Origin of the sequence: Chamaesiphon sp. OTE_75_metabat_556, assembly GCF_031378165.1 — a bacterium.
Lineage (GTDB): Bacteria > Cyanobacteriota > Cyanobacteriia > Cyanobacteriales > Chamaesiphonaceae > Chamaesiphon.
On record NZ_JANNDR010000585.1, the window covers coordinates 1 to 57,671 of the forward strand.

Below are 57,671 nucleotides of genomic sequence, written 5' to 3' on the forward strand. Positions count from 1 at the left end.
GAAAGTCGGTCGATCGATCGGTTTACCCGAAGAAATAGTTAAACGTCAGCCATTTCCTGGCCCTGGTTTAGCCATTCGGATTATCGGGGAAGTGACAGCAGAGCGACTAAACATCCTCCGCGATGCCGATCTGATCGTCCGTCAAGAAGTTAATAAACAAGGACTTTACGATCAGCTCTGGCAAGCATTCGCGGTGCTACTTGCCGATGTCAATAGCGTCGGTGTGATGGGCGACCAACGGACTTACGCACACCCGATCGTCTTGCGTTGTGTCTCTAGTGAGGATGGGATGACCGCCGATTGGTCGAAGGTGCCCTATGAGTTTCTAGAGATCGTTTCTAACCGGATCGTCAATGAAGTCAAAGGTGTCAACCGCGTGGTGTATGACATCACTTCCAAGCCACCTGGAACGATCGAATGGGAATAAGTTAGGATTTGGTCGATCGAAGAGATTAGTAATAGCGGAGATCTACAGATCTGACTGAAAATTAGGGTAGGGGCAATTCATGAATTGCCCCTACCCTAATTTTTATACCCGCTTTCAGTAATATTCTTAGTCCAAACTGACGTTAATTTAACTCCAGTTCTGGTTAATGCTCATACTTAACTACTTGTACTAAGCAGAGTTAGGAGACACTGGCGTTAAATTACTAACAAAAATCGATCGAAACTACCCTCCTAAATTAGAATAACTATCGATCGAATTTGAATTATCCTCACGTCGTCTCTCGATCGCTACCTTTGTTTGCCAGCATCCCAAGTACTAGCCGCCGTCGCGATTGCTTGCTCGACGGTCGTTTCACCCGACATCGCCGCCTGGAGATTTTCATAGATTGCTTTTTTGAGCAGATCGATATTTTTCAACGGTGGAATCAAGATCTCCGACTGCGCCAATTGCTCGGCACTAATCGACTTACCTCGATCCAGTGCCGAGTTATTTTTACTGTCTGCTAGTTTGGCTTTATAGTCTGCCACTGCTTTGACATTAGAAGGCAAAGTATCCGAAGCCTGCGCAAAAGCTAATTGATTGGTGGCATTGGTAATAAATAGGGCAAATTTGACAGCAGCTTCCGGTAACTTACTAGTACGCGGAATCACCAGATTCATCACAGCGACACCTGTTTTACCCGTTTGTCCCGATATTTGGGGCGCGACAGCAGAAATTTTGGCAATCTGTGGCGCGTTCTTGGCGATCGTTTCGATAAATGGTGCCCCAGCCGAGAGCATGGCAATTTCACCCGATTGGTAGAGTTGAATCCCTTGCTGGTGTCCCTGCGTCATCGCTTCCTTGGGCAGCAAGCCTTGCTTGTAGAGATCGACCCAATACTGAAATGCCGCTTTACCTGCTGAGGTATTAAAGGCCGCCTTGCCTTGTTTGTCAACTAGTTGCACGCCCATCTGGACGAGGGATTCGAGGACATCGTTGCTATCTTCAGCCAGCAGGGTTGCAAAGAAGGCGTACTTACCAGTTTTCTCTTTGATCTGTTTGGCAGTTTGGGCGAGTTCTTGATAAGTCGTCGGCGGTTTGGCAATTCCCGCTTTGATGAATAGTTCTTGATTGTAAATCGTGACGTTGGTCGTCAGATACCAGGGCAGACTAAAGGTTTTGCCGTCTAAGGTGCCAGCTTGCCAAATGTTGGGAAGATATTCTTTATTCTCGCCCTTGGTTAAGACCGGATCGAGCTGCAACCAGGCATTTCTTGCTGCTAGTTGAATCGCAAAATCAGGGTTGAGATTGACCACATCAGGAGCTGTTTTTGCGGCCATTGCGGCTTGAATTTTGCCATGCATCGCCGACCACGGCACATCGACCCAATGGACTTTAATTGCGGGATTGGCAGTTTCAAATTTACCGATCGCGTCTTTAAAATAGTCGTTAAATTTGGGCTGAAGTTGCATCGTCCAAAATTCTAACTGTGGAGCTTTGGCACTGGGGGACTTCAAGCAACTCACCACTCCAGTGAGGATTAACCCCAATAAGCCACAGATCAGAAACCGACGAAAATTAGCAAGCTTAAACATGAGCTGAGATACCCCTCGATCGACATCCAGGTATTATCGACGATCTGGGCGATCGCGGCTAGGGGGTAAGTAATTCGCGATTTCTTGACTATCCATCAGTTGAGGATGTCGCTGGTGGCGATCGAGAATAGATCTGACAATTCGGTAGCTGATGAGCGGAGAGGGGAGAGGGGAGAGAAATATTCTCCCCGTTTAACCGTTGTTTCGGCTGTTAGATATTTCCCCGAATTTCCATCACGACGCCATCGTGCAGCAGGACTTCAACATTCATTTTGGAGATCAAATTATCACCGAGTTTGACAGAAAAGTAACCCTCGACTTGACCTTGACTGACTTCCTGTTTGAGTTCGAGAAATTGAACTTGTTGGAGCTGTTGCAGAGCCATGTTTTTTTGTTCGAGCAGCTCGCTTTTTTGCTGATTGACTTGCATTTGAATGCTCTCAATCTGTTGAACTACTTGGGGACCAGGCGGTTGCAGGCTCTGCTTTTGGATTTCAGCGACTGCTCTTTGTCCCTGAATTTCGAGTTGCTGTAGCTGGCCATCGAGTTCGCTAATTTGGGTTTGTAATAGTTGCTGGGTTTCATCTTTCCAGCGTTGGGTTACGACAGCTTTAATACTGACGACCCGTTTGAGTAATAATTGAGAGTCTGGTAGATCCATGATTTAGGTAATTTTGGTGACTAGTGGCTATTGGTTTAGTGGCTAGCGGCGTTACCCCATACCCTATTTCCTAATTTAGCAATTCGCCTCAGGCTAGGCTTTGCCTGCGAACATCTCGTCAATCATACCGTGATACCGTTCCATCACAACTGGACGTCGAATTTTCAGGGTTTGGGTCAAGAGGCCATTGTCGATGCTGAATGGTTCGGCAATCAACCTGATGGTGGCGATTCGATCGTCAACCCGATAACCGGGGCGGTTTTTGACTTCGCGGTTGAGTTCGTTGCGGAAGAGGTCGATAATTTGACTGTTATCAAGGGCTTTGGCATATTCGCTCGGATCTTGAGAATTAACGGGCAAGTTTTGGCTATCTGCCCAAGCTTGTAAGGCTTCGGAGTTAGGGACGATTAGCGCGCCGAGTGACTTTTGGTCTTGACCGACGAGGATGATTTGACCGATATAGGGACTGCGCAGACAGGCATCTTCGATCGGGGTAGGTTCGATATTTTCACCATTACTGAGGACGATCGTATCTTTGGCACGGCCAGTAATCGTCAGATCCCGATTGGCGGTGAGCATCCCCAAGTCGCCGCTATTGAACCAGCCGTCAGAATCGATCGCTTTGGCGGTAGCTGCGGGATCGCGGTAATAGCCCTGCATGACTTGGGGGCCACGAATCAAGACTAATCCTTTGTGACCGATCGATACTGACTCGCGCGTTTCGACATCGACGATTTTGATCTCGGTACCTGGTAACGGTTGTCCTGACGAGAGGCGGAGATTTTGCCACGGACGGCGGACATTGGTAATCGGTGCGGTTTCGGTCAAGCCATAGCCGACGAGGATATCGACGCCGATCATCTCAAAAAAGAGATCGAGATGTTTGGCCAAAGACCCACCACCGCTGATAATATGTCTGATTTTGCCACCAGTTGCCGCCCGAATTTTGGTGTAGATGAGTTTGTCGGCGATCGCGTGAATGGGAGCCAGTGCTGTCATCTGAAGGCGCGCAGTTAACTTTTGACTCAGTGTGGGTTGGAGACACTCTAGGCTCAAACCTTGGACAATGCGCCGGGCTTCGATGTACTGTTGGCTGGCTGCCAAAAATGTCTCGACCAACTTCTGCTGATTGGGCGACTGGTCGCGGAATTGCTTCTGAATGCCCTCATAAATCGACTCAGACAGTCGTGGTACGGCGACGAGATATTCTGGCTGATAATCCTTCAAATCCTGCTTGAAATAGCGAATATTGGTATAAGTCTGCGTACAGCCTTGGGAAAGCAGATAGTATTCACACGATCGCTCGTAACTATGCCACGAGGGTAAGATACTCAATACTCTTGACCCTGGCGTTGCTGGAATCACCGACCCACAAGTATTGACTTGATGCAGGAGGTTGCCATGTGAGAGCATCACGCCCTTGGGATTGCCAGAAGTACCGGAAGTATAAATGAGGGTGGCTAAATCGGTTGTTTCCAGCGCGACGGGGATCAACTCGGCAGTGCGACCGAGATCGATCGTCTGACTAAAGTTGACAAGTTTAGATGGCGTTTCTGCATCGGTATTTTCGTCAGATAGTAAAATAATTAATTTAATTGGCAAATTAGCTAATCGATCGCTCAACTTTTCGAGCGTTTTCAGATCTTCAACTACCAAAGTTTGGGCTTGGCTATTATCTAAAATCGAGAGTAATTCTTGCGAATCTGCTTGCGAACTCCGGACGGCATTAAAGGCACCTGCCAACATGATGCCCTGATCGGCAATCAACCACCGAGGACTATTGTCAGCAAACAGCGCGATCGCTTGACGAGGCTGAATCCCCAAGCTCTGAATGCCCGTCGCAAATAGGTGAATTTGCGTCGCTAGTTCTCGATAGGTCAGGCTAATTTCTGGTTTGCTATGGGGCGCATGTACCGCCACGACATCACCACACTTGGCCGCCACGATCGGCCAGATTTCAGGGATGGAATTAATTTGGGTATAATCGATCGTCTGGCTGAGATTTTGCCGCTCTCGATCGCTTAATAAATAAGGATAGTTGTCAAAGTTAAAAGTTGTCATAATTGCGATTCATCCAAATTTTCATAAGGTTAAACTGTGTTAAGTTACCACAGCCGCCAACCCGTTCGATATTTATAGATTAACTGGCGATCGATCCCGATCGATCTGCGATTGTGACAGAACTTAAGGTGGCTACGATCGATAATAGTCGATTCCGATCGCCTCAAGAACGCAAAAAAATACTCAGACCGATGACTAGTGGCTGAGTGAGGTCAAGATCTTGACTGGCTGGCACAAAATCTCAACATAGTTATTCGGATCGAGTTAATTCAAGCTAGTGAATCTGTATATTGCTGCTGCAACCTGCTCGGAACGCGGATCGGTTTGTTGGTTTGCAGATTGACAAAAATCCCTGTTTGCTGGGCGATCGCGGCAACTTTACCTGCATTCGATATTTCGGCACTTACAGTCCAACGGAGTGTTGCTAATGATGCGACCCACATGGTGCTCGTCGGTCGATCGCCCATTTTGAGTGCCTGTTTGTAGTCAATATTTGTTTGTAAAACAACGGGTGCCAACCCATCGCGAACTTGCTCGGCAATCGGATAATGGCGGTTCATAATTTCGATCCGCAGGTCTTCTAACCAGCGAATATAGACAATATTGCTGACTACTCCAGCAAAATCAATATCGTAGGTTCTGATGGGAATTTGGAGTGTCACCTCTAAGGCTCTAGTAACTTGGGTCATACCATAAGTTGTAAAATGCAAGTTACATTTCAACTTAGCAGAAATAGCTTGTAAAATGCAAGTAGACTCATTTTTTAAGGCGATCGCCCACAGATGACACTATCCAGTCGTTCTCCTTGCCCTATTGCCTGTACGCTCGATCTGATTGGCGATCGCTGGACGCTGCTAGTGATTCGCGACATGATGTTTTTTGGCAAACAACGCTTTGAGGAGTTTTTGGAATCCCCCGAAGGCATTTCGACGAATATTTTAGCCAGTCGGCTCAAGTCATTAGAAGAATTGGGGCTGGTATCAAAACAGCCTTATAGCAACCATTCCAAACGGATGAATTATCTATTGACTGAAAAAGGTCGAAGCTTGAAACCAGTGTTAAAGATCGTGGCGGCTTGGGGTTTGAAGCATGTAGACGGCACGCAAGTGCCACAAAAATTTTGCTAACACCAGGATAGTGCGATAAGTGAATCTACATAATCGATCGAAGACATGAAAAATTATCGGACCTTAGTAAATCCGCAAACATACCACATAGCGATCGCTTATCTCGATCGACTCAAAGCTGGCGATCTAGCTGGTGAATATTTACACGATCGATTAAAAGATCTCGATCTCGATCGCATTACCATCCCAGAATTTATCGAACTGTTGGTACGAACTAAGCGTCCACAGATTTTTGCTGAAGATGCTATCTATGGAAATGGCCTTGATTGGAATCAAGATGAGCTGGCGATCTTGGGCGATTTGAGTATCGTTACACCTGTTACTGTCTATGATAATGGCAAACATCGCCAGCCCGATCTGCATGAAGTGCCATTTCCCGCGACGCTGATTTTCACTCCAGGCGCACTACTCCGAAATGGTCATCAGATTGCGCCTGTTGACTGGGAAGAAGTGACTAGTAATGGGGAAATTAACTCAGAGGGATACTACCGACTCTACGAGCGGAGATTTTTACCAGCATTTATTTATGCCAACGATCGAGCCAAACAGGATGACAAGCAAGCTTTGATAACAATTCCAGGCATGGGGTGCGGACAATTTGCGGGGGTATTTAGAGGACAACTAGGTGCCGAGCTGCGAAACACACTGGTGAGATTTTTACAAACTCATAGCAGTAAGTTTTCACATATTAAAGTCGTCTATTACGATCCATATAGCGAATGCGACAATGAGCGAATCGAGATCGATGGTATTAGTTTGTTGGTTCGACCATTATTAAAAGGCAATGCCAACAAACCGCAGTTATGCAGACCCCAAATGTATGCAGAAGCGGGAGATGATTTTACCAACCTGGAATTATTTAGCTTTGTGGCTTGGGATCATGTATCGTGGCCGGGGAATGATTTTTATATCGGTGCTCGATCGACCGATGATGGCGTCAAAGCGGCGGCAACCAATGTAATGGCAGTGATGACGGGGATTGAAGGCAGCTACAATTCGCAAATTAACCATTACACTCAGCCACGAGGATATGCAACGTGGGAAGAAGTCGTCAGAAAAGATCGGATTCAGTTAGAAGTCGTTAATAATCTCCTCGTTTTGCCATCAATCAGTTAATGATGAAATGTTGGATCTCGATATTTCTAACGGCGATCGAAAGCATTGCCTCACAGTTCTGATTTACCCTCCCCTGCATCATCGAGTTTCTCTCAAACTCCGCGCCCCAAAATGGTAGACCGCTCTGTGTCCAATCCGAATAAACCAAGTTTGAGCATCGGGGTACTTGGCGAGCAGATGCTCGGATGCGGTCACGATATCGTCTGCCACCTCAAAGGCTCCGGTTTCGATATCGATCGCCACAATCTTCCCGTGATTACCTGCTTCGACTTGCGATCGAATCTGTGAATTATAAAGCGCATCGCCTCATTGGGCAAATTCTTCTTTGCTGTAGCGGGGTTGTCTGACTGCCATTGACTTTGCCTCGTTTCAACTGTGCCCCTTTATTTTAACCTGGGCGATCGCCTCTAGCCTGTACGGCTACGATCGCACTCCAGCCAAAGACGTTGCATAATCTTAATTCTGTCTAACGGACTGTGCCTCACCGGACGCATTTGCACGTTGCAACAACCCAAGTATACTGACGTTCCACGTGCAGGTGCTTGTTATATGCCTATGTTTAATAATGAGAATTATTTTTCTACATTTTTTCTGCAAGTATTTCTGCAATAAAATTATCAAAACTAACTGGATCAGAATGCGATTCAAAATACTTTTCCGCAAAACCCTCACAGGAATTAAATACTGAGATACTGCTGGGACGAATACCATTCATGATTTCAATGAGAGGTCGCCACACATTGAGTAGTACGTTTGTCAGGTTGAGTGAAATATTGAGTTCTTCTGAATCTGGTTTTTCTAGTCGAAGTAAACAATGTGCAAATCTGGATGTACCATGAACCTCCTTTTGTCGATGTTCACGATCAAATTCAAATGCAGCGATAATATGTCCAACAAAGTATTTATATGGATTTTCTGGTGAAACAACCCATTTTTTAAATGCTTTAAATTTACTTCGATCAGACATACGTTTCCCACAATCAGCGATGTAGAGCAAATCAAAAAAACACTCAAGAGCAATTCTACTTGCGATGATCTGATACTGGTCGAGGACAGCCGATGCCATCCAATGGCTGGGATACACCCAAACTCCTTCATGATAGCTGGGGCCATAGACAGCATTTGATATACCAGATGAAACAGTAAGCATGTCCATTTGTAAGAGGAAACGAAAAGTGGCATCTGCTAGCTTGCGTCTTTGTGGCTCATCCATTTGACGAGCTGTAGATGTGGACATCAAGTCCTTAACCTGAGGAAACGGAGTATGTTGTTGCTTAATCTCGATCTGGTCAGAGCCATATCTTTCTTTTTCAGCAGTTAAACGTACAACATCCATTCTTTCAACTAGAGCATCTAGCGAGAGCTGATTGATATCGTCCGAGCTATAAGGTGTTAGAGCCATACCTGAAAGTACATTTCCATATAACTATTATTTAGACTGACGGATTCAGTCTAATACCCCCGTTTGAGTTAGTTAGATGGACAAATTTCCACCTAATACCGGAAAAACGGGGTATTGTATTGACACTTTTCCACCCAACACCCCCAGATCGGATATTTAGGGTGAATTGATTCAGCCTAAATATCCTAGATGCTAGTCGATCGAATTTGACACCATGTGTAACGATCGTTAATCCTGACTATATGCAGAGGCAGACGATCGCCACATCAAAATCCCACAGGGGTTTTATAGTGCGATCGAGTCGTAACTAACCTTGCTTGCCAGGAGTGGCAGGTTTCGGTGTTGCGGGAGGTTTCGCGTCAGCTTTGGGTTTGTCAGCAGGTTTGCCTGTCGCTGGTTTAGCGTCAACTTTGGGAGCTGTACCAGCACCCGCACCAGCAATGTTTACTTGGTCGATCGTTTTGAGACTACCATCGGGTTGAACTTGCCAGATGTCATAAGTACCGACGACATCGCCTTGCGCATCGATATCGACGTTGCCACTAGCACCTTGATAGTTAATTTTTTTACCAGCTTTGAGCAAAGTAATTGCTTGACACAGATCGGAAACTTCCTCGCCAGTGCCACCTGCAATTTCACGCAGTTTACTAGCAATGCCTTCGCCAGTATTGGTTTTAGAGGCTTGGGCGGCAAGCATGATCAAGGCCGTAGCATCCCAAGAGTGTTGCAGATATGCAGTCAGGGGTTTTCCAGTCGCCAGCCACTTCTGATTAAAGTCTTCTAAAGCCTTGCCATGCGCCCCAGGAACGGTACCGATCGCCCCGTCGATGATAAATTTACCATCCGCTGTTTTGCCGACCTGATCGGGGAATTTTGGCGAGTAGGCACCATCGGGCAGCATAATCGTCACACCTTTGCTCAAGCCTTGTTCATAAGCATCTTTGAGTAAGATGGAGCCAGTATCTGGGTAGACTAGAGCGGCAATTGCTTGGGGTTTGCCGTCAAAAGCCGCCTTGACTTCAGATGAGAAAGTTGTGCCTTTGGCGTCGTAACGAGTTGGTTTAGCTTCGTTAGTGACGGTACCGCCCAATTTTTTGAAGGCGGCAACGAATTCTTTTTCAAAGCCGACGCCATAATCATTATTAATCGCGATCGTCGCCACTTTGGTAAACCCTTTTTTGCGGGCTAACTGAGCCATTGCTTGGGCTTGATAAGTATCTGGCGGTGCAGTCCGCGCCCAATATCCTTGATATTCGCCTTTTTTGGCTCGATCGGTAAATACGGGACTGGTACTTCCTGGCGAAATTATCATCACCTTATTTTTGGCAGCTACAGATGAGGCAGCGGTAGAAATCCCACTACCAAAGGCACCGACGACACCAGCAACTTTATCTACTTCTGTCAGCTTCGTCATTGCTGCCGCGCCAGCACTGGGGTCGCTTTGGTCGTCTTCAGAAACCAGGGTAACAGGTGAACCATTGATACCACCACAACTATTGACAGTATCGATCGCCATTTTGACAGCGATCGGCAGCGGTTGCGCGATCGATGCCAAGTCGCCAGTGCTCGATAGCAAAGAACCAATTTTCAAGCCTTGGCTATCACCGCCAGTACTAGGAGCAGTGCTGGCTGTGGGATTAGCTCCGCCCGTGCCACCCGTCGTAGCATTGGGGTCGGTACAACTAGTTGCCAATAAGCTGGTAATAGTCGTCAATAATGCCATCACTACTGCTAGTTTTGGCTGGATGCGTCGATCGAGCATAGTCATAATTGTTGTCAAACTCCTCACATAAACTGTCGATATCAACTCAGCCGTTGAATCCGACCATTGCCGTTGATGTTATCACTTTTGATGTAACTCTAGTTGCGAAGATCCGATGAATCCTCTAAATCGCTGTCCATAATATCTAGTTCTAGATAAGCGCGTAAAATCGACTGAACTTGGTAGGTTTTTTGATTATTCAATCTTCCTAGCTGCTTTACCAATCTCTGCTTGTCAAAAGTCATCGGATCGATACAAACAATAAAGCTATCGGTAGTTAATCCATTATTTGAATCGGGTGTGAGTGAGACTACTACAGGTAGTAATCTATCGGCTGGATGACTAGAGGTAATCGGTAATACAGTTACCTTGTTTTCACGCTTTTATGTTCGATGCTACCTGTTATCCGACTAGTAGGGGTACTCGATCGAGAAATTTGATTATTTAGCAGCGATCGGCATCCGCCAACCCGTCCCAAAAGCGCGATCGGTGATTTTCAAGCCTGGGGGAGCTTGACGGCGTTTGAATTCGGCCAGTTTGACGAGTCTGGCGATCCTGGCGACTACTTGCGGCTCGAAACCGCGATCGATTATTTGGCTGGGCGATTGATGTTCGCAGACGATCGCATCCAAAATTTCATCTAAAATTTCATAGGGTGGTAATGAATCTTGGTCTACTTGTCCGGGTTTGAGTTCGGCACTGGGTGGTTTGGTGATGATATTGGTGGGGATGATTTCTCGCTCTCGGTTGAGCCATTTGCAGAGTGAATAGACGCGCATTTTGGGTACGTCAGCGATGACGGCTAAACCACCATTCATATCGCCATACAGGGTACAGTAACCGACCGCCATTTCGGATTTATTGCCTGTGGAGAGGAGTAAATAGCCAAACTTATTGGACATGGACATCAGTAAGGTGCCGCGAATCCGCGATTGGATATTCTCTTCCGCTATTCCAAATTCGGTACCTTGAAATTGCGACTCTAGAGTGCGATCGAATCCCTGCATTAATTCGCCAATCGGGATTGTTTCGGTCTTAATTCCCAAATTAGCAGCGACGGCGATCGCATCGGTGACTGAGTGGGACGAGCTATAAGTCGAAGGCATCAATACTCCTAAGACATGCTCCGCGCCCAGAGCCTCAGCCGCAATAGCGGCGACAAGTGCCGAATCGATGCCGCCACTCAAGCCCAAGATGACTTTTTGAAAACCACATTTGTGAATATAGTCGCGCACGCCTAATACTAATGCTTGCCAAATTTCAGCATCGGCGCAATCTGGTTGGGGTTGAATGTTGGCTGGTTTTAAATCCTTTGTTACTTGATCAAATTCGACAATAATTAAGTCGCGATCGAATGCTGTCCCCCGACAAATTAGTTCGCCAGATCGATCGAATCCCAAACTACAACCATCAAAAATTAGATCGTCATTGGCACCGACTTGATTGACATATAATACGGCTCGATCGTACTTAACTGCTGCGTGTTTTAACATGGCCGATCGAACCTGTTGTTTGCCGAGGCTATATGGCGAGGCAGAGAGATTGAGTGATAGATCGATATTTTGTTCAGCTAATTCGGCAATCGGGTTGACTAGATAGCTACGTTTGCCCCAGAAATCCTCATCATTCCAGAGATCTTCACAGACAGTCACCCCTAGCTTAATACCATCTAGAGTGAAGTAATTTGCCTCGCTACCAGGTGCGAAATAACGATGTTCGTCAAATACGTCATAAGTCGGTAATAGCCGCTTATGGAAGATGTTTTGGATACTACCAGCAGCTAAGATTGCAATGCTATTAAACAGGGGTTTGGCACCAGTTATTGCTGCCGTAGGATTGGCAGTCGCTAGTCCGATCGATACATGTAAATTTGGTGGTAGATCGCGGGCAAGTTGTTGCAGTGCTCTCTCCATTTCGGCAATGAAATTAGCATTTAGTAATAGATCTCGCGGTGGATAACCACAGAGCGAAAGTTCTGGTGTGAGCAGCAGTTTTACGCCTTGGGTGGCGACTTGCTGGGCAGTTTTTAAAATCTGTTGAGCGTTACCTTGGAGATCGCCGACGATCGGGTTGAGTTGGGCTAGGGCTATTTTCATGATTACGCAGAGTTCACGGAGTAAGGTGAGAACGCAGAGAGGTTATTTGTGGGGGGGATCTAGTCTGAGAATCGTAGGTTGGAGTTTGTTCGATCGACAACGTTGACAACAGAGATTTGATTTAACAGAGAACAGGGGTTTAAATCCCCCACCTAAAAGGTGGATTGTTGTTAGGGTGGGGTCGAAATCCCCACCCTAACAACCCAATTATCAATTCTCAATTCTCAATTAATTTAAACCCACCCATCTCTAGTAATTAACGTCAGATGGTTTTTACACAAACAGTAATGGTTTATCTTTTAATGGGGCAAAGGCAACTGGATCGAAGCGATATAGACTAGCTGGACGACCGCTACCGCGTGAGGATTTGACACCTGTTTCTTCGAGGAACTTGAGTTTGATTAACCGATTGCGAAAGTTAGAATAATCAGAGAATGTTTCACCGAGGACTGTGGTATATAGTTGATAAATATCACTGAGGGTGAAGAGTTCTGGTAGCACATCAAAAGCGATCGGGCTGTATTCTAATTTATTGCGGAGGCGTTGATGTCCGTATTCGATAATTTGTCGGTGATCGAAGGCGAGAGTGGGCAATTTGTCGATCGGGTACCAGGCAATTCCCCCCACGCCAGTGGCAATTAATTCGGCAGCTTCGTACCTAACTAAGGCGAAGTAACTGACTGATAGATAACGTACGTTGTAACTATCGGTTGCCTCGCGCGGATCGCGTCCAGGGCCACCAAAGGTATATAGTTGTTCGAGATATAAGTTATCAACTTCGATCTTTTCAGACAAAATTCGATCGGCGGCAGTTTCTAATGTTTCACCATTTCTAACTAATGTTCCTGGCAAACACCAATCACCAAAATAGGGTTCTTCATGCCGCATCACGAGTAATATTAACAAGCGATTTTGCTGGGTATCGATCGAAAAAATCGCATTATCGACACCAACTTTAAAATCGGCAAGTTTCTGTTTATTTGAGTTTCGTTCTGTCACAAGCTTCATCAATAATAGAATACAAGTTTTGTTGTCGGAGATACTTAGCAACACTGAGCGATACACCGTCGATCGAGTGACTATTCCGAATTGCTGTCGAGGAAATAATTGGTGTCGATAGGGGGGCGATCGTGATGTGTGCGCCTAAATCGGTAAGCCGTTGTAAATCTGCTGATTCGATCTGATTGCCAGTGCGGGGCACGATTAGTAACTTAACTTGATTTAGTAGTTCGCCGATCCGATACCATTGAGACATTTGGGCAATCAAGTCTGCCCCAATTGTCAGTGTAAATTCACTATTACCCCAAACTGATTGGGCAATTTTCAGGCTTTCTAACGTATATCGATGGCTCAAATTACGATAGACTTGCACATGTTGATCGATCGGCGGCTGAATTTCAGCGATCGACAGTTCTAGCATTTGCGATCGCTGTTCTAACGAGGCTCCATGTGTTTTAAATGGATTGTCAGATGCCCAGACTGCTACTCGATCGAATTGTTGCAATGCCAGCCAGTGAATAATTTTTTGGTGAGCGATCGTTGGTGGATCGGCACTGGTTCCAAAGAGGGCGATATTCATGAATAGGGGATAGTGAATAGTGGATAGTGGATAGTGAATAGTGGATAGTGGATAGTGGATAGTGGATAGTGAATAGTGAATAGTGAATAGTGGATACTATTTGTATTTGAGAATTCGATCAATATGTAGGAGTGAGTTGGTTTAGCCTCGATCTTTCAAAGATTGAGTTAAATCTGCTAAGGCTGGGGAAAGAGTAACTGGTGGAATTCCAGCATAATTAATATCGCGAAGTTCGCTTGGTAAGCTAGCAACATGGCGATCGGTACGCTGTCTAATTACCGACAGCGGATCTTCTGGTTGTTGACGATTGCCGCCACTCATCACTAGTTGCAATAAGCCATGACCCTCGCTTGCTAAACCTAGAGTATCTCCCCTAAATTGTCCGTCTTCGATTTGACGAAAAATTTGTTTTTTACCAGGGTAAGTCATTTTCCCTGGGGATTTTTTCATTGTGGGTCGATCGGCGATTTCGACTAGTTTGTAGACGCCATTGACTGGACTGCCCGTGACTAATTTAGTCCCCAAACCGTAGCCAGAGATCGGGGCATTAGCCGATCGCAATTTGGCAATTTCCCACTCATCCAAATCGCCGCTGGCAAATATTGCGACATTTGGTAAAATAGATTTAACTTGCCCAGATAAGGTAATTAAATCTCCAGAGTCTAGGCGGACTGCCGATAACTCGATCTCTCCTGCCGCCACTTGTGTGGCTAGATCTGTCGCTGCGGCGATCGGATCGTAAGTATCGATTAGCAGCGGTGCGCCTGGAAAGTAACGGTGAAAAGCCTGAAATGCCGATCGTTCGCTACCTGCCATTGCCTCGATCGCCATGACTAATGAATGTGCCATTGTCCCGCTAGGTTGATAGCCTAATGTGAGCGCGGCTAAAACATTTGAAGTAGTGTCCAGTCCGCCCGCGATCGCCGCCCGTGCCGCTAACATCGCAGCCTGAGGGCCAAAAGCTCGCCGAGTACCAAATTCGAGTAAAGTAGCATCGGCACCAGCGACATCGCGCAATCTGGCGGCTCTAGTCGCAATCAGCGTCTGGTAATTGATGGTGTTGAGCAGGTAAGTTTCGACGAGTTGGGCTTGCCATAAAGGGGCTTCGATCCGCAAGATCGGTTCATTGGCGAAGATGGCAGTACCTTCGGGCACCGCCCAAACATCGCCAGTAAACTTGGCAGTGGCTAGCAGATCCCAAAACCGGTCGGGCGCGTTTTTAAAAATCCCTGTGGCTTGCAATGCGGTAATTTGAGTGGCACTAAACTGTAATCGATCGAGATATTCTAACGCTTGCGCCAAGCCCATGGCGATCAGATACCCAAAGTCTTTTGGTAGTTTTCGCACAAATAACTCGAAGCTAGCCGTAGATCGATCGAGGGATTCGCCCACATAACAGGCAGTCATCGTGAGTTGATACAGATCGGTTAGTAAGCCATAGTCCTCACTGGATAAAGATGATATCGATGGCCGTCGATCGAGTTCTGGAGTTGCGTTCATCATGGTGAGGTCGATCTTTTACTCAAAATACCTTTCTCTTATTATGGTAATAACCACCATAATATGTCAAGTAGGTAAGCGGCGATCGCACTCGGGGATTTTGGGTACTGCCATCAGCCAGCGAACATCCAATCGATCGAATGTCCCGCTGCCGATCCCCTTTGACCAAAATGGTATCAGAAGTGACATTCAGGGGTAATATGATAGAGATATGCATCATGTTCTGTTCCAATCTAAAGTCAACGTCTAGAGTTACCAACACTTAGTCAGCCACCGCCAGCCGATCTCGTCATCGACCTACTCCAGGTATTGTTTTCGATCGAGACAAATACGATATCGCGAGGATGGGTTGTGAAATTGAAGCGTAATCGATGTTGACTCGATCGGGCAGAACTGGGTAATTGGTTTAGAGTCCAATGGATCGACATCTTAGCTGCTGACTTCCAATAGTTCATGCAGTCATATTCAGTGTCGATGGGAAATCGAAAGGCTTGCCGTCTTCATCGCAGCAATCTTAGCTCTTTTTCTCCAGTGGCGATGCCAATTATTCAGATTACAGATTCTCAGAATAAAGATTTATTTAGTTAGTAATAATTAGTTAAGTATTTACCTGGAGGTCTAAAGCGACGATTCGATCGGGATTGAATCGTCTGCCCAGCAAGTGTTTAGCAATCGGCAGTACAGATTGCGACTATCGACAAAATCGCTGCTGCCACCTGTCAAACATCACCAGCTCCTGTGTTCGCATAATTTACTGTTGCTAAAATTGTGGGCATAGCACTTTTTGTGAAATCTACCGTAAGTTAGCAATATTACAAACTTAATAAATGAATATGTTCTTGGGTGGAGGTAAATTAAACTATATGGAATTTTCGATCGCCACGCTGCTATCGCATGTTGGTCCTGAGAAGTTAGTTGCCCCAAAATTACTAGAAAAGAAGTTAGGTTGCGAAACCCCGTCGAGTGTCGAACAATTGGATCTGGCTTTAGATTTACTCGAAAAAATCGGGGTTTTGGTCAAGGAGAAGGGGAAATTCCGCCGCGAACTAACCGATCTGGTGGTGGAAGCCAAGCTGCGTTGTTCGAGCAAGGGGTTTTGCTTTGCGATTCAAGATAATGAGAGTGCGGATGATATTTATATCCGTGAAAGTCATCTCAGTAATGCCTGGAATGGCGATCGCGTCTTAATTGAAGTGATCAAGGAAGGTACCAGGCGGCGCAGTCCCGAAGGGGCGGTCAAGTTGATTTTAGAGCGGGCGAATCCTTCGGTACTAGCCAGGGTCAAACGGTTAGAGACGGGCGACTATCGCGCGATTCCGTTGGACGATCGGTTGTTATTTGAGTTGGCGGTGACAACTAATGGTCATCATCCCGCTGATAACGGCCACGAGCAGATTAATCTAGATGAGATTTTGGATCATCTCGTGCATGTGGATGTCTTACGTCATGCTATCGGTCAAGACCTGCCGATCGGTCGCGTGGCTAGAGTGCTGGGGACGACAGCAGAATCGGCGGCAGACATCGATATCGTGACTTGCAAACACGATTTGCATCAAACTTTTGCACCCGCGATCGAAGCTGCGGCAGCGAAAATCACTAAGAGCGTGAAAGATCCGCTGGCTGACAAGCGATTGGATCTGCGGCAGCTCCCGACAATTGCGGTGAGCACGCAGACAGATCCGACTGATAGTGCCCTGACGATCGAGCAGTTAGATGGGGAGATCTGGCGATTGGGCGTCCATATCGCGGACATCGCCACTTATCTCGTTGCTGACGAGCGGCTCGATCGTGAAGCGAAAAAACGCGGTACGGCCGTATATTTGGGCGAAAATACCATCCCGCTATTACCAGATGCCGTTCACCAGGCTTGTGGATTTGTGCCCGGTGCCGAACGACTGGCAATTTCGGTGTTTCTCTCCCTCAACGATCGCGGCGAACTGATTGAGTTTAATATCCAACCCAGTCGCATTCAGTTGGATTGGTTACTCGATCCTACTCAGATCGCGGCCACACTCGCTGGCGAACCCACCGAAATCGACCCCCAAGCACTCGAAATCGTCAAACCGATCTGGAACACGATCGCCCCAGCTTTTAGAGCGCAGCGACGATCTAGAGGCGGTTTGGAAGTAGATTTGATTCAGAAGCAAGCCCCATTTGCCGATGAAGGACGATTGGGCGTGATTTTCCTCGACGATCCGCAGTCGTTGCTTACCGATGTGATGGTGATGGCCAATTACGCGATCGCCGTCCATCTCCAAGCTTTGCAAGTACCAGGGATTTATGCCGTCCAACACAATCCCGAACTCATCGAAGTCAACGATACGATCAAGCTGGCGATCAATTTGGGATTGAGCTTTGAAGGTGAAGTCGAAACCGAAGTCAGCGTTGCCGATTTACAACGTCTGAGCCTCCAGTTTCCAGAGTCGCCAGTACCGCAGGTGCTCAATTATCTATTCAAATCCCTGCTCAAAACCACGGTTTATAGTACCAACCCTGGGACTCATTTTGGGCTGGCGATCGAGAATGGCTATACCCACGCAGTCTCACCCCTACAACGCTATCCCGATATCGCGATCCAACGCGTACTCCATGAAGTATTTGCCAACGGCCGCGATCGCAAAACCTCCCGCGCCAAGGAAATCATCGATTTGGGTAGTAGTAGCTGTCACGGTCAGATTACCTGGAATGTGCTGACACCTACAGTTCAGCAAGACTTAGAAGCCCAAATTGCCGGATCGATCGCCCATCTCAACGATCGTACCAAGATCGCTCAAGATGCCGAAAACGATCTCGCTGGACTCCAAAAAGCCGAAAAAATGAAAGCTCGCACCGGCGAGATTTTTCAGGGCTTAATTACTGGGGTGCAATCCTATGGTTTCTTTGTCGAGATCGAAGACTCCCTGGTGGAAGGTTTGGTACACGTCAGTTCGCTCAAGGATGACTGGTACGAGTTTCGCCCGCGCTATGCTTGTCTGGTCGGTCGCAAAAACCGGACTTCATACCGGTTAGGCGATCGTGTCGAAGTCCAAGTCAAGAGTGTAGACTACTACCGCCAACAAATCGACCTAGTCACCGTGACTAGTATGTTGTCCGAAGCTGCTAATGAAGAAGAAGCAGAAGCAACGGCAGATTCAGGAGATTCAGGAGATTCACTGGCGATCGAGTCGGTAGAAATCGAGGAGTTTGAACCTGTGACTGAGGACGACTAATCGCACACATCCCCAATCCGCAATTAGATGCGATCTTCGGGTAGGGGCAATTCATGAATTGCCCCTACCCGATTGTATAAATAGGTATATTTAACGTGAGTTCGGGTTAAAGATATTGGCTTCGCTCTGGTACCGCCAATGATTGAAATCGTGGCTAGTGTTACAAAGTCCGCCTACGCGGACTGAAATATTAGTCCGCTTAGGCGGACTTTGCACCACAAGCCGAGACTTCCAGTCTCCAGGCAACTCTTATCCCGAACTCACGTTATTTAAGCTCCTAACTCCCAACTCCTAACTCCCAACCCTTCTTGAATAAACCACTCATTCTCGGTATCACTGGCGCATCTGGCCTGATTTATGCCATTCGCGCTCTCAAATATCTGCTGGCGGCTGACTATCATATCGAACTAGTCGCCTCTAGATCGACATATATGGTCTTTCAAGCTGAAGACCAGATCAAATTGCCCAGCGAACCCGAAGATCAAGCCGACTTCTGGCGCGAACAAGCTGGCGTGCCAACTGCGGGCAAACTCCGCTGTCATCGCTGGGGCGATGTTGGTGCCAATATCGCCAGTGGCTCGTATCGCACTCAAGGGATGCTAATTATGCCCTGTAGTATGAGTACGGTCGGTAAATTGGCGGCAGGATTAAGTGGCGACTTATTAGAACGGGCTGCGGATGTCCAACTCAAAGAAGGCCGCAAGCTCGTCATCGTCCCCCGCGAAACCCCGTTTAGCCTGATTCACCTGCGGAACCTCACTACGCTTGCTGAAGCAGGTGCCGCGATCGTGCCAGCATGTCCGGCTTGGTATCATAAACCCCAATCGATCGACGATCTGGTAGATTTTGTGATCGCCAGAGCATTAGATCGCCTGGATATCGATTGTGTGCCCCTCAATCGCTGGAAATCAGGTGATAGTTGATAGTTGATAGTTGATAACTGTGAGATTGACGATTGATCTCCCCGCTCCCCGCTAGGTCTTTCATACCCCCTAGCAACACCAATAGTTGAAATATGAAAATTATTATTGCCTTGTTAGTACCGATCTTATTGGGGATTGTGGTGGGATCGAATTTAGCACCGACGATCGCGATTGTCATTTTCAATCAGCCAACGATTTCATTACCAATTGGGATATGGTTGACGATCGCCATCGGCGGGGGATTGCTGTCGAGTCTAGCGATCCAAATCTTAATTACCATCGATCGGCGGCTGCTCAAGCGTCAAGTTCGCCAGCTCCAATCGCGATTGCAGCAGTCGGATGAAGATATTTTCACTTACACTTCACCAACAGCAGCGGACAATTCATCGCCAGCAAAATCTGTGGAGATGGATGCCCCCAATGAGTCGCCGCCTGCGACCAAAACTAGTAGATTTAAGAGCTATCGATCGAATTTAGCCGATCGATTTAGCAACAGATCTTCGGCTCCGGCTAGTGTCGAGGACGATCGTGATGATTGGGAAGATCCACCACCACTAAATCGCGAACTAGATTGGGAAGATTCACCCGCCCCCCGCCCCCAAAGTGTCCGTTCGACACGCAACAGTTCGACAATTGAGAACGATCGAATCCCTGCAGATCGCCGCACTCCAAAAATGTCCGATCGATCCCAACAAACTAGTCGCGAAGTATACGATGCCGATTTTAGATTGATTCAACCACCTTATAAAGAGCCACTAACAACTGAATTTGATGATGAGCCGGACACTGCTAATTTTGACGATCCTCCCCGCGATCGCGATCTAGATCGCTCTTCATCTTCTGTTCGATCGACAGATCCAGATCACACCCCACCTGCAAGCAATCAAGATGATGAAGATTGGGGATTTGATTTCGACGATCGGGAGCCGCCAGCAAGAGCAAATTGACAATCGATCGCTGTTAAATTCAAAATAAATTGGAATTTAATTAGAATTATAATTATAATTAAGTGCATAATATACTAATATAAAGTTAGCTTCATCATGACTAATACATGAAGTAAACTGTATATCTAGTCAAAATTATCCGCCATATCCACTCATCAAACTATGCCTAAAGTCGATTCCGTTGCAGAAGCAACCATCCCTACATCCCCACTTACTGGAAAAGCTCTGCTGCAAAAAGTTAAGGAACTTTCACATCTTGCCAAGCGGGAAACTGCTACACAGTGTGGCTATGTGAAAACTACCAAAGCAGGTGTTACCCGTACCGATCTATCTGGATTTTATGACGCTGTACTCACAGCCAAAGGAGTCAAACTTGACGAAACCAGTAGAGACAATCGCGGTAAAACCGCTACTTATAAGGCCACAGTTCATAAAAATGGCCAGTTGCTGATTGGAGCTGCTTACACCAAAGAAATGGGATTAAAAGAGGGCGATACTTTTAGTATCAAACTTGGCTACAAACATATTCACTTGGTTCAAGACAATTAGCTCGAACACTAGCAGCCGCAATGGTTTCGATCTTAGATCGCGACTGTTTCGGCTGCTATTTTGTCAAAACTCGATCGCCAAATAGTCCACCAGTAACATTTATAGTTGAAAGATCCCGACGATCGCCCAAAATTAGCAGATCGAAATCGATTGCCAGTAATTTTTAGGCGAGGACGATCGCCCATAAATCATCAGATCGACCATAAATCGATCGATACGTACTCTGCTTGAGTCCAGCAGCTCCAGTCCGGATCGCCGATCGCCTATTTTGACAACTTGGATTGTCATTAATGTCATTAATCTGATCGGACATCATAATTGTCAGCAGCTAGAAAGCAACAACCCTTAGCATCGTCTGTCGGCCAAGAGAATGATGGCCGAACAACCAGAATATTGAACCAAGCTAACTACGGCAATTGACATTCCCAACATCAAAGTGACAACTGCTAATAATTGCCGCTTCAGTCGCATATTTACAGATTTCGAGCCGATCGTTGGCGTAGCCTACCGGAGGTAATCGCGGCGATTTTTAGCCTTGAGGTAAGATTCGATCGGTTACAAAGTTGACAACTTCCGCCAATCCCTGCCCCGTTTTGAGATTGGTGAAAATAAACGGTTTGTCACCACGCATTTTGATACTATCTCGTTCCATAATGCCCAGATCTGCACCAACTTGGCTGGCAAGATCGATCTTATTAATCACTAATAAATCTGATTTGGTAATGCCAGGGCCACCCTTGCGGGGGATTTTGTCACCCCCAGCAACATCGATCGTGTAGATAGTTAGGTCTACTAATTCGGGACTAAAAGTCGCTGCGAGATTATCGCCCCCACTTTCGAGAAACACGATCTCCAAATCGGTGAATTTTCGCTCCAATTGTTCGATCGCCGCAATATTCATTGAGGCATCTTCGCGAATGGCAGTATGCGGACACCCACCAGTTTCGACCCCAATAATTCGATCTGCTGAGAGGGCTTGGCTGTTGACCAGAAACTGGGCATCTTCTTGGGTATAAATATCATTGGTCACGACCGCCAACTGATAGCGATCGCGCAATTGCTTGCACAATCCATCAAGTAAGGCAGTTTTACCAGAACCAACCGGCCCAGCAATACCAACGCGGAGAGGATTCATAGAGTTTAGTGAATAGTGGATAGTGGATAGTGAATAGTGAATTTGATAATCCCAGCTCAAATAATAAGATAAATGTCTGAAAAACTCATGTTTGCCGAACTACCTATCCTTATTACCAACGCTCTATCCACTATTCACTATCCCCTATCCACTAATTTAGCGATCGAGATCGCACTTATCTTCAGCACAAGAGACAGTGATTTGACCGATCGCGGCTTGTTTGTCGTACTTTTGAGTCTTGAGATAGTCATCGTTGCTTTCAGGATAATCACCCGCAAAATTCCGTTTGCCAACTGGTTTGGGACGAAAAGCTAAACCGTTAGGATGTTGGGTAAAGTTAATAAACTCTCGCGATTCATTGTCCTTGCTCATGGACAAAGTAGCATTACCGTAAACAGAGACAGCTTGACCGATCGATGTCCCTGGCCCGACACCTTGCTGTGTGCGGTAGTTGGGATTATCAGTCATCAAATGCTGAATTCGATCAGCATCAGTAAAATTAGTGCCAGTGGGATAGGGAATATAGTATTGTACCGTTCCCGCCTTAGTCACGGCGATCGCATCGAAACCTTCAATAAAATTGGTTTTGACTGGAAACTCAACTTGCGCGCCCATTTTCTGCTTGAGTTCCTTGAATGTCATCCCAATTTTGGCATCCCCAATCCCGACTGGCGTAATTTGCCGAGCCGAATCGAGTGGCAGTTTCAGTTTGGAGATTGGTTCGGTCTTAGAATTTGTTTTGGTTTTGACTGGTTCTGAAGGTACGATAATCGGTACGGGAGTCGGGTCTGGATAGAGCGACTTGGGTAGTTCCGCAAGTGTAGGTTTCGAGGCCGATCCTGGCGGTGGAGCGGGAATCGCGGGCTGCTTTGGCGATGGTGCAGACGGCAACGATGGCGTTGGTGTTGGCGTAGCTACAGGTGCTGGCATGGTCGGCGTCGCCGCAATCGGTGTCGGTGTCACTGTGGGTGTCGCCACTACAGTTGGCGGCTGGTTATTTTTTCCACAAGCAGTTAATAACCCGATCGCTACCAAACACAGGCTGCGGTAAACTCGTCCTTTCATTGCTACTACTCAGCTAGCTGAATTTTCAAATAATACTTTAGAATCTTATTCTACCCCTAGTCAGTAGTTGATAGCCACTGGCAAATGATAACATGGCCACAAAAAATGTCCACAAGCTCATAGGCCGTAGAATAACACCACCACTTAAGAACACCAAAACTATCCCGATTGCGACAAAAATCCAACCCAACTGCCCCATCTGCTGCCGCCAGAAGGTCAGCGAACCAACCCCCGCCAAGATAGACAAGACCGATCCGGTGGCAGATATTTTATGCCCCCAATCATAATAGTTTTGAGTTGTAAAAATGATGTTCTGACCTAGAAAGTAGATACTGACAATGATTAATCCTAATCCCAAAATGGTAGACATAAAAACTTCTCCGGTTGAGGCGATCGAGTGAGTTCAATTTAGGATACCCAATCGAGCTGATGGATCGTTGTTTCGATCGATAACGGTGCGACTAGTCCTTCCTCGCGATCGGATTTCAATGCCCGCTCCGATCCGCTAATCTAGTGATAGCCTTTTGTATAATTCTGCGATCGGGTATCTAAAGTATGAGCAATCCTGAGACAGCTATCACTCCCACCCCCATATCATTAGATATCGACCGCGCTAGGGCGAGTTTACAGCAGAGCTTGTCGCGATATGCGACCCAAAAGGTGGGCGAAGTTTCACCCAGCTTGCAGAGCGATCTAGACACTTTAGCGGCTACTTTGACCAAGCTAGAGCAGACGAGTTATAGTATTGCCGTGTTTGGATTGGTCAGTCGTGGTAAATCAGCCGTACTCAATGCACTGATCGGTGAAAAAATCTTGGAAGTAGGACCACTCAACGGCGTCACCCGCTTTCCACGCCAGGTGCGGTGGTCGCTGGATGGCCTGACCCAAATCGATCTGATCGATACGCCTGGATTAGACGAAATCGATGGCGAAGCTCGCGCCACGATGGCTGCCGAAGTTGTCAATCAGGCCGATCTCATCTTATTTATTATTGCTGGTGATATTACCCAGCTAGAGTACCAAGCCTTGCGGGAATTGCGGCAAGCTCACAAACCGTTATTACTAGTATTTAATAAATCTGACCTGTATCCAGAACAGGAACGGCAATCGATCTATCAGCAGTTACAAAGCTTGAGCGAAGATGGGGTCAGTGACGAATTATTGCAACGGTTATTATCCGCAGATGAAGTTGTGATGATCGCTGCCGATCCTGCTGCTATCCAAGTGCGGATCGAATATCCCGATGGGACAAAAAAATATGAATGGGAACAACCCGCGCCCCAAATCGCACCCCTCCGCACCAAAATTCAAGAATTATTAGCCCGCGAAGGTAAATCTTTATTGGCAATCAATGCCCTAGTGCAAGCGCGCACCGCCGAATCGAGTTTGGCTAAAAATACCCTCGCCGATCTGCAAGTTGAAGCTAATCAGTTGGTGTGGAAGTTTGCACGGTATAAAGCGATCGCAGTTGCCGCCAATCCGATCGCGATTTTCGATCTGCTCGGTGGCGTATTGGTGGATTTAGTGCTGATTCGATCGCTAGCGAAGTTATACAATCTCCCGATGACCAAATACGAGCTGAGTAAACTGCTCAACGGGATTGTCTTTAGTAGCGCGAGCTTATTACTAGGTGAAGTGGCGACCGGGATTGTCTTTGGTGTCGGCAAAACCACCGCATTGCTAGTCGGTTCTAGTTTGAATCTCGCCGCCATTCCTGGCTACTTAGGTGCAGGTGCCATCCAAGGGGCAGTAGCTGGCTATGGAGCCGATCGAGTCGGCAAAGCCGCTCAAACCTATCTAGCTACAGGTTGTACTTGGGGTCAATTGGGTGCTAATACCGTCATCCAAGAAATCCTCGATCGCATCGATGACAAAACAATTATCTCGCGCCTGCGCGATGAGCTATTATCTCAACCTACTAAAACTCCCGCAGATACCCAGTTGGACAGCCCTACATCCTGATGTATCGATCGAACTTGTCGATCTCGATCGATTTTCTCCCAACTAAAAACACCCAACTAGTTGCCGATCGAGCGATACTCATGAGATAATCATAGACTGTGTCTATTTTATTCCCGCGTTGGGTCTGTAAAGAGTATGGCAGCCAAAAAGGGCGTTCGTATTATCATCACATTGGAATGCACCGAGTGCCGCAGCAATCTTGCTAAACGCTCTCCTGGTGTTTCCCGTTACACCACCATGAAAAATCGTCGGAACACCACCGCCCGATTGGAGTTGAGCAAGTTCTGTCGTTACTGCAACAAGCACACGACTCATAAAGAAATCAAGTAGTGAGTAGAATATCCACTATCCACTATCCACCATTCACTATTCACTAAACACATGGCTTATTTTCGCAAACGGTTATCGCCGATCAAACCTGGAGACCCGATCGATTACAAAGATGTAGATTTACTCCGCAAGTTTGTCACCGAACGCGGCAAAATCTTACCGCGTAGAATCACTGGTTTGACCTCCAAACAACAAAGAGATCTCACCCTCTCGATTAAACGCGCTCGTCAAATCGCCTTGATGCCATTCATCAACGTCGAAGGCTAACAGCAGAAGGGATGAGGAATGAGGATTGCTAGTAGCGCAAAGTTTCCAGCAAGCTTCATATCTTCAACTTCCGAGCAGATCTAAAACTTAGTCGATATTATTAATTCGTGTCCTGGCAGCTTGTGCTAATCGAGCCAGAAATTTTTGGGTACGCAAAAATCAGCGCTGACGATCGGTCAACGCTACCTGCGCGATCGGACTATTCACCGTAAACTAGAGAAACACGATCGTCTAAACCGTCGCGAGACAACTCCAGTAATGGAGCCGCCAGACTAGATCGCAACCAAACAACACGTAACAACGCACCGTTACAAAGGAAGAGAATAGGGGTGGAGAAGGGAACTCTAGTTGAATTTTGGCACAATGGAGAACGCCGTCTCGCCATAGCCGATCGCCCAGAAGGGAAAAAGCATTGGATCGCGATCGATGCGCGCAGTCAGCCACATACATTACATCCCCGCGATATTACTTATGAAGTAACCGGGATAACTTGCAAGCAGCCCGCCGAAATTACTAAGTTTGATGCCGAAGTCGCACCGAATATCGACCCCGACAGCTTGGAAGTCGCGTGGGAAATGTTAGTAGAAGATGGGGAAACTGTCGATCCACCAGCACTAGCAGACCTACTATATTCGGATCGATCGCCAGCCCTGTGCTATGCGGCGCACGTCTTGCTATTTGCAGACAAAATTTACTTCAAAAACAAAAAAGAAGACAAATACGAACCCCGCACTCGCACTCAGGTCACCGAACTCCAGCACCAAGCCACAGTTAAAGAACAAAAAGAACGCGAACAACAAGGCTTTATCGATCGCGTCAAGCAACAACTGGCTGGTACGCCCGTTGAGTGGCAAGATCCCGATAAACAGCGGCTGGAAGTCCTCGAAAAATATGTCCTCAATCCCGATCTACCACCCTCAAAACTCGGCGAATACCTCACCGCATTGGGGTGCCCGCAAACTCAGCCCACTGTCTTTAATCTCTTAGTCGAATTGGGCTGGTGGGACATCCACGAAAATATCCATCTGCGTCGTTCTCAGAGTCCCGTTCACTTCTCACACAAGATGCAAACTGTGGCGCATGAATTACTGACCAATCCGCCTGTCGATCTCGATCTCAACCACCGTGTCGATTTGACCCATCTCAAGGTCTACACGATCGATGACGAGAGTACGCAAGAGATCGATGATGGTTTGAGTGTCGAAGGATTGACCGATGGTCGCCAAAAATTGTGGATTCATATTGCCGACCCGACGCGGTTGTTATCACCAGAAGATGAATTCGACCTTGAAGCGCGCAAACGATCTGTGACGATTTATCTACCCACGGGGATGATTCCGATGTTCCCACCGGATCTGGCCACAGGGCCAATGAGCCTGCGCCAGGGGCAAAAATGTTGTGCGCTGAGTTTTGGGGTGATCCTCGATCCGAATGGCGCAGTGGCCGAATATGAGATAACTACCAGCACGATCGAGCCGACTTATCGACTGACTTATGAAGATGTCGAGGAAATGCTGCAATTGCGGATTCCTGGTGAAGTTGAAATCGAATCGATCGCCAAAGCCTCAAAACTCCGCAATCAGTGGCGGACATCCCAGGGTTCGATTAATATCAACATGCCGGAGTCTACCGTCAAAGTCAGTGGGGATAAAGTCTCGATCGATTTGATCGAAGATAATCGCGCCCGCCGATTGGTCGCCGAAATGATGATCTTAGCAGGCGAAGTAGCGGCTAAATACGGCCAAGACAACACCATCCCCCTCCCCTATCGCGGCCAACCCCAGCCTGAACTCCCACCAGAAGAAGAATTGATTTTGATTCCAGTCGGGCCAGCCCGCTCCTGTGCCGTGCGCCGTTGTATGCCACGGAGTGAAATGGCAACGACACCCTCTAGACACGCTAGCTTGGGTCTGAACACCTATTCTCAAGTCACCTCCCCGATCCGCCGCTATACCGATTTGCTCGCACATTTTCAAATCAAAGCCCACCTGCGCGGCGACGAGCTGCCATTTACCGTCGAACGCTTGCAGGAAATCATGCTGGGTTTGGGGACGAATATCTACGAAGCCACGATGGTCGAGCGGCAAACCAATCGCTACTGGACACTAGAATACCTCAATCGATCGGGCGATCGCGAGTGGGAGGCACTGATGCTCCGTTGGCTGCGCGAGGATGAAAGTCTGGCACTGATCTTGATTGAAGAATTGGGGATCGAACTCGCCATGCGATGCAATCGTTGGGTCGAATTGGGCGAACAAATCCAAGTTCAAGTCGCCCTGGTCGATCCGCGTCAGGATATCATTCATCTGCGCGAAATCACTAATCGAGCAGCCGATTCTGTAGCCTAAATTTCAGCGGGTAGGTTGTAGAGAAATCGGGCTTGCTGTATTTAAATGTGACTTACTCTAAAGTGAATTAAATCCGATCGCAAGGAGGGGCAATTGATGAATTGTCCCTCCTTTTTCGATCCGAACTGACTTGATTCCATAAAACATAAAATTAATCCGATCGCTAGATCTATCGCGATCGATTCAACTGTCTCAGTACCAAACATTATTAATGCAATTATTTATACTTAAATTACAAGTCAAGGGCTAAATGTTGCAATTCTTGAATTTTTGAGCAATAAATTTGGTCGATCGACAAAAATGGGCATACTCTAACTACAGCAGTCGTAATACTTTAGTTGTCGATATCGATCGAATGATGCGCTCCCATCCTTCCCTGCTGGGTTTTTCAGCCTGCCAAATCTCCAACTAGAGCCGACTTATAGGCAGTAGTACGAGGATTGTGGTGCAAATATCAGTATGACGGTGGTTCACTAATTGTCAAAAATGAAACGTCAACACAATTTAGATACCCCAAAATCGATCGTCCGTCGGACTTATGTGCAGATAGATCGATTCATTCGCTCTCATAGGACAGTCGCTATCGCCTTTGTGGTGGCGTCGATCCTAATCGTGGCGTTTGCGGTGAAAAATTCTTACTCTGTGGGAAGCTGCCAAAAGCAAGCTTCAATTAGGATTATCGACGAAACTGGGGGCCGAGATCCTAAAACTCGATACATCTATCCTTCGCCCGATCGTAGGGTCGATTCACCTTTTTATAACTATGTAACTAAGATTTCCAAGCACTTCTTTCTCAAGATTGATGAAATTGAAAAATGCAAAGGGGATAAAATCAGCGATCCACAAATTGAGCTTGCATTCGTCTATCGTCCGTTAATTTCCCGCCAGATTCAACCCTTTAACTTCGACCTGAAAAAATCTAATGATACCAAGTATATAGATAGTCCGTGGTTAAAACTCACGATGACCAAATCACCCAAGCTAGTCGTTCGTACTGCATTCTTCTGGAATGAACGACAGTTTTTGTTCGACCAATCGGTATTATCAGGCGCGCGCGCCTCGCCGACTGAGACGCTGTTGCCGATTGATCGCATCATCTACACAAAGTTTCTGAGGGATTACTCAGTCAACGACGACGCGACACTCTCAGCCTCGAAAGAAGTTAGGGCTGCTGTCCTAACCGATCTTGCCAAAAGAATACCAGCGGATCTGATGTGGCTCTTCTTACATTCAGGGAAATTGGATGGTCTTAGACTCGATGAAATGGGAATGGATAGAGCCATCGAACAACAGGTAGATCGATATATAGACTTGACCAAAGCATTATTGAACCGCCGATTTGAGTCGATACAGACAGAACAACGCTATTCCAGTATTCTCAATCTCAAACAACTGTTCGATCTCGATCGATACCGGATCGGTAGAATTCGTTATTACTGAACATCCAATTAACTAACTTTATCTAAGGAGACAAATTATGGATTTTGATTTTTCAAATGTGAACTTCTTGCCTGATGAGAATGGAAAGGGTTTCGATATTCTTGTTGCGTAACCTTATATCATTTCAATCATGCGGGCAGCATACACCTACTCTGGTACTGCTAAAAAGATGTTTGATGATTGGGGGAAAACAATCAACGTACATTTCAGCGAGGGTCAGTTTGGGGCTAAAGCAGGTACAGGTAATCTTTATATAGATTTTGCACGTCTTAATGATTTGACTTACATCAATGATAAAGGTAAAGCAGTACCAGCCTCGGATCTTGGTTCCTTAATTCACGAACTCGTTCATGCATTGACTGGAAGGACTGACAATATTAGTCCGACTGACTTTCAGGGGGAAACCGTTAGATTTACAAATACGATCTGGGCAGAAATGCAGCAAGGATATCCTTTTGAAATACCGAGATTTGCTAATTTAGATAAGCAGATTTCTTATACAGCATCAGCCTACAGCAGTCTTCAAAAGAGTGGTTATGATTATACAAATGACACGTCGATCGATGCTGCCTACAATGTAGAATTTGGACGAGCTGCTGAGTTACCAAATGGTATGACTATGAATGCTTTCTTCAACCGAGGGACTGGTCTAACTGATAATGATTTCAGTTCTATTGCACTCGGCAACTCAAAGGATCTACTAATCGGCGGCTCGGCGAACAATAAGCTTTATTCTGGTGCTGGAAATGACTTTTTGTTCGGTAGTGGTGGGAATGACATATTAGATGGAGGTGCTGATAAAGATACCGCAGTCTACTTTGGGAATAAGAGTGACTATATAATCGCTCAAAATAAGGTAGATGGATCTTGGACAATTAGAAGTAAAAGCACCGAAACCGAGAGTGCTGGTACAGATAAGCTCACAAATATTGAGTACGCTCAGTTCGATGGCGGCTTGTTCAATCTAGGAAAGGAAACAGTCGAACTGAAAAAAAGTGGACTGACCTTTCAAAAAGATATCGCCCTAGTCTTCGACACCACGGGTAGCATAGTGGCTAATCAAGGCACGCAAAACATCGAATATTTAAAATTTCTCTCAAAAAATATCATCGCCGCAGCCTCTACTGATGGCAATGATGTTCGCGTGGGAATCGTTGAATTCAAAGATACCACCAATGGCGAATCATCGCGGGTAGTCCTCCCTTTCACAGACCAAGACGACTTGACAGAGCGACAGGCCGCTGTCGATGCAGTATTCGATAACATGGCAGAAGGTAGCCTTAACTATTATGGTTATGACAAATATATCGATCCCGATAGGGCTAATGACCGCTGGACAAGCCCTTGGATATGGGGAATCAAAACAAATAGCAGCACAGCAACAAATAGCAGCACCTTCACAGGTGGCGGCGACAATGACGAAACACCTTTTGATGGTCTGATGCTCGCACTGAGCGACTCGATTGGCGAATGGCGGTATGGTGCAGGCACTCGCCAGATCGTATTATTCACAGATGCAGGTGCTAAGGATACGGCACTTGCTAGCAAAGTTACGACGCTGGCTCATAGTATCGGAGCTGAAGCAGTCGGATATGTGCCTGGTTACATCACATCCTCAGACACATCGATCGACACCTTTAACCTGAAATTCAATAGCAATCTCAGTTCGAGCACTTCAGCAACAGCAAACAACACGATCGATATCGACTCCACTGCCGCAGAAGTGCAGATCTTTATCGTATATCTCGGTACATCCGGCACCGATACGACCGATTATTCATTACTGGCTAACGATAATGGTGGTGCTGTCCTGAATAATCCGACTACCACCGAACTCGTCAGCAAACTATTTACACCAAATCCTAATACTGTCATCAACGGCACCGCGAATGTCGATACTCTCATCGGTACGGATGGTAACGATACCCTCTATGGACTTGCGGGCAACGACACTATTTATGGCGGCACTGGCGACGACATTATTTATGGTGGGGCGGGAGTAGATAGCCTATTTAGTGGTGCTGGGAATGATATTTTTAGGTTCAATCGATCGACTGACGGTATCGACAAGATTCATGATTTTGTAACTGGGTCAGATCGGATCGAGATCGCTAGTGCTGGATTTGGTGGCTCTAGTGTGGTGGGAAATGCTGGGGTATTAGATGCTTCAATGTTCAGCTTAGGCTCATCAGCAACCACCAGTAGCCAAAGATTTATTTATAACGATACATCGGGGGGATTATTCTTCGATGCGGATGGGATTGGCGGTATGGCTCAAGTCCGACTCGCTCAATTGGTTGGCAATCCGACTTTAAATAATGATAGTTTTCGGATTATTTGAGCGGGTGTCGCGATCGAAATCACTACAGATATGCTAAGTATTTTTAGATGTAATCAAACAATGAAAAATTCTCCTACTTCCCTTCAGAAAAGTTTTGTCAATGCGATGTTACTAGGAATGGCAACATCAACAGGAATGGTGCTAAATTCTGCTCCTGCACGCGGAGCCGATCTCTCTTTTACTGGAAATTTAGCCAATCCCAACGCTGTAGCATTATTTGCATTTACAGCGGATGGAATCTCCAATGTGACGATCCAATCCTACAGTTGGGGTGGTGGTAACAATGCTGCTGGCACAAAGATCGCGGCTGGTGGTTTCGATCTGAATATGACCTTATTCGATGCGGCTGGTAATTGGTATGATGAACGGGACGATATTGGATTGGGAAACCTAGATTTTCAATTTAGTGAAGTTTTCCCCGCCGGAACCTATCAAGTAGCGATCTCCGCTTTTGGGAATAATTCGGCTGGGTTTGGTACTATTGCCACTCATTTTAGTGGGACTGGAGACTTTGACAATCGAACTGCTGCATATGCTTTCGATATTCTTAATGCCAGTACAAATTCTACAGCCGTACCGGAACCAGCTAGTTTCATTGGTACTGCGCTAGCTGGATTTGCAGTGGTAGGCATTAAACGTAAACTAACATCAGTTCGCGATCAGAATTTGTTCGATCGATAACTCTAGCCTCTATTCGATCAGAGTTGATCGATTTTCCCGATCCCGTTGGCGCAGCCTCTCCCCCAGGAGAAATTCAGGTTACTCTAGAGATCGCCATCTCCTCTAAGTTCTGGCGTAAGTTATCCCGTGAAGAAATAATGCCCGAACGCTAAGATCGATCGCGATTCTCTATTATCTGCGCCCTAACTCCCAATGGCAAAAAAACAGAAATTCCCTCACCTACTCGGCTCCAAGTGGACGGCTACCCAAAAAATGTGGGGCTGGCGACACTTTCAGGTCGTCAATCGCAAACATGACGGTAAATGGGTATTTGCCGAGATGGTTTCCTCCTGCGATCCTGATGTCCGATTTTGGATCAATGCTCAGGCTCTTAAAGATCTCACTCAGTGGAAACCAAGCTGGCAATCGCTCGATGAAATGGCACTAGAAAAAGATGAATTGGTCTTCTTCGAGTAAGATTGATGTTGTCAGAGATTTCAACCGCGAACATCACTCACGCTAGCGATCGTCGATCGATTAAGTTAGTTAGCATAAATATTTACCAGTTCGATAATATCTGCAACCTAGATGCTGGGTAACATTCAACAGCCAGATCTACTAAGTTGCTGGTCATCTTCACTATCAACTATCAACTATCAACTAATCTAAATGTTTCGTCTCTCCAGTCAAATCGAAGCGATCTTGTATCTCAAGGGACAACCCCTGGATTTAGCGGCCATCGCCGAATGTGCGGGCTGCGATCGAGATGCAGCCGAAACAGCGATGATTGAATTGATGGACGACTACAATCATCGCGATAGTGCCCTCGAAGTAGTTGAAACGCCAACTGGTTATACATTACAACTGCGATCGTCTTTTCAAACGCTGATCGATAAAATGATTCCTCCCGAAATCGGGACGGGTGCGCTGCGCACGCTGGCGGCGATCGCCATCAAAGGGTCGATTTCCCAAACCGATCTAGTAGAATTGAGAGGCAGTGGTGCTTATCAGCACGTCCAAGAACTAGTCGAAGTCGGCTTCGTGCGCAAACGCCGACAAGTAGGCAGTCGCTCTTCATTATTGCAAGTCACCGACAAATTTCACCGGACTTACGAACTTAAAGATCTCCCCATTCAGCAGCTAGTCGCCGCAGCCACTAGCGAGCCAGAAGTAGCCGAACAGCTCGAAATTGCCACCATCTTAAATCGGGAAGAGCATGGGGTGGATTCCACTACTGAGCCAGCATAATCGCGCTCGTCCCAATCTTGGCTAGGTTGTCTTTTCCTCAACTTTCAATGCGAAATTTAGCTCGATCGATGCGGATAACCGTTCTGCGGGCATAATAACAGCAGTAACCCAGCCGCTGCGATTCGATCAATAACACAGTATCATGTTCTATATCGAGTCAATCGCTCACCGCCGACTAAATCATCACCTCGATCCATCTAACTATTAAGTCATAATGGCATTTAATCCTGATTTTCTGGAACGCAAATCTGAAGATGCTCAGGTCAACCAATTGCTGAAGTACCTTCAACATCAATCCCCAGAAGTCTTAGCTCAAATTGCTAAGGCGACAACTCCCCAGGTCAAAGATATTATCACCCACAACATTCAAGGTTTGCTCGGAATGTTGCCCAATGAGGGCTTTAGTGTCCAAGTCAACACAGATCGCGACAATCTCGCCAATCTCCTCGGTTCGGCGATGATGACTGGTTACTTCTTGCGGCAAATGGAACAGCGCATGGAACTCGAAGACATGCTCACTGGTTCGAGTTCGATTTCTGGTGATATCTCTGGGGACAGTCGCGAGTAAAACTCCGATTTGCGATCGTCAGCAGGTCAGGTTTACTCCTGAATAAAATCGAGACTCACGACATCGATGCCACCACCATCAGATTCACAGGTAGGTGGTTCTAGTTCAACTTCGCCAACTCAACACCTGTGACTTGACCGGATTGATAAATTCCCGCTCTTCAGCTCTAGATTTGATAAATTCAGATCGAAGCTGGTAATACCACTTGGCTTGGGTGTCTGCATCCCTGATTAACATCAATGGTGGATTGTACTTTAATCCGATTTGTTGCTTCACCACCATCTCCCGATCCTGACCCAAAAACGTCCGGATGAACGGGATCAGTAGCGGTTGCAAGGGTTTGAACCAACCGATCGTTGTATAAAATAGCGTCGTGACTTCGGTTTCGGTTTCCGAAATCGGCGTAATTACTGTCATGTTGGCGACGCGACTGGTATTGGTCACAATTTGCTCGATCCGTACGCCTGGTAATGAGAAGGCAATTTCTACCTCCGCATCGCCGCCGATTAACTGATAGAAAAACGTCTGCCGTTCTAGGCGATGACGGCGCATCGTAAAGCCGTAGGGAGACGGATCGAAGGCTTTGATTTCTGGGGTGAGGATGGCATCAGTTCGCCACCACCAGGCGCGATGGACGAAGGGAACGTGGGAAGGGTCCATCAAGCCGACGACGGCATGATCGATAAAGCAGGGGAAGTTCATCGTCACGACCGCTTGGTAAGTATCCCCTTCAAACCCAGCCACCATCGGGACTTCATGAGTCGGCTCCACATCTCCCCGATCGCGATCTGACATATAAATCCAGATATTCCCCTGGACTTCCCGCACTGGGTACCTGCGGACTTGGAACTTACTCAAGTCTAAATCTTGATTTTCATTCAGCGCGGGTATCAGCGTACATGTGCCGGTGCGATCGAATCGCCAGCCATGATAAGCACATTCAATCTCATCCCCATGAAGCCGTCCACAACTCAAGGGGACTGCCCGATGGGGACAGATATCACGCAGGGCAAAGACTTCACCACCCTGAGTGCGTCCGAAGACAACTGGTTCGCCGAGTAATTGTTTGGCAAACATCTGTCCGGCTTTGAGTTGTCTGCCAGGGATTGCATAGTACCAAATATTGCGGAGAAAAGTTTGTTTCTGGTCGATCGATAGTGTCATCTTTAGTCAACAGCAATTCGATGATTTGGTTTAAGAGCGGCAAGTTGCGTCTCTTAAAAGTCTATATTATAAAGGTTTGTCAGCAGCACCAAGTTCATGAGCGGTACATACAAAGCGACAGGGATTAATCTCAAAGCAATTCCGATCGGTGAAAATGATCGATTGGTGACGATCCTCACCCGCGAACATGGTTTAATCAAAGCGATCGCCCCTGGTGCGCGCAAGTCGAAATCGAGTCTCGGCGGACGCTGTACGTTGTTTATGGTGAATGACTTATTAATTGCTAAAGGTCGATCTCTCGACACAATTACCCAAGCCCAGACAACGATTTCCTATCGGAAATTAATCGACGATTTGGGTAAACTCGCGGCCAGTCAGTACCTAGCCGAAATCGTCTTGGCACAAGCCTTGAGCGAGCGTCCGCAAGAAGAATTGTATCAATTACTGTTGCTGCATTTGGGCAGATTAAATAGCCTCGATCGCGGTGACAATACCGGATCGATCGCCCATTTGTGTCAAGGTATTTTTCACCTACTCGCACTCGATGGGATCGCTCCCCAGGTCTATGATTGCTGCGTAACCAGACAATCGATCGAGCCAAATTTCACGACGATTAACTGGCAAATCGGCTTTAGTATCGAAGCTGGTAGCACTGTCGAATTAGGTGTCGTCACTGACGATCCGAGTGTGGCTGTTAATTATCGCCTCACCGCCTTAGATTTACTCTGCTTTCAGCATCTCTCCGATCCGAACCTCGACAGGCTGGATCTGGCGATCGACAAATTTTCCCTCGATACCATCTCCGATCTGGCAATCGCTGGCGTCTGGCGGCGGATCGAGCGGATCTTGCGTCAATACATCCACTACCACCTCAACATTCAGATCAAATCCGCTGCGCTCATCGATTTATAATAGCCAATCCCCTAGTCCCCCAGTCCCCTAGAAACCCGCTACACTAAGAGCTGTCAAATTAAATCGAGGTGCGGCTTTCACCCTCGCCATAAATGAAGTATCGACTTAATATAGGTGGGGATAATACTACTTCCTAATTCACCAGCTAGCATCAGATCGAACTGCAAGTGAGTCTCTGCCTGTCGAGTCTCACCGAATCCCTTTAAAATAGAAGATATTTAACCCGTTAGCATGAAGATCGAACTGCCATACCTTGAGCAGATCCAGTCCCAGCGCAAATTGGATTTTTTTTAACATCAAACTTTAATTTCAGCGGTTATCACAGCCCTACCACATTATTCAATGCGACTATCTGATTTTGACAACAAAGTACCAGAACACGAACCTACCGACCTCACGGCCGATCGGCAAGAGAGTGCGGCAGTGCCAGCCGATCCGGTAGCCGTCAACGCGCAAACTGATGTGGTAGATAAAGCTGAAGTCCCGCAACCAGGATTCTTGGCAGTTCTCAAAAATCGCAATTTTGTCACCTTGTGGAGTGGTCAAATCTTTTCCCAGCTAGCAGACAAAGTTTATCTGGTCTTGATGATTGCGATCATTGAAAGTCAATTTCAATCGGAAAATCAGAGCATCAGTGGTTGGGTATCGGCGATTACGATCGCTAATACGATTCCAGCCGTGCTATTTGGCTCTCTAGCGGGGATATTTGTTGATCGCTGGCACAAAAAAGAAGTTTTAGTAATTACCAACCTCCTGCGGGGCGGATTGGTGCTGCTGGTGCCATTTTTACTATGGCTGACTAGAGGGCAAGTTGTGGCAAATTTACCTTTTGGGTTTGAGATTCTGTTAGTTATCACTTTTGCAGTATCTACCCTCGGTCAATTTTTTGCTCCCGCCGAGCAATCGGCGATTTCGATGATTGTCGATAAGCCCAATTTACTCTCGGCAAATTCGCTCTACACGACCACGGCGATGGGTTCGCTGATTGTCGGATTTGCGATCGGTGACCCAATTCTCGCTCTAGCAGATAGTTTGGGCGCAAGTATCGGCTTGGGAGTAAATATCGGTAAAGAATTATTGGTCGGAGCTAGTTATACACTGGCGGGGATTTTACTCCTGGTTATCCGTACGGGCGAAACCAAGCAAATCCCGACTGGATCTGAGCCGCATATCTTAGCCGATCTCAAAGATGGAGTTCGCTATCTAGGCGAAAATAGACAGATCAAAGGCGCACTGATTCAACTAGTAATTTTACAATCAGTAATTGCTTCGATGACGGTGGTTGCGGTCCGAATGGCTGAATTATTACCCGAAATCAAAGCTTCTCAATTTGGATTTCTGCTAGCTGCTGGGGGCGTTGGGATGGCATTGGGAGCGGTGTGTTTGGGTTATCTCGATCGCAAATTGTCCCGCGCCCAATTGAGTTTGTATGGTTCGATCGGGGTGGCGGCCTCACTAATTGGGTTATCATTTTCCAACACCCTCTGGTTGAGTCTAGTCTGCTTGGTCGGTATGGGCGTATTTAGTGCGGGTGTCTTGATTCCGATGCAGACGACAATCCAAAGCGAAACTCCAGAAGAAATGCGCGGCAAAGTGTTCGGACTCCAAAATAATGCGATTAATATCGCCCTGAGTCTACCGCTAGCACTAACTGGCATCGCCGAAACCGCTCTCGGCGTCCCCACTGTCTTACTATGTCTAGCGACAATCTCCGCCGTTGGCGGCATCTTTACTCAGCAGTATAATTCGGCAGATTAGTGGATAGTGAATAGTGGATAGTGGATAGTGAAAAGAACAGTCTTTTCGATCGAGACTCAAACCCATTCAAAGTAGATCGTCGATAGCGATCGAACAGTTTATCCTTTCCTGTAAAGCCTAGATACTTAAAAGCAATCTCAAACACCATCCACCATCCACTATCCACCATCCACCATCCACTATCCACTATCCACTATCCACTATTCACTATTCACCACTCGATGGAACCAATCATTCAGCTACGTGGAGTCTCCAAAGCATTTGGTAACAACGTGATTTTAGACGGGATGGATCTCAATATTTATCCTGGGCAAGGTTTGGGCATTATCGGGCCATCAGGAACGGGTAAATCCACGATTCTACGCATCATTGCGGGACTACTCGCTCCTGATGAAGGTGAAGTATGGATTCGGGGACAACAGCGGCATGGATTGATTGAAGATGGTAACGACCCGATTTATATCGGGATGGTGTTTCAACAAGCCGCTTTGTTTGATTCGCTGACTGTCGAGGAAAATGTGGGTTTTCGGTTGTTTCAACAGTCCCGCATCAATCGCAAGCAAATTCGGGAGCTAGTCGAAATTAAATTAGCGATGGTCGGGATGGCTGATGTGGCCGATCGATATCCCGCCCAATTATCCGGCGGGATGCGTAAACGGGTGAGCTTTGCCCGCGCCATTATGTCCAATCCCGATCGACCCGAAGACAATCCCGAAGTCTTGTTATACGATGAGCCAACCGCTGGACTAGACCCGATCGCATCTACAGTCATCGAGGATTTGGTACGGGATCTCCAATCTAAAGCTGGCAGCAGTACTTATGTGATGGTGACGCACCAGAACAGCACCATTCGCCGCACGACCGATCGAATTGTCTTTATTTATCAAGGGAAAGTGCAATGGGATGGCAGCACCGCTGATATCGATACGACCGACAATCCCCTCATGCGCCAGTTTTTTAGTGCCAGCACCCACGGCCCGATTCACGTCATCGATTAGCGATCGAGCGGTTGTTACAATATACTCAACTCTATTCGTTCTGCTAGGAGTACTCGAGTCTACGCAGACAGCGATTGGACAGAAACCCAACTTCTTGAAGAAGTCGGGTTCCTATTCTACTATGAGTCGATCTCTACAGTTAGCTAGTTTTCGATTTGGTCGTCGTTTTTTTAGCCGTAGTTGTTTTCTTGGCTGTGGTGGTTTTCGCTTTAGTTGTCGTAGCTTTAGCCTTCGTCGTGGTTGCTTTCTTGGTAGTTGTAGCCTTTTTCGTAGTTGTCTTCTTCGCTGTGCCACCTTTAGCCACTAGCAAACTAATTGCCGTCTCTAAGCTAATCCCTTCAACTGTTTCCCCTTCAGGGATACCCGCATTAATTTTGCCGTGCTTGATATATTTACCATAGGGGCCAGCAAAGATCGAGATCGGTTCGTTATCGTCGGGATGGTTGCCGATCGTCCGCAGCGGTTCTTTCTTACCACCACGGGTAGATTTGGGTTCGGCGAGGATTTCCAGCGCGCGCTCTAGGGTAACGGTGAGGACATCATCAGTGGCTTTGAGCGATCGATACTCTTTGCCCTCTTTGCCACGATCGTGGAGGATATAGGGACCAAATCGACCGAGGTTGGTTTGGAGTTTGCCGCCAGTTTCGGGGTGAACGCCGAGACTGCGCGGGAGTTTGAGCAGTTCGACGGCGATTTCGAGGGTGACATCTTCGAGTTTCATCCCTTTGGGCAAGGAAGATTGTTTGGGTTTTTTCTTACTATCCTCGTCCTTGTCGCCAAGTTGGACGTAGGGTCCGAAGGGGCCGAGTTTGGGATAGATCGGTTCGCCAGTTTCAGGGTGATTGCCGAGGGTGTCGGGGGTGCTGCTCTTTTGTTTGAGCAACATCTCAATCGTTTCGGGGGCGAGATCGGCGGGGGTGAGATCTTTGGGGATGGAGGCGTTACCGGATTCGGTTTCGATGAAGGCACCAAATTTACCGATCCGGACTTTGACATCGAGATCGCCAAGATCGATCGTCCGCGCGAGAGTTGCATCGATATCGGTGAAGCCGAGTTTGACCTGATTTTCCAGTCCGTTTTCACCTAAATAGAATTTTTCTAAGTAGGGCAGCCACTGCGTCGTACCAGTCGAGATGTCGTCGAGAGTTTGTTCCATCCGCGCGGTGAAGCTGGGATCGACGAGATCTGGGAAGTTTTTTTCGAGCAACGCAGTAACGGCAAAAGCGGTAAAACTCGGCACCAGGGCGTTGTTTTGGAGTTGAGCGTAGCCGCGATCGATAATCGTGCCGATGATGCTGGCATAGGTACTCGGACGCCCGATCCCTTCACTTTCGAGCATCTTGACCAGGGATGCTTCGGTATAGCGGGCGGGGGGTTGGGTTTGATGGTCGATCGGATCGAGTTTTTGACAATCGGGTCGATCGCCTTTGACTAAAGCGGGGAGAATGATTTCTTGGTCTTCGATCGCCGCATTAGGATCGTCAGAGCCTTCGACGTACGCTCTCAGGTAGCCAGGAAAATCGATCTGCTTACCAGAGGAACGAAATCCGGCGTTCTCGACCTGTAAATCGACGCTGAGTTGGGTTTGGCGGGCATCAGCCAAATGGGAGGCGACCGTGCGTTTCCAGACTAGATCGTAGAGCTGCAATTCTTTGGCAGCTAGTCCAGTTTCTCGCGGCGTCCGAAAACTGCTCCCAGCCGGACGAATCGCTTCATGGGCTTCTTGAGCACCTTTGGATTTGGTGCTATATTGGCGGGGCTTGGGGCTGAGATATTCTTGGCCGTATTTGTCTAGGACGCAGGCACGGGCGGCATCGATCGCTTGGGCGGAGAGACTGACAGAATCCGTCCGCATGTAGGTGATATAACCTTGTTCGTACAGGCTTTGAGCGACGCGCATGGTTTCCCGCGCGGAGAGGCGCAGTTTGCGGTTGGCTTCCTGTTGGAGGGTAGAAGTCGTAAACGGCGGTGCGGGTTTACGGGTGACGGGTTTTTCTTCTAATCCGGTGACCGTCCAGGTTTTGCCTTTGAGATTCTCGACTAACGCCGTCGCTTCTACACCGTTGAGGACTTTAACTTTTTTACCCGCTAACAGATTCCCTGTATTCGGATCGAAATCTGCACCCGTGGCTACTTTCGTGCCATCGACGGTGACTAGCTTCGAGTCAAACTCGGCTTTGTTGTGGGCGAGTAGTGCTTTCAAATCCCAATACTGGGCTGATTTAAACGCCCGCCGTTGGCGTTCTTTGATCGTTAATAATCTCACTGCTACTGACTGCACGCGCCCAGCCGATAAACCGCCGGCAATCTTCCGCCATAATAGTGGCGAGAGCGTATAACCGACCAATCGATCGAGAATCCGCCGCGTTTCTTGGGCGTGGACGATTTGCTCGTCGATATCCCGGCAATTCTTCAGTGCTTTCTGGATCGCTTCTTTGGTAATCTCATGAAATACCATCCGTTTGGTCGGGACTTTGGGATTGAGGAGCTGTAATAGGTGCCAACTAATACTCTCACCTTCGCGATCTTCGTCCGTTGCCAGAATCAGTTCTTGGGCACCTTTAAGCGCGGTTTTTAGTTCCTGAACGATCTTGCGCTTGTCTTTGGGGATGATATACAGCGGCGCAAATCCAGATTCAACGTTGATTCCCAGGTTTGCCCACTTTTGAGATTTAAACTCTGGCGGGATTTCATCAGCCGATGGTGGCAAATCGCGAACGTGCCCCATTGAAGCCTTGACCACATAACTAGATGGCAAAAACTTACTGATGGTGCGGGCTTTGGTCGGAGATTCGACGATGACGAGAGTTGACATATGGGCGTTTTGAGGTCGTCGGAAGTTGGTGAGAAAATTTAGGTTGGGCGTGTGCTATTGACAGTGGCCACTACTGTGTCAAGTTGAGGTATATTTACGATTTTGTCAAGTGGGTCGATGCGGCGATTGTGGCTGAGATCAAGGTAGTAGCCAGGATGCGATCGCTTACGCAGTATCCTGTTAACCCAATTACAGTCCAAATCAGGAGCGCGATCTGGATCTTGATAAAACTCTACACGAACGCCCTCTAACTCTATCTCTGCCCAACGGAATATTCATGGCTAGATCGGCTTAACGCCTAGACAAATCGAAAATATTTCAATCCTTCCAAAATCCCATCAGCGCATTCAGCCACAGCGAGATAATGATAGTTGGCGGGATGTAGCTCGTGCCAGAGTCGTAATTCTGACTGGGCATTGCCGACGATGATGCCGCGCTCTTGGCCATATTTAAATAGGGAAATATCGTTACCAGAGTCTCCACACACGACTGTCTGAATCGGATCGATCTGCCATCGCTGGCGCAGGAATTGGACGGCTTGACCTTTATCGCCTCCTGATGGCAGGATATCTAAATCTCTACTGCCGCTATAGATAATATCGGCAGCTAGCCCTTGATGTAATAATAACTCTTGTAGCTGAGGTATGACAGCGGCAACGACGCTAGTCGAGAGGTAATAGCTGACCTTAAATGGTCTTTGTTCGGCTGGAGGCTGAGGTTCTAAGTCGGCAAATCGACTGGCAATAGCCACGATCCGATCGCGATGCCAATTGCGACCGAGCTGCTCTACCCATTCTGGATCGGCATCCGTCGCTGTGTTGAGATAGATTTCCGTACCGACAGCAGCAATGAGTGCGTCAGGTGCCAGTAAAGATTTGGCGTGCGCTAACTCTTGATATGATGTCTTCGATCGACCGGTGGCATAGACGATCTTAGTGCCATAAGTTTGCCGATAGCGATCGAGGATCTGCTTGAGCTGCTCTAGCGAGCGATCGTCGCCAACTAAGGTATGGTCGAGGTCTGTAACGAGTAATGATAAATGCGTGAGGAGACCCATACTAGTTGACAATTGTGAATGTTAGATTAATAGATCGCTAGTAGCTAAGCTCGATCTACGGCGATCGACATTTTCCACACTAACATTAAATCAGTTGACAGTTGCAACACTAACTAAATCCACCGCGTTGCGTTTTGACGATCGTGACATGTTTACAGACAAGTTTGCTGAGTTGGCAATTAAGTTGATGTTGAAGAGATCGCTCTGAAGTCCCGCACCGATCTCGATGTCGATCGCGTCGGAGCCTAATCTGTCAATTGGTCATAACTTGTCACCAAAGATCGATGACACGCTCTAGCACTTACATATCTAAATCGAAACTAATTTCATGAACGATTATCCTCAAAGCTGTCTGCGAGTAGGTCAAATTGCCCCAGATTTCACGGCGACTGCGGTTGTCGGTCAGCAATTTCAACAGATCCAATTATCACGATATCGTAAATATGTGGTCTTATTCTTTTATCCACTAGACTTTACATTTGTCTGCCCGACAGAAGTGATCGCTTTTAGCGATCGTTATGCTGAGTTTCAAGCACTCGATACTGAGATCCTGGGCATTTCAGTCGATAGTGAGTTCGCTCATTTAGCCTGGATTCAAACCGAACGCAAAATGGGCGGCGTAGGCGATATCAATTATCCGCTGATCTCTGACCTCAAAAAAGAAATTAGCATGGCATACAATGTCTTAGATCCCACTCTGGGAGCTGCTTTGCGTGGTTTATTTATTATCGATCGTTCGGGTATTTTACAATATGCCACGATCAACAATCTGTCATTCGGTCGCAGTGTCGATGAAACGCTCCGCGTCCTGCAAGCGATTCAGCACGTTCAAGCCCATCCCCAAGAAGTTTGTCCGATCGATTGGCAACCAGGCGATAAAACGATTCGATCGGTTAGCTAGCAACACAATCGATGTTTACCTACCACTAATTTGCTGGCATTCAATCGAACACTAATCGATCGCAGGATAAAACCAACGAATGATTTGCAATCGAGGAAAAACCCTAACTGCGGTGATCTGCAGCATCGAGATAGTTGCAAATAAATGTCCGGCGACTGGCTCCAGTTCGCGAACGAACGCATCTTCCCCACGTAGTTAAGACTCGACAATCGAGGGGTAGATTGCGTTCGCTTACTTTACTTTAAATACTGCACCAAAATGCCGACTCGATCGATGATTGTTACTAAGCAATAGGAAGTGTGCCTACACTTCCACGCCCTGTTTTTCTGGGCTGAGAACTTTAGTACTATCTGTTTTCCCGACTAGATCTTGAGCGGCATGATAGTACTGATAATACTTGTTGTAACCAGAATGTTGATTTTCAACGCGGTTGATCGCCAGACCCAATACTGGAGTTCTTAGGGATGAAATGATATCGATACCGCGATCGATAATTTGTTTTTGAGCGACATTCAAGCTGACGATGTAGACTAGTCCATCCACCAAGCTCGATAGTAATCGCGTATCGCTGACCCCAACAATTGGTGGCGTATCAAAAATGATATAATCATATTCTTTACGCCATTCTTCCATCAATTTCAGTAATCGTGGTGAGTTAAATAACACGATCGAGCTGACAGTTTGTCTGCCAGAGAACATCACATCTAAGTTAGAAGTTGAACTTGTTTTGATTAAATCTTTCCAGTTCTGATTGCCTACAATGGCATCGCTCAAACCATCCTCACTCTCACATTCTTCGCGTTTGAATAGTGGTGAGTTCGCGCACAAATGTGCGATCGAAGATTTGTGCAGATCCGCGTCGATGAGTAGTACCCGATAACCTAACTCGGCCAGGGTGTTACTAGTATGGAAAGTAATCGTCGATTTACCTTCTTTTGGCAGCGAAGAAGTCATCGCGATAATTTTACCTGGTAGCTTATCTTCTCGATTCTCAGCAATCGAGGCAGCACCAACTGATGTCAATCCAATCCCCAACGCTAGCGTGCGGATTGATTCAATAAAACTCCAATAAGAATAATCTTTATTCTTACCTTTAGATGTTTGTAAAAAGGTACTACCGCGCGTTGAGGAAGAATGTTCCAAATCATCCACCCTGGGAATTAAGGACAAAATGGGCATCCCAGTCATCACTTTCACACTATCGGGATTGTCAACTCGATTATCGAGTTTGTTCAAACCATACGATACAAAAATTCCAGCCAAGATACTTCCGATCGCTCCCAAGCCCATTTGGCGGGGAACATCAGGTGAAACTGGCGAGCGAGGAAGTTCTGGGGGATCTAATAATTTCCACGGTACGACTTGTTCGGCATTAACAATTTTCAACTCTTGAACTTTTTGCTTGAATGCCGTCAATTCTTGGGAAGCAATTTGGTACTCCCTTTGCATTTCAGTATATTGTTTTTGCAATCCTGGTAATTGGCCAATTTGGGTTTGGACTTGTTGATAGACTGCTTCCAAACTTTGCGATTGAGCTGTTTGGGCTACTAACCTAGTTTCAAGTTCAGCTTGTTTATTGGCGAGATTTTGTGCGAGATTATTCCCAAAGTTAGCAATGCTACCTTGAGTTAGTTCGCTATCGGCGACTTGCCGTTTGAGCACTTGCTGCGCGCGATTTCTCAATAAGACTAACACGGCATCACGTTTTTCTTTCAATGCCACAATTAGCGGATTTTCGGGACTAAAGCGAACGCTTTCTTGATTGTATTTTAGTTCTAGTTCCCGGAGTTGAGTAAACAAGCCTTGGTAGCCACTATCTTGAGTCAACATGGTTGTACTCAGATTAGCGTTGGATGCCAACCCGACGTTCGCAAGTTGTTTCTTTAATTCTTCGTACTCCTTTTGGGTTTGGTAATAAGTCGAGCGAGATTCATTAATCTTGGCAACGATACTTTGACGATAACCATCCAAGGCACCAGCAGAAGTCGCTGGATCTACAAATCGATACTTAATCCGAAATTGCTCGATCTGGGAAGCAGAAGCATCTAATCGTTTTTGTGAACCAGGTAATTGGGTCTCGATAAATTCGATCGAGTTATTCGTCCGCGCTTTCTTGTTAGTAATACTATACTCAATATAAACTTTGCTCAACGCGTTGAGCACAGCCACAATTTCTTGAGGGGAAAGCGATACGTAGCTAACCGTTAAAACATTACTATCTGGCTTGGACTGAATCGCCAAACCTTGTAAAACTTGAGCCAGCGGTGGCCGCAATTTTGGATCGGGAATCGACAAAATTGCTTTTTCGATCATACTTTTACTTCTGAGCGATTGGGTAATCGTCTCGATCGCGATCACCCGATCTTCAGACTGCCCATTACCAGAAGCTTCACCAGCCAATTTTTCAGCAACACTGTTACTAGAGCTGGATTTTAAATCGATCGCGATTTGCACCGCCGATCTGTAGATCCGGACTTGCTTCCAAGTCACATAACCGACTGTCCCCAACATCAAGGCCGTGGTGAGCAGGGACGCATACCAATATTTACGCAAGCCATTCAGGATGGCACCCACACCCATCCCGTCTTCTTGCCGTGGTTCAGAGAACCCATTTGGACGAGGTTTCACTGACTCTGGGGACTGCATTAGTCTGGGAGGATTAAACTCAGGAAAGCTCTCTTTCATGTTGGAATATTGATAGAACAGGTGGGCAATGAACCGCCAAATGGCTGAAGTAATCGAGCTAGAATAGTCGTATCATAAAAAGTATGCCGATTTGACTAGACACAAGGATATATCGTGTCAGTAAGTGCGGCCAAATAATTTTACTATCTATTAATAGTTAACACCATCGGTAAATATAAAAATACCCAGTATGTCGATGTATTGGCATACTGGGTATCTGAGATTGACTAGCAACCAATGCCAATATGCTGAAAACCGGCTGCGGTCAACATTGCTGGAGATAGAAAATTCCGACAATCGACGACGATCGCCGAACGCATTAGTTTAGCTAAGTGCTGGTAATTGATATCTTGAAACTCAGACCATTCTGTCATTAATACAATAGCATCACTATCGGTTGCTAAGGTTTGTGGACTATCGACCAGATTAACATTAGCTAAGTAGGGATGTGGTAAAGATTCAGACGAAACAATCGGGTCATATGCTTTAACCTTAGCACCCAACTCGATTAATATCTGGATTATATCAAGAGCGGGTGCATCGCGCAAATCATCAGTATCGGGTTTGAAAGTCAAACCGAGTAAACCAATGGTTTTGCCTTTGAGAATTTTCAGAGAGTTTTGGAGTTTTTGAATCACTAGTGTCCGCTGCTGTTGATTGACACTGACCGCCGCTTTGAGTAGTCGAGCATCGTAGCCATAATCAGCACCAGTATGAATGAGTGCGGCTAAATCTTTCGGAAAACAAGATCCGCCCCAACCAATGCCAGCATTTAAGAATTTGTTGCCGATGCGCGAGTCGAGACCGATACCTTTAGATACCTGAGTGACATCGGCACCCACGCGCTCGCAAATATTCGCAATCTCATTGATAAAGCTAATTTTGGTGGCTAAGAACGCGTTGGCAGCGTACTTGATCATCTCTGCCGAACCCAAATCGGTAGTCAAGACCGATACTGGCGGTAGATCGGCATGTTCGCCATGTTGGCGATCGATAATCGGTTTGTATAACTCTAACATCAGATCGATCGCTTGTTGATTGTTGCTCCCCAGCACGATCCGATCGGGATTGAGGGTATCGTAGATGGCCGAACCTTCTCGCAAAAATTCGGGATTGCTCACGACATCAAATTTAGGGTCGAAGGCTGGTTCGGCGGGGCGGCGCTCGCCAGCACCAACCAGACTCGGTTGTTGTTGGCGTTCGGCCACCCCGTCCAACACTAGCATCTTGACCCAATCGCCAGAACCGATCGGCACTGTAGACTTGTTGACGATGACTTTATAATCGCCATTGAGATGTTTACCGATCCCTTTAGCAACAGCCTCGACATATTGGGTATCGCTAGAGCCATTGGGCAATGGTGGCGTGCCGACGGCGATAAATAAGACTTCGCCATGCTCGACGCCAGCAGCCAGATCGGTAGTAAACTGCAATCGATTGGTAGCCATCGCCGATCGCATGATGTCGGCCAAGCCTGGTTCGTAAATTGGCGATTGCCCTGATTTCATCATAGCGACTTTTTCAGGATTGTTATCGACGCAAATGACATCATGACCGATGTGGGCCAGACAGGCTCCCGTTACCAAACCAACGTAACCAGTTCCGATAGTACAAACACGCATTTTTAATTGACCCCCAAGATGATTGTTCTGAACTTAATAAATACTTGAATTGAAAATCGATCGAGTGTGAAACATCGGGCAATCGCGATCTTCAGTGCTAGTGAGATCGTCACATTCGCTATTTCCACAGTGCAACTCGTCTGTCTAAATTGCTAAACGTTGTTTAAATTCAGCAATTGTCTCCGTCAATCCCGTATCGAGCGAAATTGTCGGTTGCCAGTTCAAGAGCGTTTTTGCCTTGGTAATATCTGGCTTCCGCTTTCTGGGATCGTCTTGAGGCAATGGTTTAAAGCTAATTTCCTGCCCAGGATTGAGCCTGTCGCGAATTTTTTCGGCGAGTTGCAAGATGGTGTATTCTTCAGGATTGCCGAGATTGATCGGGCCAGTATGGTCGCCATTCATCAATTTTATCAAGCCATCAACTAGATCCGTCACATAACAAAAGCTGCGGGTTTGGTGGCCTTCACCATAGACAGTCAATGGTTTACCCTGTAAAGATTGGGCGATAAAATTGCTGACGACCCGACCATCATTTTCTAACATTCTCGGCCCGTAGGTGTTGAAGATCCGTGCGACCCGAATTTCGACTTTGTGTTGACGATGATAGTCAAAACTCAGTGTTTCGGCAATCCGCTTGCCTTCGTCATAACAAGATCTGATCCCGATCGTATTCACATTTCCATGATATTCTTCCGGCTGAGGATGGACGTCCGGATCGCCATAAACTTCGGAAGTGGATGCCAGTAGAAATCTGGCCTTAGTACGTTTGGCCAGTCCGAGCATATTTGACGTGCCCAGATAACTGACTTTCGTTGTTTTGATCGGATTGGCTTGATAGTGAACTGGCGAGGCCGGACAGGCAAGATGATAAATTTGGTCTACTTCTAAGCGAATTGGCTCGGTAATATCATGGCGGATCGCCTCAAAGTTGGGATGACCGAGCCATTTCTGGATATTGTTTTTGGTTCCAGTATAAAAATTATCCAAGCAAATTACTTCGTGTTGCTCTTTCATCAGGCGATCGAGCAAATGAGAACCAATAAACCCCGCACCACCGGTCACTAGAATTCGCATAATTTAGAATTTGATTAAGTTTAATTTTGGCTAAAAAAGTTTAATGGTAGTGTTTTTAGTATTATTCCTTAAAATTGAGAGATCGGCAACTTTGATGCCCTGTGGTCTAAATGTGCGATTGCGATCGAGATCACCAGTCCTCGATCGCTACAGGTGATTTTTCACAAAAGCGTAGCATTATTTCTATCGATCTCTAAACAGTCAATTTACCGAATTTAGTAATATTGAAACTAGCGATGTGTTAGTTCGCAATCACGATCGTCGGTTTCAAGCTCGGCAACTGTAGATCGCTAAATACGTTGCCATAGCTGAATAGTACCATCTGCGCCACCAATGGCGATCGTTTGATTTTGCTGCGAGATGGCCACTGACATCACCGAGCGGCCCGGATCGCCTTTGAGGATGCTTCTGGCCTTATCGCGAAATTGGCGATCTTCGCCGCGATACCAGACCTTGGCTTTGCCATCGACACTGCCGGTAATCAAATATTGACCGTCAGGACTAAAGACACAAGCATTAATTTGCCCGGCGTGGGCTTTAATTGTCTGTACTTGATCGATTTGGGATGGGAGACCGTGATCGTCGATGTGAGGTAGCTGCCACAAGACCACATAGCCATTGACGGTACCTGCGGCGATCGTCTGCCCGTCGGGGTCGATCGCCAGGGAACCGATACAATGTTTATTCGCGGTTGACTCGACAACCGCTGCTCCCGTTGCTAACGACCAGATCTTGATGGTGCCATCATCGCCAGTACTCACAAAAAATTTACCACTAGCACTCAAGGAAATCGCCGCAATCGGTTCGAGATCGACAATTGTGGTTTGCACCGCGCCTGCTGGTAAGTGCCACAGGACGATCGTCCGATCAAAACTACCGCTGACGAGAGTTTTACCATCGGGACTAATTGCCAGCGATCGCACGGAGGATTGGTGTTGAGTGAGATTTTGGATCCAAGTGCCACTTTCTAGATTCCACAGCGAGATCGTTTCATCCCAACTGCCGCTCGCCAGCAGCTTACCATCGGGACTGACAGCGAGGGCGAATACCCCCTTGAGACTATCGGTGAAAGTATGTACGAGTTTGCCGACCTCAACTTGCCACAATTTAATCGTCTTATCGAAACTACCACTCACCAACCTGGTGCCATCGGGTGTAAAGCTCAGACACCGCACCCAATCGCCGTGAGCCTCGATCGTTTGCTGAAGGTGCCACGTTGGTTTAGACCACAAATCGCCGCTTAATTCTCCCGAGACCATGTTTTCTGGGAGCAATAACTCACTAGACATCAAGTCTTCGGAAATCATCTCTAACAGCGGTGTAATATCGACTTCTGGCTCATCGGCAACTGCGGGGATCGATGTAGCAGCAATTCGAGTTGGTACGGCTGGCTCGATCCCCACCTGTTGAGATACTTCCATCAAATGACGTTCTAGATACTCGACCCGATCGTTGAGCGCATTAGCTTCGAGCAAATCGACAACATCTTTGAGACTGCCCTCGACGCCACTGACATGATCTTGCATCGACTGCATTAATTGTTTGTGCTGGTCGAATTTTTGCTCTAAAGCAGTCACCTCTTGGTGTTTTGCTGCCACTAGTGCCGCTGGTTCGGATTTACTCGCCGCCATTGTCTGTTTGACCAGAGCCGTCGCAAAACTGCGGGCTTGAGCGATTTCTTGCTGGAGGACTTCACCTTGTTGCTGGAGTTCGCGATCGAGCTTACGTTCCAATGTCCGCTCGTGTAAGCGGATATTTTGGTACGCGCGCCATCGATTGATCGCATTGAGGATCAGACTAATCAGCATCGGGACTACTGCATAGATCCAGGTTGAAGATGCGGCAGCGGCGATCGCCCCGACTACGGCGATGGAAATCGCCAGGTATTCACTCAGGTCTAACCAATGGAGCTGTGACATTACAATATATCGGTTATGAGTATAAATAACGATCGTCTGACCTAATTGCTCGCTCATGATGCCACAAACAGAGACAGTGCGGCAAGTAAATCTTCGTAATCGCCAGTTGTGTCGCAAGACCGACAGCCGAAAATTAGCGATTTGCAAGGCTTTGGGGCCAATGAAGCTCGGTTGATTTCGTGTTATCTTATCGTTAAAGATAAAGCTGCTAATTTTCACAATAGTAATCTAAATGCTCCAGTTTAACTGACATGAGAATTGCTAATAGCCATCCAAAGTATTTGCTATGTATATTTGGCTACGCGCTACGTTATGCTGTAGCTATAATTGGTTGAGGATCGATACATCCCGCTTGCCATTATTTAAGATCTCCTCCAGCATCAACCATTTCCCGAACTGTGCCACCCTTTCACCACCATAGCCATTCATGATTCCTGATTGCGACTTGCGCCTCGATCTCTGTGCCGATCCCGACAACGCTAGCGATAAACCTGAAGAAGCTTGTGGGGTGTTTGGAATCTATGCCCCCGGACAAGAAGTTGCGAAGCTGACCTACTTTGGCTTGTATGCGCTTCAACATCGCGGTCAAGAATCGGCGGGCATTGCCACCTTTGATGGCAACCAAATGCACGAACATCGGGATATGGGCTTGGTCTCTCATGTTTTCAATCCAGAGATTTTACAAGAGCTGTCAGGGCAACTGGCGATCGGGCATACTCGCTACTCAACGACGGGATCTAGTCGCCGTTGCAATGCGCAACCAGTAATTGTCGAAACTAAATTGGGGAATCTTGCCCTAGCACATAATGGCAACCTAGTCAATACCGCTCAGTTGCATGAATATCTACTGGCACGAGGGTGCGAGCCGAGCACGACGATCGATTCCGAAATGATTGCGTTGATAATTCGCGAAGAAGTGAACGCGGGCAAAGGGTGGGTAGAGGCAACCATTAGTGCCTGTAAACAATGCGTTGGAGCATTCAGTCTGACGATCGCCACTCCCGATGGGGTGATGGCGATCCGCGACCCCCATGGCATTCGTCCCTTGGTATTGGGCTTCATGCCCGATCGTGTGGGTCACTATGTGGTTGCTTCGGAAACTTGCGCCCTAGATATTATTGGTGCCGAATACGAGCGCGATGTTAAACCTGGCGAATTGCTGTGGATCGACGCTGAGGGCGTTACCGCGATCGATTGGGCGACCAAAGTGCAGCCGAAGCTGTGTATTTTTGAGATGATTTACTTTGCCCGTCCCGATAGTTGGGTACACGACGAGAGTTTATACAGCTACCGAATGCGACTGGGCAAACAATTGGCGAAGGAATCTTTTCATGATGCGGATATCGTCATCGGCGTGCCTGATTCGGGCATTCCGGCGGCGATTGGCTTTTCAGAGGCATCGGGCATTCCCTATGCCGAAGGCTTGATCAAAAACCGCTATGTGGGGCGGACATTCATTCAACCCACCCAAGAGATGCGCGAAGCCGGGATTCGGATGAAATTGAATCCGCTCCGAGACGTATTGAAGGGAAAACGAGTGATTGTCATTGATGACTCGATCGTGCGCGGCACGACTAGTCGGAAACTGGTTAAAGCACTCCGAGACGCGGGAGCGACCGAAATCCACATGCGGATTTCCTCGCCACCAGTGACGCATCCTTGCTTCTATGGGATCGATACCGATACCCAGGATCAATTAATTGCGGCCACGAAGTCGGTTGCAGAAATTGCCGAACAGATTGGAGTCGATACGCTGGCATATCTATCTTGGGAAGGGATGTTATCTGCGACCGAGCGCGATCCGAATAATTTCTGTTCGGCTTGTTTTACTGGCGATTACCCAGTGGAAATTCCTGATGGTGTCAAGAAGTCCAAGCTGATGTTGGAGCTGGGTGCCAGAGGCTAGGTTTAATTGATAGTTGATAATTGATAATTGATAGTCAACGTCAGTACAGTCGCCAGCTTACTCCGATCCCGAACTCACGTTCGTTAGGTATTGTCAAGGATTCATGGACAAAAAGCAGCCTGATGGCTGCTTTTTTCGATTGGAGTGAATCTAATCGATCTATTTATTTGGTTGGGGAGTCATCCGCAGATAAGGCTTGAGTTCGGTGATGCCCTTGGGAAACTTCACTTTAGCTTCCTCGGTCGAGATGGTGGGTACGACTACACAATCGCCACCATCAACCCAGTTGGCCGGAGTTGCCACACTGTAGTTATCCGTCAGTTGGAGCGAATCAATGACCCGTAAGATCTCATCAAAATTGCGGCCAGTGCTCGGCGGATAAGTGATTGTCAGCCGGAGCTTTTTATTGGGATCGATAATAAATACCGAACGGACAGTCACCATCGCATTCGCATTCGGGTGAATCATGTCATACAAGTCAGAGACTTTTTTGTCTGGATCGGCAATAATCGGATAGTTTAGTGCCGAACCTTGGGTTTCAAGGATATCCCCAACCCAGCCGTTATGAGAGTCTACATCATCGACACTCAGGGCGATCGGTTTAACGTTACGCTTGTCAAATTCTGGTTTTAGTTTGGCGACTTCGCCAAGTTCGGTCGTACAAACTGGAGTGAAATCTTTAGGGTGCGAAAATAGAATCACCCAACTAGTGCCAGCCCATTCAAAGAAGTCGATCGTGCCCTGGGTCGTAGCTTGGGTGAAGTTGGGTACGGTGTCCCCTAATCTTAACTGCATAATCTATCTAAATAGGTGAAAGTGGATAGGAGCAACTTTCGATGGTGACACGAATTTACCCCTATCTGATCGCACTATACATGTTTATTTACGATCGCGTCGGCAGTGTTGCCGGCGATCGTCATTTGTCAATTGGCTTACACGCGGACGATTTCTTCGGCATAGCGGTAGGTGGTTTCACCCGCAGCATTGACCCGCACCCGCTCGATTTTGGCTCCCAGGTTGCGCATTTTGGCTTCGAGGCAATCGTAACCGCGATCGAGGTGATGGAGGTCTTGAATCGTCGTTTTACCATGAGCGGCTAAACCCGCCAGGACTAGTGCGGCTGAAGCGCGCAGATCGGTGGCGGTGACAGTCGCACCAGATAACAACGGTACGCCTTCGACGATCGCATGATTGCCTTTAACCCTAATATTGGCACCCATCCGCTTGAGTTCGGCCACATGTTGGAGTCGATTTTCAAATACAGTTTCGGTAATGACGCTGTTGCCTTCACTCACTGCGAGCATCGCCATAAATTGGGCTTGCATATCGGTCGGAAAAGCGGGATAAGGCAGCGTCTCGATATCCGTCCCTTTGAGGGTACCCGTGGGAATAACCCGCAGGCGATCTGGCGCATCCATGACTACTTTGGCACCAATCTGCTCTAACTTGGCGATCGCCGCCGTGAGATGATCGGGAATCACTGGATACATACTAATTTCGGAATTGGTAATCGCCCCAGCGACAAGGAAGGTCGCGGCTTCGACTCGATCGGCAATAATACTATAATCAGCCTCGTGCAACTTATCGACACCGACGATCGCAATTCGATCGGTACCCGCACCCGTAATCTGCGCGCCCATCGCAATACAGAAATTGGCCAGATCGACAACTTCCGGTTCCTTGGCCGCGTTCTCTAAGATCGTCTCACCTTCAGCTAGCGTCGCCGCCATCATCAAGGTTTCGGTCGCGCCGACACTTGGGTAATCCAGATAGATTTTCGCCCCTTGCAGGCGTTTATTCGACCCAGCCAAATAAGCATTGACAATCCCATGCTCGATTTCCACATGGGCACCCATTGCCTGTAACCCGCGTACGTGTAATTCGATCGGTCTAGCACCGATCGAGCAACCTCCGGGCATCGGTACTTTCGCCACTCCCAATCGTGCCAAAATCGGCCCGATCGCAAAAAAAGCTGCTCGCAACTTGGAAACTAATTCAAACGGTGGTGTGTAACAGTTAAAACCAGTCGTATCAAAATCTAAGACTTCGCCGTTCCGTTGAATTTTGACGCCTAATGCCTCGATAATCTGGCACATTTTATCGACATCTACTAGCCCCGGAATATTTTGGAGGCGGCAACCGGTCGAGCACAGCAAGGCTCCAGCCATAACAACCAAGGCGGAATTTTTCGCGCCACTGATTTTTACTTCTCCAGAGAGCGGGTGTTGACCCCAGATGTGAATGACTGGCTTATCTGTGGCTAACATAGTTTGGGTGGTGGTGATGCTACTGATAGGTTTTTCCTCCAAATTGCAAGAGATTGCGGTCGGATTACTTATTTTTGCTTAGATTCTACAGGAAGTTAGGTAATAAATCTGATCGATTTTCAGTAATTAGACATGAATTCGATCGCCATCAGTAAGATTTGTTACCATTTTTGCCAGTGGGGAACTCGATTAGACAGGTTTGGCATTTGACAACAATGCAAACATCACCACAGCTTCGCCAATTAGCGATGGTTGCATTTACCAGCGGTACGACCGAATACTGACTGGTTTACTAACTACTTGTATAATTCCCGGTTCCCAGCAGTTTATGTTTACACCGGACAATTTTGTTCGGATCGCGGCTGCTGGACGATCGAGAAATTGTTAATTGATACTAACAGGGATCGCGAGTTGCCAGTTCGCGATCCCTGTTGTGCAGCAGCATGAATAGCACAGCAGTCTTGGTTGTGGGGGTCAGAATGAACCGACTCACACAACCAAGACTGCTGGGTAAACAAGCAATCTGAAGATAAGTTCAGCACAGTTGCTGAATTTACACCATCGACATTAGGAAGACTTTTCCCTACTGGCTGACTCCACCGGCTCAGCTTTGTGATGAAACCGAATCCCCAAAAAGATGTCATAAACAAAGTGCAGAAAATCTTTACCCTGCAATAACCCCAGCGATTGATGGCACCCCTTTGATTCGAGCAAAGGCTTGGTAGCCTGATACGCAGCTTGATACTTGTACCACGGAATCGATGGCCATAGATGATGAATCAAGTGATAATTTTGGCCGAAAATCAAGATGTTTAAAATAGGGCCAGGATAGACGCGAGCATTTTTCCAGCGATTGCGATCTTTGAATGGGCGATGTGGTAGATAGTCGAAAAATAATCCCAGTGCTAATCCGACAACCAGTGCAGGCGAAAACCAAAAATCAAAGATGTATGCTGTAAAACCATGTTGACAAGCATAATAAATTACCAGCCCCACGAATAACCTGCTGAGGAACCATTCTAGTAGCTCGTATTTGCGCCACAGTTTGCGCTGAAAGAAGTAAATCTCATGATAAAAAAATCTGGCAGCAATTAGCCAGAGTGGGCCACCTGTGGAAACGAAATGATCGGGATCGTTATCGGGATCGTTAACGTTGGCATGGTGCTGGATGTGGACGCGGGTAAATACGGGAAATGCAAACCCTAGCATCAAGGCACTCACATGACCCATAATGGCATTCGCCACCCGATCGGGATGAGCGGCATTATGAGAAGCATCATGAATGACCGTCCCTGCCATATGTAAAGCCAAGACATTGAAGCCGAAGCAACACCAACCTGGTAGCTGCCATTGCCAATAGCCGATCGTGGAAATCGTCACTAGAGCAATCGCGCCAAAGAACATGAAGACATTGGGATTCAAGTCATCAGGCGGTCCCAAAAATTCCCTAGGGACTCTGAGGGGCTGCTGCACCTCCGACATTAGATTTTTGCTCCTTTAAACATGGGATTAAGCTTTGCTTTCGTAGTATACGCTAATCCCAGCCGATGATAAAGATTTGTGAAATTTTTTAATGTAGTGTAAATGTCGCGATCGCCCCGAAAGCCGTAATCAAACAGTAAGCGATCTCGATTTGCAGCAATACTACGATTGGAGTAGTCGATCGCGCCCACCGAAGCAAAGCCGCTCCCCGTCGCAGAATCGCAATTACACTCTCTCCAAATTAATAACCCTAACTAATCGATTTAGCACAAAAGCTGAGGATTTATTATCTGTCACAAATTATCAAAAATAACTGATTTCCAACCACTGCCAGACTTGCACGTCAACATCTGGCAGCCATGAATATTTAGGTAAATTCTCAGCTATGGGCAACCCGAGGCTCGAACTCGGAACCAACGGATTAAGAGTCCGAACTCAGATGATACTCTGAGCAGGTTACAGGAGTTGGTGATAATTTTTAACCCAATCCTACCCCAATTGCTAAATGTTATTTGTCTATATTCTAGTTGTGATAATGCCATAATATTTAGTACTACTTATTTTTGTTTGAACTGCTTGTAACAGTCCATCGATTCTCCTAGCGGAGACGCTACGCGAACGTTCTAGCCCCTGCCTTTGCTGGTGGGGGCTATTTCGATCTATTCTGCAAACATTTCACCCAAAGCCATTAAAACAGCCTTACCTGTATCAATGTCGATCGTTCCCAATTTCTTGAGTAACCGATCCTTGGATACCGATCGGATTTGATCCAAGGCTACGAAACCGTCTTTAT

Annotated in this window: 48 protein-coding genes and 3 pseudogenes (1 of these 51 running past the window's edge); 23 read left to right on the plus strand and 28 right to left on the minus strand. The window is 47.1% G+C overall.

What is annotated here, in order from left to right:
• A pseudogene (locus tag RMO27_RS23020) lies at nt 1-427 on the plus strand (GMP synthase (glutamine-hydrolyzing)); the annotation flags it as partial.
• 308 nt (nt 428-735) lie between these two features.
• Here the strand turns inward: RMO27_RS23020 and RMO27_RS23025 are convergent.
• The 4 genes from RMO27_RS23025 to RMO27_RS23040 all read right to left on the minus strand — a co-directional run bounded on the left by RMO27_RS23025 (nt 736) and on the right by RMO27_RS23040 (nt 5,433).
• Nucleotides 736-2,022 carry a sugar ABC transporter substrate-binding protein gene (locus tag RMO27_RS23025; protein ID WP_309736868.1) on the minus strand — a complete coding sequence of 429 codons (1,287 nt, stop codon included), beginning with the start codon at nt 2,020-2,022 and terminating at the stop codon, nt 736-738.
• Between the two features lie 211 nt (nt 2,023-2,233).
• Nucleotides 2,234-2,683, minus strand: coding sequence for a YlqD family protein (locus RMO27_RS23030; RefSeq protein ID WP_309736869.1), 450 nt, complete (start codon nt 2,681-2,683; stop codon nt 2,234-2,236).
• 93 nt (nt 2,684-2,776) lie between these two features.
• Entirely contained in the window at nt 2,777-4,744 is a 1,968-nt protein-coding gene (locus tag RMO27_RS23035) for an AMP-binding protein (protein WP_309736870.1), read from the minus strand.
• A gap of 269 nt (nt 4,745-5,013) precedes the next feature.
• Nucleotides 5,014-5,433 carry a thioesterase family protein gene (locus RMO27_RS23040; RefSeq protein ID WP_309736871.1) on the minus strand — a complete coding sequence of 140 codons (420 nt, stop codon included), beginning with the start codon at nt 5,431-5,433 and terminating at the stop codon, nt 5,014-5,016.
• A 93-nt stretch (nt 5,434-5,526) separates the two neighbouring features.
• Here RMO27_RS23040 and RMO27_RS23045 point away from each other — a divergent pair, with 93 nt between their 5' ends.
• Together RMO27_RS23045 and RMO27_RS23050 are read left to right on the plus strand one after the other, a co-directional pair.
• On the plus strand, nt 5,527-5,871 hold the full coding sequence (locus RMO27_RS23045) for a helix-turn-helix domain-containing protein (RefSeq protein WP_309736872.1): 345 nt from the start codon (nt 5,527-5,529) through the stop codon (nt 5,869-5,871).
• A 45-nt stretch (nt 5,872-5,916) separates the two neighbouring features.
• Entirely contained in the window at nt 5,917-6,987 is a 1,071-nt protein-coding gene (locus RMO27_RS23050) for a hypothetical protein (RefSeq protein WP_309736873.1), read from the plus strand.
• Nucleotides 6,988-7,065: 78 nt separating this feature from the next.
• On the opposite strand, the pseudogene RMO27_RS24040 reads toward RMO27_RS23050, so the two are convergent.
• From RMO27_RS24040 to RMO27_RS23090, 9 genes and pseudogenes are all read right to left on the minus strand, one after another.
• Nucleotides 7,066-7,341, minus strand: a pseudogene (locus RMO27_RS24040) (hypothetical protein).
• A 226-nt stretch (nt 7,342-7,567) separates the two neighbouring features.
• On the minus strand, nt 7,568-8,389 hold the full coding sequence (locus RMO27_RS23060; RefSeq protein ID WP_309736875.1) for a hypothetical protein: 822 nt from the start codon (nt 8,387-8,389) through the stop codon (nt 7,568-7,570).
• A 307-nt stretch (nt 8,390-8,696) separates the two neighbouring features.
• Nucleotides 8,697-10,157 carry an ABC transporter substrate-binding protein gene (locus tag RMO27_RS23065; protein ID WP_309736876.1) on the minus strand — a complete coding sequence of 487 codons (1,461 nt, stop codon included), beginning with the start codon at nt 10,155-10,157 and terminating at the stop codon, nt 8,697-8,699.
• A 92-nt stretch (nt 10,158-10,249) separates the two neighbouring features.
• Nucleotides 10,250-10,513, minus strand: a pseudogene (locus RMO27_RS24045) (type II toxin-antitoxin system PemK/MazF family toxin); the annotation flags it as partial.
• A gap of 78 nt (nt 10,514-10,591) precedes the next feature.
• Nucleotides 10,592-12,247: an NAD+ synthase gene (locus RMO27_RS23070; protein WP_396133791.1), complete on the minus strand. Its 1,656-nt coding sequence runs from the start codon at nt 12,245-12,247 to the stop codon at nt 10,592-10,594.
• Between the two features lie 273 nt (nt 12,248-12,520).
• Nucleotides 12,521-13,255 carry an NrtR DNA-binding winged helix domain-containing protein gene (locus RMO27_RS23075; RefSeq protein ID WP_309736877.1) on the minus strand — a complete coding sequence of 245 codons (735 nt, stop codon included), beginning with the start codon at nt 13,253-13,255 and terminating at the stop codon, nt 12,521-12,523.
• Nucleotides 13,224-13,826 (minus strand): nicotinate-nucleotide adenylyltransferase, encoded by a 603-nt coding sequence (locus tag RMO27_RS23080; protein ID WP_309736878.1) that lies wholly within the window; start codon nt 13,824-13,826, stop codon nt 13,224-13,226. The genes RMO27_RS23075 and RMO27_RS23080 overlap by 32 nt, the downstream gene beginning before the upstream one ends.
• A gap of 141 nt (nt 13,827-13,967) precedes the next feature.
• Nucleotides 13,968-15,326, minus strand: coding sequence for a nicotinate phosphoribosyltransferase (locus RMO27_RS23085; protein ID WP_309736879.1), 1,359 nt, complete (start codon nt 15,324-15,326; stop codon nt 13,968-13,970).
• Between the two features lie 66 nt (nt 15,327-15,392).
• Nucleotides 15,393-15,515 (minus strand): hypothetical protein, encoded by a 123-nt coding sequence (locus RMO27_RS23090; RefSeq protein WP_309736880.1) that lies wholly within the window; start codon nt 15,513-15,515, stop codon nt 15,393-15,395.
• 674 nt (nt 15,516-16,189) lie between these two features.
• Between RMO27_RS23090 and RMO27_RS23095 the strand changes: the two genes are divergently transcribed.
• The 4 genes from RMO27_RS23095 to RMO27_RS23110 all read left to right on the plus strand — a co-directional run bounded on the left by RMO27_RS23095 (nt 16,190) and on the right by RMO27_RS23110 (nt 20,954).
• Complete coding sequence (locus RMO27_RS23095; RefSeq protein ID WP_396133793.1) at nt 16,190-18,535, plus strand: ribonuclease R family protein; 2,346 nt, start codon at nt 16,190-16,192, stop codon at nt 18,533-18,535.
• 308 nt (nt 18,536-18,843) lie between these two features.
• Nucleotides 18,844-19,458 (plus strand): flavin prenyltransferase UbiX, encoded by a 615-nt coding sequence (locus RMO27_RS23100; RefSeq protein WP_309736882.1) that lies wholly within the window; start codon nt 18,844-18,846, stop codon nt 19,456-19,458.
• A gap of 92 nt (nt 19,459-19,550) precedes the next feature.
• Nucleotides 19,551-20,405 (plus strand): hypothetical protein, encoded by an 855-nt coding sequence (locus RMO27_RS23105; RefSeq protein WP_309736883.1) that lies wholly within the window; start codon nt 19,551-19,553, stop codon nt 20,403-20,405.
• Nucleotides 20,406-20,567: 162 nt separating this feature from the next.
• Nucleotides 20,568-20,954, plus strand: coding sequence for an AbrB family transcriptional regulator (locus RMO27_RS23110; RefSeq protein ID WP_309736884.1), 387 nt, complete (start codon nt 20,568-20,570; stop codon nt 20,952-20,954).
• Between the two features lie 163 nt (nt 20,955-21,117).
• Here the strand turns inward: RMO27_RS23110 and RMO27_RS23115 are convergent, their stop codons facing one another.
• From RMO27_RS23115 to RMO27_RS23130, 4 genes are all read right to left on the minus strand, one after another.
• The gene (locus tag RMO27_RS23115) at nt 21,118-21,267 is read right to left on the minus strand and encodes a hypothetical protein (RefSeq protein ID WP_309736885.1); all 150 of its coding nucleotides are present in this window, start codon (nt 21,265-21,267) and stop codon (nt 21,118-21,120) included.
• Between the two features lie 216 nt (nt 21,268-21,483).
• Nucleotides 21,484-22,089 (minus strand): urease accessory protein UreG, encoded by a 606-nt coding sequence (ureG, locus tag RMO27_RS23120; protein WP_309736886.1) that lies wholly within the window; start codon nt 22,087-22,089, stop codon nt 21,484-21,486.
• Nucleotides 22,090-22,245: 156 nt separating this feature from the next.
• Entirely contained in the window at nt 22,246-23,154 is a 909-nt protein-coding gene (locus RMO27_RS23125) for a hypothetical protein (RefSeq protein WP_309736887.1), read from the minus strand.
• 37 nt (nt 23,155-23,191) lie between these two features.
• Nucleotides 23,192-23,524, minus strand: coding sequence for a hypothetical protein (locus tag RMO27_RS23130; RefSeq protein ID WP_309736888.1), 333 nt, complete (start codon nt 23,522-23,524; stop codon nt 23,192-23,194).
• 185 nt (nt 23,525-23,709) lie between these two features.
• Between RMO27_RS23130 and RMO27_RS23135 the strand changes: the two genes are divergently transcribed.
• From RMO27_RS23135 to RMO27_RS23185, 11 genes are all read left to right on the plus strand, one after another.
• Nucleotides 23,710-25,116, plus strand: a complete 1,407-nt coding sequence (locus RMO27_RS23135; protein WP_309736889.1) for a GTP-binding protein — start codon at nt 23,710-23,712, stop codon at nt 25,114-25,116.
• A gap of 135 nt (nt 25,117-25,251) precedes the next feature.
• Nucleotides 25,252-25,446 carry a 50S ribosomal protein L33 gene (gene rpmG, locus RMO27_RS23140; protein WP_309736890.1) on the plus strand — a complete coding sequence of 65 codons (195 nt, stop codon included), beginning with the start codon at nt 25,252-25,254 and terminating at the stop codon, nt 25,444-25,446.
• A gap of 51 nt (nt 25,447-25,497) precedes the next feature.
• Nucleotides 25,498-25,713, plus strand: coding sequence for a 30S ribosomal protein S18 (gene rpsR, locus RMO27_RS23145; protein WP_309736891.1), 216 nt, complete (start codon nt 25,498-25,500; stop codon nt 25,711-25,713).
• A 144-nt stretch (nt 25,714-25,857) separates the two neighbouring features.
• Complete coding sequence (locus RMO27_RS23150) at nt 25,858-25,989, plus strand: hypothetical protein (protein WP_309736892.1); 132 nt, start codon at nt 25,858-25,860, stop codon at nt 25,987-25,989.
• A gap of 53 nt (nt 25,990-26,042) precedes the next feature.
• Nucleotides 26,043-28,061, plus strand: a complete 2,019-nt coding sequence (locus tag RMO27_RS23155) for a ribonuclease R (RefSeq protein WP_309736893.1) — start codon at nt 26,043-26,045, stop codon at nt 28,059-28,061.
• 486 nt (nt 28,062-28,547) lie between these two features.
• Nucleotides 28,548-29,501: a hypothetical protein gene (locus RMO27_RS23160; protein WP_309736894.1), complete on the plus strand. Its 954-nt coding sequence runs from the start codon at nt 28,548-28,550 to the stop codon at nt 29,499-29,501.
• Between the two features lie 130 nt (nt 29,502-29,631).
• The gene (locus RMO27_RS23165; RefSeq protein WP_309736895.1) at nt 29,632-31,842 is read left to right on the plus strand and encodes a calcium-binding protein; all 2,211 of its coding nucleotides are present in this window, start codon (nt 29,632-29,634) and stop codon (nt 31,840-31,842) included.
• Between the two features lie 60 nt (nt 31,843-31,902).
• The gene (locus RMO27_RS23170) at nt 31,903-32,523 is read left to right on the plus strand and encodes a DVUA0089 family protein (protein WP_309736896.1); all 621 of its coding nucleotides are present in this window, start codon (nt 31,903-31,905) and stop codon (nt 32,521-32,523) included.
• A gap of 192 nt (nt 32,524-32,715) precedes the next feature.
• Nucleotides 32,716-32,979, plus strand: coding sequence for a TIGR02450 family Trp-rich protein (locus RMO27_RS23175; RefSeq protein WP_309736897.1), 264 nt, complete (start codon nt 32,716-32,718; stop codon nt 32,977-32,979).
• A 192-nt stretch (nt 32,980-33,171) separates the two neighbouring features.
• Nucleotides 33,172-33,750, plus strand: a complete 579-nt coding sequence (gene scpB / locus RMO27_RS23180) for an SMC-Scp complex subunit ScpB (RefSeq protein ID WP_309736898.1) — start codon at nt 33,172-33,174, stop codon at nt 33,748-33,750.
• 214 nt (nt 33,751-33,964) lie between these two features.
• On the plus strand, nt 33,965-34,318 hold the full coding sequence (locus RMO27_RS23185) for a DUF760 domain-containing protein (protein ID WP_309736899.1): 354 nt from the start codon (nt 33,965-33,967) through the stop codon (nt 34,316-34,318).
• A gap of 105 nt (nt 34,319-34,423) precedes the next feature.
• Here RMO27_RS23185 and RMO27_RS23190 read toward each other — a convergent pair whose 3' ends face one another.
• On the minus strand, nt 34,424-35,482 hold the full coding sequence (locus tag RMO27_RS23190) for an aromatic ring-hydroxylating dioxygenase subunit alpha (protein ID WP_309736900.1): 1,059 nt from the start codon (nt 35,480-35,482) through the stop codon (nt 34,424-34,426).
• A gap of 96 nt (nt 35,483-35,578) precedes the next feature.
• Here RMO27_RS23190 and recO point away from each other — a divergent pair, with 96 nt between their 5' ends.
• The 3 genes from recO (at nt 35,579) to RMO27_RS23205 (ending at nt 39,150) form a co-directional block, all read left to right on the plus strand.
• On the plus strand, nt 35,579-36,394 hold the full coding sequence (gene recO / locus RMO27_RS23195) for a DNA repair protein RecO (RefSeq protein WP_309736901.1): 816 nt from the start codon (nt 35,579-35,581) through the stop codon (nt 36,392-36,394).
• A 342-nt stretch (nt 36,395-36,736) separates the two neighbouring features.
• On the plus strand, nt 36,737-38,152 hold the full coding sequence (locus RMO27_RS23200; protein WP_309736902.1) for an MFS transporter: 1,416 nt from the start codon (nt 36,737-36,739) through the stop codon (nt 38,150-38,152).
• 221 nt (nt 38,153-38,373) lie between these two features.
• Nucleotides 38,374-39,150 (plus strand): ATP-binding cassette domain-containing protein, encoded by a 777-nt coding sequence (locus RMO27_RS23205; RefSeq protein WP_309736903.1) that lies wholly within the window; start codon nt 38,374-38,376, stop codon nt 39,148-39,150.
• Nucleotides 39,151-39,289: 139 nt separating this feature from the next.
• Here RMO27_RS23205 and topA read toward each other — a convergent pair whose 3' ends face one another.
• Both topA and RMO27_RS23215 read right to left on the minus strand, forming a co-directional pair.
• Nucleotides 39,290-41,965 (minus strand): type I DNA topoisomerase, encoded by a 2,676-nt coding sequence (topA, locus tag RMO27_RS23210; protein WP_309736904.1) that lies wholly within the window; start codon nt 41,963-41,965, stop codon nt 39,290-39,292.
• Nucleotides 41,966-42,263: 298 nt separating this feature from the next.
• A complete protein-coding gene (locus tag RMO27_RS23215; protein WP_396133794.1) occupies nt 42,264-43,022 on the minus strand; it encodes a sucrose-phosphate phosphatase in 759 nt (252 codons plus the stop codon).
• A 328-nt stretch (nt 43,023-43,350) separates the two neighbouring features.
• Between RMO27_RS23215 and RMO27_RS23220 the strand changes: the two genes are divergently transcribed.
• Nucleotides 43,351-43,923: a peroxiredoxin gene (locus RMO27_RS23220; protein ID WP_309736906.1), complete on the plus strand. Its 573-nt coding sequence runs from the start codon at nt 43,351-43,353 to the stop codon at nt 43,921-43,923.
• A 303-nt stretch (nt 43,924-44,226) separates the two neighbouring features.
• Here RMO27_RS23220 and RMO27_RS23225 read toward each other — a convergent pair whose 3' ends face one another.
• The 4 genes from RMO27_RS23225 to RMO27_RS23240 form a co-directional block, all read right to left on the minus strand.
• Nucleotides 44,227-46,608: a polysaccharide biosynthesis tyrosine autokinase gene (locus tag RMO27_RS23225; RefSeq protein WP_309736907.1), complete on the minus strand. Its 2,382-nt coding sequence runs from the start codon at nt 46,606-46,608 to the stop codon at nt 44,227-44,229.
• Nucleotides 46,609-46,835: 227 nt separating this feature from the next.
• On the minus strand, nt 46,836-48,230 hold the full coding sequence (locus tag RMO27_RS23230; protein WP_309736908.1) for a UDP-glucose/GDP-mannose dehydrogenase family protein: 1,395 nt from the start codon (nt 48,228-48,230) through the stop codon (nt 46,836-46,838).
• A 144-nt stretch (nt 48,231-48,374) separates the two neighbouring features.
• Nucleotides 48,375-49,304, minus strand: a complete 930-nt coding sequence (locus RMO27_RS23235; protein WP_309736909.1) for an SDR family oxidoreductase — start codon at nt 49,302-49,304, stop codon at nt 48,375-48,377.
• Nucleotides 49,305-49,594: 290 nt separating this feature from the next.
• A complete protein-coding gene (locus tag RMO27_RS23240) occupies nt 49,595-51,280 on the minus strand; it encodes a hypothetical protein (protein ID WP_309736910.1) in 1,686 nt (561 codons plus the stop codon).
• A gap of 370 nt (nt 51,281-51,650) precedes the next feature.
• Here RMO27_RS23240 and purF point away from each other — a divergent pair, with 370 nt between their 5' ends.
• Nucleotides 51,651-53,129 (plus strand): amidophosphoribosyltransferase, encoded by a 1,479-nt coding sequence (purF, locus tag RMO27_RS23245; protein WP_309736911.1) that lies wholly within the window; start codon nt 51,651-51,653, stop codon nt 53,127-53,129.
• A 159-nt stretch (nt 53,130-53,288) separates the two neighbouring features.
• Here the strand turns inward: purF and RMO27_RS23250 are convergent, their stop codons facing one another.
• The 4 genes from RMO27_RS23250 to RMO27_RS23265 all read right to left on the minus strand — a co-directional run.
• Nucleotides 53,289-53,924, minus strand: a complete 636-nt coding sequence (locus tag RMO27_RS23250; RefSeq protein WP_309736912.1) for a peroxiredoxin — start codon at nt 53,922-53,924, stop codon at nt 53,289-53,291.
• 137 nt (nt 53,925-54,061) lie between these two features.
• A complete protein-coding gene (gene murA, locus RMO27_RS23255; protein ID WP_309736913.1) occupies nt 54,062-55,396 on the minus strand; it encodes a UDP-N-acetylglucosamine 1-carboxyvinyltransferase in 1,335 nt (444 codons plus the stop codon).
• Between the two features lie 567 nt (nt 55,397-55,963).
• A complete protein-coding gene (crtR, locus tag RMO27_RS23260; RefSeq protein ID WP_309736914.1) occupies nt 55,964-56,878 on the minus strand; it encodes a beta-carotene hydroxylase in 915 nt (304 codons plus the stop codon).
• A 659-nt stretch (nt 56,879-57,537) separates the two neighbouring features.
• Nucleotides 57,538-57,671: the 3' end of a type II toxin-antitoxin system PemK/MazF family toxin gene (locus RMO27_RS23265; RefSeq protein ID WP_309736915.1), read on the minus strand. The gene runs 193 nt beyond the window's last position; only the last 134 of its 327 coding nucleotides appear in the window; its start codon lies beyond the right edge, outside the window — the gene reads right to left on this strand; its stop codon occupies nt 57,538-57,540.

What these genes read in the sequence shown, in the direction of transcription:
- RMO27_RS23025 (WP_309736868.1), bottom strand. Translation starts at nt 2,022, where the DNA reads ATGTTTAAGCTTGCTAATTTTCGTCGGTTTCTGATCTGTGGCTTATTG.
- RMO27_RS23030 (WP_309736869.1), bottom strand. Translation starts at nt 2,683, where the DNA reads ATGGATCTACCAGACTCTCAATTATTACTCAAACGGGTCGTCAGTATT.
- RMO27_RS23035 (WP_309736870.1), bottom strand. Translation starts at nt 4,744, where the DNA reads ATGACAACTTTTAACTTTGACAACTATCCTTATTTATTAAGCGATCGA.
- RMO27_RS23040 (WP_309736871.1), bottom strand. Translation starts at nt 5,433, where the DNA reads ATGACCCAAGTTACTAGAGCCTTAGAGGTGACACTCCAAATTCCCATC.
- RMO27_RS23045 (WP_309736872.1), top strand. Translation starts at nt 5,527, where the DNA reads ATGACACTATCCAGTCGTTCTCCTTGCCCTATTGCCTGTACGCTCGAT.
- RMO27_RS23050 (WP_309736873.1), top strand. Translation starts at nt 5,917, where the DNA reads ATGAAAAATTATCGGACCTTAGTAAATCCGCAAACATACCACATAGCG.
- RMO27_RS23060 (WP_309736875.1), bottom strand. Translation starts at nt 8,389, where the DNA reads ATGGCTCTAACACCTTATAGCTCGGACGATATCAATCAGCTCTCGCTA.
- RMO27_RS23065 (WP_309736876.1), bottom strand. Translation starts at nt 10,157, where the DNA reads ATGACTATGCTCGATCGACGCATCCAGCCAAAACTAGCAGTAGTGATG.
- RMO27_RS23070 (WP_396133791.1), bottom strand. Translation starts at nt 12,247, where the DNA reads ATGAAAATAGCCCTAGCCCAACTCAACCCGATCGTCGGCGATCTCCAA.
- RMO27_RS23075 (WP_309736877.1), bottom strand. Translation starts at nt 13,255, where the DNA reads ATGAAGCTTGTGACAGAACGAAACTCAAATAAACAGAAACTTGCCGAT.
- RMO27_RS23080 (WP_309736878.1), bottom strand. Translation starts at nt 13,826, where the DNA reads ATGAATATCGCCCTCTTTGGAACCAGTGCCGATCCACCAACGATCGCT.
- RMO27_RS23085 (WP_309736879.1), bottom strand. Translation starts at nt 15,326, where the DNA reads ATGAACGCAACTCCAGAACTCGATCGACGGCCATCGATATCATCTTTA.
- RMO27_RS23090 (WP_309736880.1), bottom strand. Translation starts at nt 15,515, where the DNA reads ATGTCACTTCTGATACCATTTTGGTCAAAGGGGATCGGCAGCGGGACA.
- RMO27_RS23095 (WP_396133793.1), top strand. Translation starts at nt 16,190, where the DNA reads ATGGAATTTTCGATCGCCACGCTGCTATCGCATGTTGGTCCTGAGAAG.
- RMO27_RS23105 (WP_309736883.1), top strand. Translation starts at nt 19,551, where the DNA reads ATGAAAATTATTATTGCCTTGTTAGTACCGATCTTATTGGGGATTGTG.
- RMO27_RS23110 (WP_309736884.1), top strand. Translation starts at nt 20,568, where the DNA reads ATGCCTAAAGTCGATTCCGTTGCAGAAGCAACCATCCCTACATCCCCA.
- RMO27_RS23115 (WP_309736885.1), bottom strand. Translation starts at nt 21,267, where the DNA reads ATGTCCGATCAGATTAATGACATTAATGACAATCCAAGTTGTCAAAAT.
- ureG (WP_309736886.1), bottom strand. Translation starts at nt 22,089, where the DNA reads ATGAATCCTCTCCGCGTTGGTATTGCTGGGCCGGTTGGTTCTGGTAAA.
- RMO27_RS23125 (WP_309736887.1), bottom strand. Translation starts at nt 23,154, where the DNA reads ATGAAAGGACGAGTTTACCGCAGCCTGTGTTTGGTAGCGATCGGGTTA.
- RMO27_RS23130 (WP_309736888.1), bottom strand. Translation starts at nt 23,524, where the DNA reads ATGTCTACCATTTTGGGATTAGGATTAATCATTGTCAGTATCTACTTT.
- RMO27_RS23135 (WP_309736889.1), top strand. Translation starts at nt 23,710, where the DNA reads ATGAGCAATCCTGAGACAGCTATCACTCCCACCCCCATATCATTAGAT.
- rpmG (WP_309736890.1), top strand. Translation starts at nt 25,252, where the DNA reads ATGGCAGCCAAAAAGGGCGTTCGTATTATCATCACATTGGAATGCACC.
- rpsR (WP_309736891.1), top strand. Translation starts at nt 25,498, where the DNA reads ATGGCTTATTTTCGCAAACGGTTATCGCCGATCAAACCTGGAGACCCG.
- RMO27_RS23160 (WP_309736894.1), top strand. Translation starts at nt 28,548, where the DNA reads ATGAAACGTCAACACAATTTAGATACCCCAAAATCGATCGTCCGTCGG.
- RMO27_RS23165 (WP_309736895.1), top strand. Translation starts at nt 29,632, where the DNA reads ATGCGGGCAGCATACACCTACTCTGGTACTGCTAAAAAGATGTTTGAT.
- RMO27_RS23170 (WP_309736896.1), top strand. Translation starts at nt 31,903, where the DNA reads ATGAAAAATTCTCCTACTTCCCTTCAGAAAAGTTTTGTCAATGCGATG.
- RMO27_RS23175 (WP_309736897.1), top strand. Translation starts at nt 32,716, where the DNA reads ATGGCAAAAAAACAGAAATTCCCTCACCTACTCGGCTCCAAGTGGACG.
- scpB (WP_309736898.1), top strand. Translation starts at nt 33,172, where the DNA reads ATGTTTCGTCTCTCCAGTCAAATCGAAGCGATCTTGTATCTCAAGGGA.
- RMO27_RS23185 (WP_309736899.1), top strand. Translation starts at nt 33,965, where the DNA reads ATGGCATTTAATCCTGATTTTCTGGAACGCAAATCTGAAGATGCTCAG.
- RMO27_RS23190 (WP_309736900.1), bottom strand. Translation starts at nt 35,482, where the DNA reads ATGACACTATCGATCGACCAGAAACAAACTTTTCTCCGCAATATTTGG.
- recO (WP_309736901.1), top strand. Translation starts at nt 35,579, where the DNA reads ATGAGCGGTACATACAAAGCGACAGGGATTAATCTCAAAGCAATTCCG.
- RMO27_RS23200 (WP_309736902.1), top strand. Translation starts at nt 36,737, where the DNA reads ATGCGACTATCTGATTTTGACAACAAAGTACCAGAACACGAACCTACC.
- RMO27_RS23205 (WP_309736903.1), top strand. Translation starts at nt 38,374, where the DNA reads ATGGAACCAATCATTCAGCTACGTGGAGTCTCCAAAGCATTTGGTAAC.
- topA (WP_309736904.1), bottom strand. Translation starts at nt 41,965, where the DNA reads ATGTCAACTCTCGTCATCGTCGAATCTCCGACCAAAGCCCGCACCATC.
- RMO27_RS23215 (WP_396133794.1), bottom strand. Translation starts at nt 43,022, where the DNA reads ATGGGTCTCCTCACGCATTTATCATTACTCGTTACAGACCTCGACCAT.
- RMO27_RS23220 (WP_309736906.1), top strand. Translation starts at nt 43,351, where the DNA reads ATGAACGATTATCCTCAAAGCTGTCTGCGAGTAGGTCAAATTGCCCCA.
- RMO27_RS23225 (WP_309736907.1), bottom strand. Translation starts at nt 46,608, where the DNA reads ATGAAAGAGAGCTTTCCTGAGTTTAATCCTCCCAGACTAATGCAGTCC.
- RMO27_RS23230 (WP_309736908.1), bottom strand. Translation starts at nt 48,230, where the DNA reads ATGCGTGTTTGTACTATCGGAACTGGTTACGTTGGTTTGGTAACGGGA.
- RMO27_RS23235 (WP_309736909.1), bottom strand. Translation starts at nt 49,304, where the DNA reads ATGCGAATTCTAGTGACCGGTGGTGCGGGGTTTATTGGTTCTCATTTG.
- RMO27_RS23240 (WP_309736910.1), bottom strand. Translation starts at nt 51,280, where the DNA reads ATGAGCGAGCAATTAGGTCAGACGATCGTTATTTATACTCATAACCGA.
- purF (WP_309736911.1), top strand. Translation starts at nt 51,651, where the DNA reads ATGATTCCTGATTGCGACTTGCGCCTCGATCTCTGTGCCGATCCCGAC.
- RMO27_RS23250 (WP_309736912.1), bottom strand. Translation starts at nt 53,924, where the DNA reads ATGCAGTTAAGATTAGGGGACACCGTACCCAACTTCACCCAAGCTACG.
- murA (WP_309736913.1), bottom strand. Translation starts at nt 55,396, where the DNA reads ATGTTAGCCACAGATAAGCCAGTCATTCACATCTGGGGTCAACACCCG.
- crtR (WP_309736914.1), bottom strand. Translation starts at nt 56,878, where the DNA reads ATGTCGGAGGTGCAGCAGCCCCTCAGAGTCCCTAGGGAATTTTTGGGA.